The sequence below is a fragment of the Streptomyces sp. NPDC058674 genome (assembly GCF_042716505.1).
Classification (GTDB): Bacteria; Actinomycetota; Actinomycetes; order Streptomycetales; family Streptomycetaceae; genus Streptomyces.
In genome coordinates, this window is sequence record NZ_JBHXSC010000017.1 from 56194 (window position 1) to 105432 (window position 49239).

The following is a 49239-nucleotide window of genomic DNA, read 5'->3' on the forward strand; positions in this document are numbered from 1 at the left end:
CAGACGTAGCCGGGGCTCGTTATCCTGGACTTCTGCCCGGATATGGCGATCTTCAGGATCTGACCGCCCACCTGGGGCTTGCCCCCGCCGGGGACGTCCAGCTCCTGCTTGTCGATGACCTTGATGTCGTCGCTGCTCATCGAGTGGTCGACGACCTTGCCGATGGACGTCTCCTGGCCGAACAGGTCAGCCCACGAACCGTAGAACAGGAACGACTTGTTGGCCGCGAGACCCACAGCCGAGAAGAGGGCCAACTGGGTCGCCAGCAGCAGGCCGATGCGGCCGGTGTAAGCGCGCCAGGAGCGGCCCGATAGCTTCGGCCAGAACCACACCGTGGCTGCGAAGAGCAGGACACCGGCGATGATGGCCAAGGCCAGAACCGTGTTACTGGTGAGACCCATGAGCAGTCAGTCGACTTTCTGATGGCAGGACTGGAAATTTCCGGCGGAAGAGTGAACCCGCTCCTCGCCGATGTCGTCCTAATGGACGCACCACACACCGGAGGCTGTTGCGGCCTTCGGCCACTTGATCTCTCGCGGAGCAACGGGAAGCGATGTCTAGCAGGATAGATGGCGATAAGTCGGGACAGGTTCCGAGCGGGGTCCGTCGAATCCTCCGCGGACCGCGGCCGGAGTCGGTGCCCGGCCTGGTAGGTACGGCCGTCATGATCGTCGGGCTTCTGGACATCGCGGCGGGGGTCTTCCCGCGCTTCCGGCACAGCCGGATCCACGCGGTCACCGAAGTACTGCCCGGCTCCCTCGGCCCCTTCGCCGCGGCCCTGTCGATCAGCGCGGGCGTCCTGCTCCTGCTGCTCGCCCACGGCCTCAAGCGGCACAAGCGGCGCGCCTGGCGGGCGGCCGTCGTCCTGCTGCCCGCGGGCGCCGCGGCGCAGTTCCTCTACCGGCACTCGGTCATCGGCGTGGTCATCGCGGCCGTACTGCTCGCGCTGCTGCTGCGCCACCAGAGCGAGTTCAAGGCGCTGCCCGACCCGCGCAGCCGCTGGAAGGCACTGGCGAACTTCGTCCTGATGAGCGCCGGCTCCATCGGCCTGGGCCTGGTCATCGTCAACGTGCACCCGGGCAAGGTCATCGGCGACCCGGGCCTGTACGAGCAGATCACCCACGTCGTCTACGGCCTCTTCGGCTTCGAGGGCCCCGTCGACTACGCCGGCCGGGTGTCCTGGACCGTCGGCTACTCCCTCGGCGCGCTCGGCATGCTGACCGCGCTCACCACCATCTACCTGGCCTTCCGCCCCGAGCACCCGGCCGCCCGGCTCACCGCGGACGACGAGGGCAGGCTCCGCGGGCTGCTCGCCAAGCACGGCGGCCGCGACTCCCTCGGCCACTTCGCGCTCCGCCGCGACAAGGCCGTGGTCTTCTCCCCCAGCGGCAAGGCGGCCGTCACCTACCGCGTCGTCTCCGGCGTGATGCTCGCCTCCGGCGACCCCATCGGCGACGTCGAGGCCTGGCCCGGCGCCATCGAGCGGTTCATGGAGGAGGCCAAGGCCCACTCCTGGACGCCGGCCGTCATGGGCTGCAGCGAGACCGGCGGCGAGGTCTGGACCCGCGAGACCGGCCTGGACGCCCTGGAGCTGGGTGACGAGGCGATTGTCGATGTCAAAGACTTCTCCCTCTCGGGCCGCGCCATGCGCAATGTCCGCCAAATGGTGAAGCGCATCGAGCGCAACGGCTACACCACCAAGGTCCGCCGGGTCAGCGAGCTCACCGAGACCGAGCTGGAGCAGGTGCGCGGCGCCGCCGACGCCTGGCGCGGCACCGACACGGAGCGCGGCTTCTCGATGGCGCTCGGCCGCGTCGGCGACCCGGGCGACGGCGACTGCTTCATCGCCACCGCCCACCGCGTCGAGGAGGGCGACACCAGCCCCTTCGGCGACCTGAAGGCCGTCCTGCACTTCGTCCCGTGGGGCGCCGACGGGATGTCGCTGGAGCTGATGCGCCGCGACCGCGCCGCCGACCCCGGCATGAACGAGCTGCTGATCGTGGCCTCGCTGGAGGCCGCCCCCGGACTGAAGATCGAGAAGGTCTCGCTGAACTTCGCGATGTTCCGCTCGGCCCTCGCCCGCGGCGAGAAGATCGGCGCCGGCCCGGTGCTGCGGATGTGGCGCGGACTGCTGGTCTTCCTCTCCCGCTGGTTCCAGATCGAGTCCCTGTACAAGTTCAACGCGAAGTTCCGCCCCCGCTGGGAGCCCCGCTTCGTGGTCTTCCGGCAGACCCGCGACCTGCCGCGCATCGGTTTCGCCGCGATGCAGGCCGAGGGCTTCGTCACACTGGCCCTGCCCCGGCTGTTCGCCGGCCGCCGCCGGCCCAAGCCGGTCCGGACCTGCGCCCACCACCACGTGGCGTCGGTCCCGAAGCAGACGGAGCGCGAGGTCCAGGCCGCGTAGGCGCCGGGACGACCCGCGAGGACCTCGACCCGACCGACCCGTACGCCTCCCGTACGCACACCCGGGCCCCGGCGGCCGAAAGGCGCCGGGGCCCTGCCGTATCCAGGTCAGCCCTACCCTTGGACCCATGAACACGAAGCGCGGAGCCACCGGCAGGGGCCGGGTCGCAGGTCTTCCGGATTGGGACCGCTGCGGTGTCATGGGCGTCGTCAACGTCACCCCCGACTCGTTCTCCGACGGAGGCCGCTGGTTCGACACCACCGCCGCCGTCAAGCGGGGCCTCGACCTGGTCGTCCAGGGCGCCGACCTCGTCGACGTCGGCGGCGAGTCGACCCGGCCCGGAGCCTCCCGCGTCGACGAGGACGAGGAGCTGCGCCGGGTCGTCCCCGTGGTGCGCGGCCTGGCCTCCGAGGGGGTCGCCGTCTCCGTGGACACCATGCGCGCGAGCGTCGCCGCCCGCGCCGTCGCCGCCGGCGCGGTGCTGGTCAACGACGTGAGCGGCGGGCTCGCCGACCCCGGGATGATCGCGGCCGTCGCCGCCGCCGAGGTCCCCTTCGTCGTGATGCACTGGCGCGGCTTCAGCGCCGGCATGAACGGCCTCGCCGTCTACGGGGACGTGGTCGCGGAGGTCACCGCCGAGCTCCGGGCCCGCATCGACGCCGTCGTCGCGGGCGGGATCGCCCCCGAGCGGCTCGTCGTCGACCCGGGCCTCGGCTTCGCGAAGAACGCCGAGCACGACCTCGCCCTCGTCGCCCACCTGCCCGCCCTGCGCGCCCTGGGCCTCCCGCTGCTGGTCGCCGCCTCGCGCAAGCGCTTCCTCGGCCGGGTCCTGGCCGGCGCGGACGACGCCGCGCCGCCGCCCGCGCGCGAGCGGGACGCGGCCACCGCCGCCGTCTCCGCGATCGCCGCCCACCAGGGCGCGTGGGCCGTACGGGTCCACGAGGTCCGGGCCACGGCCGACGCGGTTCGGGTGGCCCGCGCCGTGGAAGGGGCACTGTGACCACCGACCGAGAAGGAGCCACGTGAGCAGAACCGACATCGAAGCGGTCGAAGAGGTCAACACGGCCTTCTACGAGGCCATGGAGCAAGGGGACTTCGACGCGCTGTCGGCGCTCTGGCTGGAGGACGAGATCTCCTGCGTGCACCCGGGCTGGCCGGTGCTCTCCGGCCGGGGGGAGGTGCTGCGCTCGTACGCGCTGATCATGTCCCACACGGAGTACATCCAGTTCTTCCTCACCGACACCAAGGTGGCCGTCATCGGCGACACGGCACTGGTGACCTGCACGGAGAACATCCTCAGCGGCGGCCCCGCCGAGGACGGCGGGGAGCTCGGCCCGCTGGTGGGCCAGCTGGTCGTCGCCACGAATGTGTTCCGACGCACATCGGAGGGCTGGCGCCTGTGGTCCCACCACGGTTCTCCCGTCCTGACGGAGTCCGACGAGGACGAGGACGAGGAGTCCTCCTGACCCCTCCGGCAGGTCCCGGGGTGTTTCGCAGGTAAATTCGAAGCCGGACGACGCCGACCGCACTCGGCGTAGGCCCATGGCCCCGGGGAGTCCCGGGACCGGAAGCACTACGAAAGCAGGAGTGATTCGCGTGGATCGTGTCGCGCTGCGCGGCCTCAAGGCTCGCGGGCACCACGGCGTCTTCCCCAGGGAACGCGAGGAGGGCCAGACCTTCATCGTCGACCTCGTGCTCCACATCGACACCCGCCCCGCCGCGGCCGATGACGACCTGGCCAAGACCGTGCACTACGGGGTGGTCGCGGAGGAGGTCGTCGACGTGGTCCAGGGAGAACCGGTCGACCTGATCGAAACGCTCGCCGAGCGGATCGCCCAGCAGTGCCTCAAGCACGAAGCGGTGGCGCAGGTGGAGGTCGTCGTCCACAAGCCGGACGCACCCATCACCGTCCCCTTCGACGACGTGACCATCACGATCACCCGGAGCCGCGCATGAACAACGGACTGAACGCACAGAGCGACCCCACGGTGCAGCCGGTACCCGCATCCGTCGTGGAAGCGGTCGACGCGGCCGACGTCACCCTCTCCAACCCCAAATGGGCCGTGATCGCCCTCGGCGCCAACCTCGGCAACCGGCTGGAGACCCTGCAGGGCGCCATCGACGCCCTCGGCGACACCCCGGGCCTGCGCGTCAAGGCCGTCTCCCCGGTCTACGAGACCGAGCCGTGGGGCGTGGACCCCGGCTCGCAGCCCGCGTACTTCAACGCGGTCGTCTCCGTGAAGACCACCTTGCCCCCGTCCTCCCTCATGGAGCGCGGACAGGCCATCGAGGAGGCCTTCGACCGCGTCCGCGAGGAGCGCTGGGGACCGCGCACGATCGACGTCGACATCGTCTCGTACGCCGAGGTGGTCTCCGACGACCCCCTGCTCACCCTGCCGCACCCGCGCGCCCACCAGCGCGCCTTCGTGCTGGCCCCCTGGAACGACATCGACCCGCAGGCGCAGATCCCGGGCCGCGGAGCCGTCTCCGGCCTGCTGGCCGGAATCGGCCTCGCCGGGGTCACGCCGCGCCCGGACCTGGAACTCCGCCTGCCCGAGTAGTCGTTAACCTGTGGGCTGCTGACGGATCGGCGCAGGAAGCGGGGACGGGCACGTGAAACCACTGAGGCCGGCGGTACTGGCGGGAATCTTCGCGGTCGCCGCCGTCCTGTCCTGGGCGGGAGCCCGCCTGCTGGACGCGTACGGCGGCCTGCCCGGCGTCCCGCTGGCCGCGCCGATCGTGCTCGCGGTCATCGCCGTCGTCCTACTGGCCACCGCCCTGTCGCTGCGCGCCCGGCTGAAGGCCCAGCGCGAGCGGCGGCCGGGCGCCAAGGGCGTCGAGCCGCTGATGGCAGCCCGCGCGGTGGTCTTCGGCCAGTCCAGCGCGCTGGTCGCGGCGCTCGTGGCGGGGATGTACGGGGGCGTGGGCGTCTTCCTGCTCACGGAGTCCCTGGACGTCCCCGCCCGCCGCGACCAGGCCTGGTACGCCGGCTTCTCGGTCCTGGCGGGTGCGGCCGTCATCGCGGCCGCCCTCTTCCTGGAGCACGTCCTCAAGCTCCCGGACGACGACGAGGAGTCCCCCGAGGCCCCGGCCCCCGCCTAGCCGTGACTGCCGTGCGTGCCGTGGCCGGGAGGGTCCACCGCGGTGGGCCGTCCCGTCCGCAGGCGGCTCAGCGGGCGATGATGAGGCTCATGGCCTCGCTGCGCGTCGCCGGGGCGCGGAGCTGTCCGCGGACCGCGGACGTGATCGTCTTGGCGCCCGGCTTGCGGATGCCGCGGACCGACATGCACATGTGCTCGGCCTCGATGACGACGATCGCCCCGCGGGCGTCCAGGATCTCCATGAGGGAGTCGGCTATCTGCGTGGTGAGACGTTCCTGCACCTGCGGGCGGCGGGCGTAGACGTCCACGAGGCGGGCCAGCTTCGACAGACCCGTGATCTTGCCGTTCTCCGCCGGGATGTAGCCGACGTGGGCCACGCCGTGGAACGGCAGCAGGTGGTGCTCGCACAGGCTCACGATCTCGATGTCCTTGACCAGGACCAGCTCGTCGTGGCCGAGGTCGAACACCGTGGTCAGCACGTCCTCGGGGTTCTGCCTCAGCCCCGCCAGGATCTCCCGGTACGCCCGCGCCACGCGCGCCGGGGTCTCCCGCAGACCCTCGCGGTCCGGGTCCTCGCCGACCGCGACCAGAAGCTCCCGTACGGCCGCCTCGGCCCGCTTCTCGTCGAACTCGCCGATCGTCCCCTCGCCACCGGTCAGGGTCACTGGGTCGGTCATCTCATCCTCGTTCCTGTGTGCCACGCAGACGGGCACGTGAAAGTGGTGCGCCCCCCAGGCTAGAACCTGGGGGGCGCACCTTCCATTCCGGGTGGATCAGGCCTCGGGGGTGTCCTCGGGGGCCACCTCGATGCCCTTCTCCGTGGAGACCGGCGCGGCGGCGGCCGCCGACGTGCCGTTCGCCGAGTTCGTCAGCTGGAGCTCCTTGGGAGAGAGCACCGGCGGACGGGTGGAGGGGGTGCGGCGGGAGGAGCCGGTCCACGCGGGGCGGGCCGGACGCTTCACGATCGTGGAGAAGATCTCGGCGATCTGCTCCTTGTTCAGCGTTTCCTTCTCCAGCAGCGCGAGGACCAGGTTGTCGAGGACGTCACGGTTCTCGACGAGGATCTCCCAGGCCTCGTTGTGCGCGGTCTCGATGAGCTTCTTGACCTCTTCGTCGACCAGCGCCGCGACCTCTTCCGAGTAGTCCCGCGGGTGCGCCATCTCGCGCCCCAGGAACGGCTCGGTGTTGTCGCCGCCGAACTTGATCGCACCGAGACGCTCGGTCATGCCGTACTGCGTGACCATGGCCCGCGCCGTGGCGGTGGCCTTCTCGATGTCGTTCGCCGCACCCGTGGTCGGGTCGTGGAAGACGAGCTCCTCGGCAGCGCGCCCGCCCAGCATGTATGCCAGCTGGTCGAGCATCTCGTTGCGCGTGGTGGAGTACTTGTCCTCCTCGGGCAGCACCATGGTGTAACCCAGGGCGCGGCCGCGGGACAGGATCGTGATCTTGTGGACCGGGTCGGAGTTCGGGGAGGCCGCCGCGACCAGGGCGTGACCGCCCTCGTGGTACGCGGTGATCTTCTTTTCCCGGTCCGACATGATCCGGGTCCGCTTCTGCGGTCCCGCCACGACACGGTCGATCGCCTCGTCCAGCGCGTGGTTGTCGATCAGCTTCTTGTCCGAGCGGGCGGTCAGCAGGGCCGCCTCGTTCAGGACGTTGGAGAGATCGGCACCGGTGAAGCCGGGCGTACGCCGGGCAACCGCGCCCAGGTCGACGTCCGGGGTGACCGGCTTGCCCTTCTGGTGGACCTTGAGGATCTCCAGACGGCCCTGCATGTCGGGACGGTCGACCGCGATCTGCCGGTCGAAGCGGCCCGGACGCAGCAGCGCCGGGTCGAGGATGTCCGGACGGTTCGTGGCGGCGATCAGGATGACCCCGCCCTTCACGTCGAAGCCGTCCATCTCGACCAGCAGCTGGTTGAGGGTCTGCTCGCGCTCGTCGTGGCCGCCGCCGAGACCCGCACCGCGGTGCCGGCCGACGGCGTCGATCTCGTCGACGAAGACGATCGCCGGAGCGTTGGCCTTGGCCTGCTCGAACAGGTCGCGGACACGCGAGGCACCGACACCGACGAACATCTCGACGAAGTCGGATCCGGAGATCGAGTAGAAGGGGACACCGGCCTCGCCCGCCACGGCACGCGCGAGCAGGGTCTTTCCGGTGCCGGGCGGGCCGTACAGCAGCACGCCCTTGGGAATCTTGGCGCCGACGGCCTGGAACTTCGCCGGCTCCTGGAGGAACTCCTTGATCTCGTGGAGTTCCTCGACGGCCTCGTCCGAACCCGCGACATCGGCGAACGTGGTCTTCGGGGTGTCCTTGGTGATGAGCTTGGCCTTGGACTTCCCGAAGTTCATGACCCGGGAGCCGCCGCCCTGCATCTGGTTCATCAGGAACAGGAAGACAACGACGATGAGGACGAAGGGCAGGAGCGAGAGCAGCACGCTCAGGAAGGGGCTGGTCTTGTCCGGAGAGACGGAGTAGCCCTTGGGGATCTGACCGGCTTCGTACTTGGTCTGGAGGCTCTGGGCGAGCTGTACGCCCTGATCCCCGATGTAGTTGGCCTGGAACTTGGTGCCGTCGCGCTTGTCGAGCTTCTGATCGCTCTTCAGATCGATCTTGATCATCTGGCTGTCGCCGGTGGTCAGGCGCGCCTGCTCCACCTGGCCACTGTTGATCGCCTTGACGACCTCGCTGGTGTCCACCGACTTGTAGCCGCCGCCGGAGCCGACGACATTCATCAACACGACCACGGCGAGGACGGCCAGCACGATCCACATGACCGGCCCACGGAAGTATCGCTTCACGTCCATCCATACGGGGCGCCAGGCACCCCGTCCCTCCTGCCCGTAGGTAAATGCTGCTGTGAGTAAAGACTGTTCTTCGGAATGTACCCCTGTATTGTCACCCGCGGCCTCGTGGGACGGCTGACAGACCCGCTTCCCCTGCTCCAACGGCGGGGAGCGCCCCCAGGTTCCCCCGGATCACCGGGAGGGCCTCCGGGGGCGGGAGGGGGTGGTCAGCCGCCGTACACGTGGGGGGCCAGCGTGCCGACGAACGGCAGGTTGCGGTACTTCTCCGCGTAGTCGAGGCCGTAGCCCACGACGAACTCGTTCGGGATGTCGAAGCCGACCCACTTCACGTCGATGGCGACCTTCGCGGCGTCGGGCTTGCGCAGCAGCGTGACGACCTCCAGGGAGGCCGGCTCGCGGGAGCCGAGGTTCGACAGCAGCCAGGACAGCGTCAGCCCGGAGTCGATGATGTCCTCGACGATCAGTACGTGCTTGCCCTTGATGTCGGTGTCCAGGTCCTTGAGGATCCGGACCACGCCCGAGGACTGGGTCCCGGCGCCGTAGGAGGACACCGCCATCCAGTCCATGGTGAGCGGGGTGGACAAGGCGCGCGCCAGGTCCGCCATCACCATCACCGCGCCCTTGAGCACTCCGACGATGAGCAGGTCCTTGCCCGCGTACTCCGCGTCGATCTTCGCGGCCAGCTCGGCGAGCTTCGCGTCGATCTCTTCCTTGGTGATGAGCACCGACTGGAGGTCGCTGCCCATGTCCTTCTCGTCCACCCGCATCACTTTCGTTGTCGGCCGGGGCTCCGGGGGCGACCCCGGAGGCTCAGCCGTGTTTCGAGCGCCAATCAGCCCTGCCGAATGACAAGTCTGCCACCCTGCCGCTGGGCCTCGACCCGGCCGGGCAGGTTGATGGCGCCCTGGCCGCGCCATCCGGTGATGAGGCGGTCGACTTCCTCGATGTGGCGGGCGAAGAGGGAGCCCGCGGGGGAACCGGCCGCGACCACCGCCCTGCGCAGCACCCGGCGGCGGACGGCCGGGGGCAGGGCGTACAGCTTGGCGCACTCCAGGCGGCCGTCCGCGTCCCGTACGCCGGAGTCCGCGTCGGCGGCCCAGGCGTCCAGGGCGTCGGCGTCGTCGCGGGAGAGCTGGGCGGTCCGGGCGAGCGCCTCGACGACCCCCTTGCCCAGCGCCTTCTCCAGGGCGGGCAGTCCCTCGTGGCGCAGGCGGGAGCGGGTGTAGGCGGGGTCGATGTTGTGCGGGTCGTCCCAGACGGGGAGGGACTGGACCATGCAGGCCTTGCGGGCGGTCTGCCGGTCGACCTGGAGGAAGGGGCGGCGGTAGCGGTTGCCGCGCCCGGGGCCGCCGGACTTCTCGGCCATGCCGGACAGGGACCGGATGCCGGAGCCGCGGGCGAGGCCCAGCAGGACGGTTTCGGCTTGGTCGTCGCGGGTGTGTCCGAGCAGCACGGCGGCGGCGCCGAGCCGGTCCGCGGCCTCGTCGAGGGCGCCGTAGCGGGCGTCGCGGGCGGCGGCCTCGGGGCCGCCGTCCCGGCCGACGCGCACGGCGACGGACTCCACCGGGTCGAGGCGGAGCGCGGTCATGCGGGTGACGACCTCGGCGGCGCGCAGGTCGGAGCCGGCCTGGAGGCCGTGGTCGACGGTGATGCCGCCCGCCCGGATGCCGAGTTTGGGGGCCTCGAAGGCCAGGGCCGAGGCGAGGGCCATCGAGTCGGCGCCGCCGGAGCAGGCGACGAGGACGAGTGGCGGGGTGCCGACCGGGGTGCGAGGGTCGGTGCGGGGGTCGGTGCGGGGGAGGTCGGTGAGGTCGGTGAGGACGTCGTGGAGTACGCGGCGGACCGCCAGGCGTATCGCCGCGACCGCAGGATGGGGACCCATGTCCGGTGCCCTTCGTGGAGTTCGGATGCCTCGGGGGCTTCCGGCTGCCGCCGGTGGTGCCCCCTGGAGTGGGGTGCTCGGGGTGTGCTGCCCGGATACCCCCGCAGGACGGGGTTGTCACTCAGAGTGCGTCGATGGTGACAGAACCGGGCCGTTCCCCGAGCATCGCACGCCCTTTCACGGCCCACGGTCCCTCGGACGGGTGACGCTACTTCCCCCAGTGAGACATGTTTACGCCCCCTGGGTCACCCCTGTTCGCTCTCTTCGCTCCCCTTGCGGTGCACCCGGGCCACCCAGTCCGCGGGCCTGGCGATCTCGGCCTTGGTCGGCAGTGTGTTCGGAGAGGTCCAGACGCGGTTGAAGCCATCCATGCCCACCTCGCCCACGACGGCGCGCACGAACCGCTCGCCGTCGCGGTACTGGCGCAGCTTGGCGTCGAGGCCGAGGAGCTTGCGCAGGGCCGCGTCGAGCCGTCCCGCGCCGCTGGCCCTGCGCTGCTGGAACTTCTCGCGGATCTCCGCGACGGAGGGCACGACCTCGGGGCCCACCCCGTCCATGACGAAGTCGGCGTGCCCCTCCAGGAGGGACATGACGGCGGTCAGCCGGCCCAGCACCTCCCGCTGCTCGGGGGTCTGCACGAGCTCGACGAAGGAGCGGCCCTCCTCGCCCCGCTCGGCGTCGGGGCGCGCCCCGGCGAAGGACTGGGCCGCCTCGCGCAGGCGCTCCAGGACCGTCATCGGGTCCATCTCGGTGGCCCCGAGGAACGTCTGGATTTCGCCCTCCAGGTGGTCCCGGAGCCACGGGACGGCCGTGAACTGCGTACGGTGTGTCTCTTCGTGCAGGCAGACCCACAGCCGGAAGTCGTGCGGGTCCACCTCCAGCTCGCGCTCCACGTGCACGATGTTCGGCGCGACGAGCAGCAGCCGGCCGCCGCCCGTGGAGGAGCCCGGCAGGTCGCGGGAGGCCGGGGCGAAGGTCTCGTACTGGCCGAGCACGCGGGAGGCCAGGAAGCTCAGCAGCATCCCGAGCTCGACTCCGGTGACCTTGCCGCCGACCGCGCCCAGGACGGCGCCCCCGGGGGTGCCCGCGCGGCGCTCCTGCATCCGGCCGAGGAGCGGCTGGAGCAGCTCGCGGAAGCCCGCGACGTTGGCCTTGACCCAGCCGGCCCGGTCCACGACCAGGACGGGCGTGTCGGGCAGGACGATCCCCTCGGGCATCATCCCGGTGAACTCGCGTACGTGCCGTTCGGAGGTCCTGGCGTGCCCGCGCAGCTCCGCGACGACGGCCCGCGCCTCGTCCCGGCCGATCTCCGGGCCGGGGCGCACCAGCCGGGTCGCGGTCGCCACCGCGAGGTTCCAGTCGACCATCTCCGCACCACTGATGCTCGTCATGCGTCAACCGTACGTGGACCGGGCCTTCCAGGGACCCCCTACGGCGTGGCCGCGACCGCGGCGGCCAGCTTGTCCAGCCCCTTCTCCGCGGCCTCGGGGCCGGGGCTGTTCGCGGTCAGGAAGGCGAAGGCGAGGAGTCGGCCGGAGGGGTCGACGACGGTGCCGGCGAGGGAGTTCACCCCGGTCAGGGTGCCGGTCTTGGCCCGGAGCAGGCCGGCGGCCGGGGAGGTGCCGGCGTTGCGGGTGCGCAGGGTCCCGGTGAAGCCGGCGACGGGCAGCCCGGTCAGGACGGGCCGCAGCTCCGGCCGCTGCGGATCCGCGGCGCGGACGAGCAGTCCGGTCAGCAGGCCGGCGCTGACCTTGTCGGCGCGGTTGAGGCCGCTGCCGTCGGCGAAGCGGGAGCCGGCGGTGTCGACGCCGAGGGTCGCGAGCCGGGCGGCGACGGCCTTCTCGGCGCCCTCGAAGCTGGCCGGCTGCCCCGAGGCGAGCGCGGTCTGCCGGGCGAGGGACTCGGCGATGTCGTTGTCGCTGTTGGTCAGCATCCGCTCCACCAGGCCGGCCAGCGGGGTGGAGAGGGTGGTGGCCAGCGGCCGGGCGCCCCCGGGGGCCTTGGCGCGGGCGGGTTCGCCGGTGACCTCGATGCCGCGCTCGGCCAGCAGCGCGGCGAAGGCCCGGGCGGCGTCCCCGGACGGGTCGCCGGTCCGCTCCACGGGGCCGGAGGAGGACTCGTCGGGGCGGCCCTCGTCGGCCGTCAGGGCGGTGACGGGCGCGATGTTGGGGTTGACGCCGATCGGGTGGCGGGCGGCCCCGCTGTAGAGGGAGTCGTCGTACGCGAGGCTCACCGAGGCGGTGCCGGCGGCCTTGAGGGCGCGGGCGGTGTCGGCGGCGAGGGCGACGAGGCTGCCGCCCGGTCCGGCGGGCGCCTTCTTCCGGGCGGTGAGGGACGGGTCCCCGCCCCCGACCAGGACGATCTGCCCGGGGGCGGCTCCCGGGGTGACGGTGGTCCTGATCCGGTGCTCGGGCCCGAGGGCGGCCAGGGCCGCCGCCGCGGTGGCGATCTTGACGGTGGAGGCGGGGGTCATGGCCTCCCGCGCCCCGGACTCGTACAGCACCTGCCCGGTGGCGGCGTCCACGACGGAGGCGGTGCGGACGGTGCCGAGCGCCCGGTCGGCGAGCAGCGGGCCGAGGGCGGCGGCGAGCCCCTCGGAGGCGGACGCGGCCCGGCCGTGCGCGGCGCCGGGACCGATCGCGCCCAGCACCCCGGGGGCGCTGGGGGCGGCCTGCGGCACGGAGCCGCCGCCGTGATCTGCGCCACCCGCACGGCCCCAGGAGGCGACCGCGTCCCGCTCGGCCTTACGCTGGCCGGAGTCCCAAGGACCGGCTGCGGCCACCGCTGCCCCCGACAGGGCCAGGCCGACCGCGGCCGACCCCGCGATGAGCTGCCACGTCTTGACCAATGGCACCTCGGACCAGCCCCTTTCGCGATCACACATATGCGTGAGGGACACTTAACCACTGCGTCTTGCGGCGAGCATGGCACCCCACCCGGCAGGGCTGGGCCGGACGTGCACGTTTTCGGATCGACGCAGGCTCGAAGCAATGAAGCTGATCATGGAGGAGCAGGACGTGGAGTTCGACGTCACCATCGAGATCCCCAAGGGTTCGCGGAACAAGTACGAGGTGGACCACGAGACCGGCCGGATCCGTCTGGACCGTCGCCTCTTCACCTCGACCAGCTACCCGGCCGACTACGGCTTCGTCGAGAACACCCTCGGCGAGGACGGCGACCCGCTGGACGCGCTGGTCATCCTGGACGAGCCGACCTTCCCGGGCTGCCTGATCAAGTGCCGCGCGATCGGCATGTTCCGCATGACGGACGAGGCGGGCGGCGACGACAAGCTGCTGTGCGTGCCGGCCTCGGACCCGCGCGTCGAGCACCTGCGCGACATCCACCACGTCTCCGAGTTCGACCGCCTGGAGATCCAGCACTTCTTCGAGGTCTACAAGGACCTGGAGCCCGGCAAGTCGGTCGAGGGCGCGAACTGGGTCGGCCGCACCGAGGCCGAGGCCGAGATCGAGAACTCGTACAAGCGCCTCGAGGCGCAGGGCGGCCACCACTAGGCTCCGCCGGCGAGCGGGCCGCAGGGCCCGTCCCACGGCCTCCGCGGCCCCCGGGCACGACAGCGGGCGGCACCCCTCACGGGGGGTGCCGCCCGCTGTGCGTTCCCGGCACGGGCCGGGCGAGGGGGCGGGTGCGGGGCCGGTACGGAGCCGGTGCGGAGCCGGTGCGGATGCGCGGGTCCGCTCCCCGGCCCGTGCCCCGGGCGACGGGGACGAAGCGATTCCGCATACTGGTGACGCTGGTGATCACGGACAGGAGGACGCGTGGCGGAGGCCGACGGGGCAGAGGACAGGAAGCCCCAGTCAGACGAGGCGCGCAGCGCCTTCACCCCGCCCGCCGGGATGGAGCCCGAGGCGCTGGAGGAGGACCAGCCGACCTCCGAGTTCGCGGTGCCCGACGGCTTCGCGACCCAGCCGGTGGAGCCCGAGGGCTCCGCCTTCGCCCACCCGGCCACCTACAGCGCCCAGCACTCCCCGCCCGCCTTCACCCCCGCCCAGGGGTTCCCGGTGAGCCTGCTGAAGGAATCCCCCTGGCAGGACCGGATGCGCACCATGCTGCGCATGCCGGTCGACGTCCGCCCCGTCCCGGAGCGCGTGTACAAGCAGGCCGAGGAGACCGGCCCGGCCGTGGGCCGCGTGCTCGACCTGACCCTGCGCATCGGCGAGCTGCTGCTCGCGGGCGGCGAGGGCGCCGAGGACGTGGAGGCCGCCATGTTCGCGGTGGCCCGCTCGTACGGGCTGGACCGCTGCGAGCCGACCGTCACCTTCACCATGCTGTCGATCACCCACCAGCCCTCGCTGGTGGACGACCCGGTGTCGGCGAACCGCACCGTGCGCCGGCGCGGCACCGACTACAACCGGCTCGCGGCCGTCTTCCGGCTGGTGGACGACATCAGCAGCCCCGACGACGACGTCTCGCTCGAGGAGGCCTACCGGCGCCTCGCCGAGATCCGCCGCAACCGGCACCCGTACCCGGGCTGGATGCTCACCACCGCCGCCGGACTGCTCGCCGGGGCGGCCTCCACCCTCGTCGGCGGCGGGGTCCTCGTCTTCTTCGCGGCCGCGATCGGCGCGGTCCTCGGCGACCGGCTGGCCTGGCTCTGCGCCGGCCGCGGACTGCCCGAGTTCTACCAGTTCGTCGTCGCCGCGATGCCGCCCGCCGCCCTCGGCGTGGCACTCAACATGACCGGGATCGACGTCAAGGCCTCCGCCGTGATCACCGGCGGACTGTTCGCGCTGCTCCCCGGGCGGGCCCTGGTCGCGGCCGTACAGGACGGCCTGACCGGCTACTACATCACCGCGTCCGCCCGCCTCCTGGAGGTCATGTACCTCTTCATCGGCATCATCCTGGGCGTCCTGGTGGTGCTCTACGTGGGGCTGCAGTTCAACGCCTCGCCCCGGCCGGAGGAGGTGCTCCAGATCCAGCAGCGGCCGCTGATCCAGATCGCCGCCTCGATGGTCCTGGTGTTCACCTTCGCGATCCTGCTCCAGCAGGAGCGCTCGACCGTGTGGATCGTGACGCTGAACGGCGGGATCGCGTGGTCGACGTACGGCGCCCTGCACTATGCGGGCGGCCTGGAGCCGGTGCCGTCCACCGCCATCGCGGCCGGCCTGGTCGGCCTCTTCGGGCAGCTCTTCTCCCGGTACCGCTTCGCCTCCGCCCTGCCGTACGTGACGGCGGCCATCGGCCCGCTGCTGCCCGGCTCGGCGACGTACTACGGGCTGCTGCTGATCGCCGAGAACCATCTGAACCAGGGGCTCGGCTCGCTGACCAACGCCGCCGCCATCGCCCTGGCCATCGCGATCGGCGTCAACTTGGGCTCGGAGGCCTCGCGGCTGTTCATGCGGATCCCGGGGGCCGCGAGCGCCGCCAAGCGCCGCGCCGCGAAGCGCACCCGCGGCTTCTAGGACGGCCCCGGCCGGCCCCCGGCGTCCCGCGAGCGGGTACGCGGACGCCCCGGGGCCGCAGACGGGCCTCCGGGGCGTACGGGTGGTGCGGGGTGGTGCGGGTGCTGCCGGTGGTGCGGGTGGTGCGCGCCGGGACTAGCGCTTGGCGTGGCGGCCGCGCTGGCCCGGGGCCTGGCCGCCGTCGGCCTCGGCCGGCGCCGCGGCGCCCGCCGTGACCTTGGCCTCCTTGCGGGCCTTGAGCACCTCGAAGACCACCGGGATCACGGAGATCAGGACGATCAGGATCAGGATCGGCTCGATGTTCTCCTTGATGAAGGTGATCTGGCCGAGCCAGTAGCCCGCGATCGTGATGCCCGCGCCCCAGCCGATGCCGCCGATGACGTTGTACGTCAGGAAGGTGCGGTACCTCATGGAGCCGGCGCCCGCGACCATCGGTGCGAAGGTGCGGATGATCGGCACGAACCGGGCGAGCACGATGGCCTTGGGGCCGTGCTTGTCCATGAACTCGTGCGCCGTGTCGAGGTTCTCGCGCTTGAAGACCTTGGACTTGGGACGGTTGAAGAGCTTCGGCCCGAAGAACTTGCCGATCATGTAGCCGACCTGGTCGCCGATGATCGCGGCGGCCACGATCAGCGTGCAGACCAGCCAGAGCGGCTGCTTGATGTACTCGCCGTTGGCGACGAGCAGGCCTGCGGTGAAGAGCAGGGAGTCACCGGGGAGGAACGCGAAGAGTCCCGACTCCGCGAAGACGATGACCAGGATGCCGATCAATCCGAAATGCGAGATCAGATAGTCCGGGGACAGCCACTCAGGGCCGAGCGCAATCGTGTACACGGGTTCCGGACTCTCCTGGATCGGGGGGTTGCCGGCGGGGGCAGGCGGATGCTGGTGGTCACAATTATCAACGCACGCGACCCCCGCCGGGTTCCAGGAACCGGCGGGGGTCCAATCCGTGACCTTCCGTCTACACGTTGCGGACGGCGTTCGCCGTGATCGCGTCCCGGACGAACACCGCGAGCCCCGGCCGCAGGGCGTCGTAGTAGGCGGTGAACCGCTCGTCCGAGACGTACATCTCGCCCATGCAGGTGTGCATCTCGTACGAGCAGGCGAAGTGGTTGCCGATCCAGGCGCGGTGCTCCTCGGCCAGGTCCATGGCCGCCTCGGACCCGGCGGACGCGCCGGTCCCCATCAGGGCGACGAAGCGCCGGTTGAGGTCGTCGGCCTCGTCCTGGATGCGCTGCCAGTCCGCCTTCGTGTAGGACGCGGCCCGGCGCTGCGACTCGGCGTACGCGTCCGTGCCGCCCCAGCGCCGCTCGACCTCCTCGGCGTGCTCCTCGGGGTCGAAGTCACCGAAGACCTCGAACTTCTCCTCGGGCGTGAGGTTGATGCCCATCTTCTTCGCCTCCATGGCGTGCTCAACGGCCTTGGCCATCTGCTGGAGCCGGGCGATCCGGTCGGACAGCAGGGCGTGCTGCCGGCGCAGGTGCTCCCCCGGGTCCGATTCCGGGTCGTCCAGCAGGACCGCGACCTCTTCGAGCGGGAAGCCGAGCTCCCGGTAGAACAGGATGCGCTGCAGGCGGTCCAGGTCGGCGTCGTCGTACCGCCGGTGACCCGCGTGGCTGCGGCCGCTCGGGGAGAGCAGCCCGATCCCGTCGTAGTGGTGCAGGGTGCGCACCGTGACTCCGGCGAAACCGGCGACCTGGCCCACGGAATAGCCCATCTCCTCCGCTCCTCTCGGTTGGGTACGCCCCTCACTGTGGTCCCTCACGCGGCGTGAGGTGCAAGTCCGCCCGCCGGCGCGTGCACGAGGAGCCGGATCGCCGACACGGGGCCGGGCGGCTAACCCATCGCGCGGGTCCCGTCGAGGGATTCGCGGATGATGTCCGCGTGGCCGGCGTGCCGGGCGAACTCCTCCACCAGGTGCAGCAGCAGCCAGCGCATCGAGACCTCGGCGTCCTTCGGGAACCAGGGCGCCGGCGGCAGCGGGAAGGCGTCGTCGAGGCTCGGGACGGCGGTGATGAAGGCCTCGGTCTCCTTGCGCACCCCGTCCCAGAAGGCCAGCACGGACGGTACGGACTCCCCCTCGACCAGGCGGAAGGCCTCGTTCCAGGCCTCCTCCGAGCGCGCCGTCCCGTCGGGCCTGCCCTGCGCCATCCGCAGCCAGCCCAGCTCGCACTCCGCCGCGTGCTTGAGCAGCCCGGACAGCGACAGCTCGCTGACGCTCGGCCTGCTCGCGGCCTGCTCCTCGGTCAGGCCCTGCGCCGCCTCGCGCAGCGCCGCCCGCTGGGCCTCGACGAAGGCGAGGAGCGTGCCCCGCTCGTCACCGGGGACCTCTGTGGAAACCTGAGCCATGGCAGACCGCCTTCTTCCGTGTGCGTGCGGGGTTCGCGTCTCCCCTGCTGACACGGACCACGCTACGGAGCCTTGCGGTCAGTTCCTGTCCTCAATCCGTTCGGTTCGCGGCGGTGTCCCCGTCCGGACGCAGTGAGGGCAGCGCGCTCGCCGGCCGGGGCAGCAGGGCCCGGGCGAGGTCCTGGTTGCCCTTCTCGTCCAGCCCGTACATGGCTTCGTAGATCTTGCGGACCGCCGGCCCCGACGCGCCGGAGCCGGTGCCGCCCTGGGAGATCGTCATCACGATCGCGTAGTCCTCGGTGTACGAGGCGAACCACGAGGTGGTCTGCTTGCCCTGGACCTCGGCGGTGCCGGTCTTCGCGTGCATCGGGATCTGCTTCTGCGGCCAGCCGCCGAAGCGCCAGGCCGCGCTGCCGGTGGTGGCGACCGCGGCGAGGGCCCCGTCGATGTCGTCGCGCGTCTCGGCGTCCATCGGCAGGCGGCCCTGGACCTTGGGGGCGATCTCCTGGACCGAGGTGCCGTCGGCGCTCACCACGGCCTTGCCGACGCTGGGCTGGTGGAGGGTGCCGCCGTTGGCGATGGCCGCGTAGACCGAGGCCATCTGCACCGGTGTCACGAGGGTGTCGCCCTGGCCGATCGAGTAGTTGATCGCGTCGCCCTCGCGCAGCTGGTTGCCCTGGCGGCAGTTCTCGTAGGCGATCTTCTCGGCGAAGGTGCCGCCCTTCTTGCCGTCACGGCACCAGGCGGCCTTGTTCGCCTCGAAGAAGTCCTGCTTCCACTTGCGGTCCGGGACCCGGCCGGGGACCTCGTTCGGGAGGTCGATGCCGGTGGGCTTGCCCAGGCCGAACTCGTGGGCGGTCTTGAGGAACCAGTCGCTCGGGTTCTTCTTGGGGTTGATCCCGCCGTCCTTCTTCCACTCCTGGTCCGCGATGGCGTAGTAGACGGTGTCGCAGGACACCTCCAGGGCGCGCCCGATGGTGATGTCGCCGTAGCCCTGGGACTCGAAGTTGGTGAAGGTCTGGTTGCCCACCGAGTACGCGCTGGGGCAGGGGTAGCGCCGGTCGAAGGGGTAGCCGGCGTTCACCGCGGCCGTCGAGGAGACGACCTTGAAGACGGAGCCGGGGGCCGCCTGGCCCTGGATCGCCCGGTTCAGCAGCGGGTAGTTCGACTTCTTCTCGGTGAGCTTCGCGTAGTCCTTGCCGGAGATCCCGCCGACCCAGGCGTTGGGGTCGTACGTCGGGTTCGAGGCCATCGCGACGACGCGGCCGGTCTTGGCCTCCATGACCACGACCGCGCCGGAGTCCGCGACGTAGTTCTTGCGGGTGTTGTTCTTGTCGAAGGTCTTGCGGGCCTCGATCATCGCGTTGTTCAGCTCGCGCTCGGCGACCGCCTGCACCCGGGCGTCGATCGAGGTGACCACGTTCGAGCCGGGCTGCGACTTGTCGGTACGGCCCTGCCCGGTGACCCGGCCGAGGTTGTCCACCTCGTAGCGCGTGATGCCGGCCTTGCCCCGCAGCTCCTTGTCGTAGGTGCGCTCCAGGCCCGAGCGGCCCACCTGGTCGGAGCGCAGGTACGGGGAGTCGGAGTTCTTCGCCTTGGCGATCTCCGCGTCGGTGACCGGGGAGAGGTAGCCGAGGACCTGCGAGGTGTTGGCCCCCTCGGGTCCGGCGTAGCGGCGCATGGCGGTGGGCTCGGCGGTGATCCCGGGGAAGTCCTCGGCGTGCTCGTGGATCTGCAGCGCCTGCTCGGTGGTGGCCTCGTCGCTGACCGGGATGGGCTGGTAGGGAGAACCGTTCCAGCAGGGCTGCGGCGTCTTGGCGTCGCAGAGGCGGACCTTGTCGATCACGTCCTGGGGGTTCATGCCCAGGACTCCCGCGAGGCGGGTCAGCACCTCCCTGCCCTTGTCCTTCATGGTCAGCAGCTCGGTGCGGCTGGCGGAGACCACGAGGTGGGTCTGGCTGTCGGCCAGCGGGACCCCGCGCGAGTCGAGGATCGAGCCGCGCACGGCGGGCTGGACGACCTGTTGGACGTGGTTGTTCTTGGCCTCGTCCGTGTACTCCTGGCCGTTGCGTATCTGGAGGTACCACAGTCTTCCGCCCAGGGTGAGCAGGAGCGAGAAGACGACGATCTGTATGACGACGAGCCGGTTCTGGACCCTGGGGGTCCGGCCGGTCTCGGGTATGTTGCTCAACTCTGCTCTCCCCCGGGCGGCTGCTCCGCGTACGCCCGGTCGAGTCTAGAGCGGCCGCGCCTCAGAACGGGAAGTGCGTCCGCCCGTGCTGCACGGAGATCCACTTCTGGGTGGTGAAGGCCTCCACGGTGGCCTCGCCGTTCAGCCGCCCCAGGCCCGAGGCCTTCTCCCCGCCGAAGGCGGCCAGCGGCTCGTCCCCGATCGTGGAGTCGTTGACGTGGATCATCCCGGTCTCGATCCGCTGGGCGAAGCGCACGCCCCGCTCCACGTCCCGGGTGTGCACCGCGCCGCTCAGCCCGTACGGGGTGAGGTTGGTCAGCCGTACGGCCTCGTCCTCGCCGTCGAAGACCACCAGCAGGGCCACCGGGCCGAAGATCTCCTGGCCCAGCAGCGGGGAGTCCTCGGGGAGGCCGGCCAGGACGGTCGGTTCCACCAGGTTGCCGCGCGTAGATCCGCGGACGAGCGCCTGCGCGCCCTCGGCGACGGCCCGGTCCACGAGCGCGGTCAGCGCGTCGGCCTGGAAGGAGTTGATCAAGGGGCCGATGTGGGTGTCCGCTTCGTGCGGGTCGCCCGTCTTCAGGGCGCGGACCCGGGCGGTGAACTTCTCGGTGAACTCCTCCGCGACGGAGGCGTCGACCAGGATGCGGTTGGCGGCCATGCAGACCTGGCCCTGGTAGACGAAGCGGCTGAAGACGGCCGCGTCCACCGCGTAGTCGAGGTCGGCGTCGTCGAGGACGACGAGCGCGCTGTTGCCGCTGAGCTCCAGGACGGTCCGCTTGAAGTGGCGGGCGGCGACGGCGCCGACGTGCCGGCCGACCCGGTCCGAGCCGGCGAAGGAGATCACCCTGGGGACGGGATGGGTCAGCAGCGCGTCGCCGATCTCCGCTATGTCGGTGACCAGCACGTTCAGCAGGCCCGCCGGGAGCCCGGCGTCCTCGAAGATCTTGGCGATGACCCCGCCGCCGACCACGGGCGCGTTCTGGTTCGGCTTGACCACCACGGCATTGCCCAGGGCGAGCGCGGGCGCGAGCGACTTCAGGGTGACCAGGAAGGGGAAGTTGAAGGGGCTGATCACGGTGACGACGCCCACCGGCAGCCGCTGGACCCTGTTCTCCTTGCCCTCCACCGGCGAGGCCAGGATGCGGCCCTGGGGGCGGACGGCCAGCTGGACCGCCTCGCGGATGAACTCCATGGCGCTGCGGACTTCGTACTCGGCCTTGGGACGGGTCCCGCCGAGCTCGTCGATCATCGCCTCGACGATCTCCTTCTCGCGCTCCTCGGTGATCCGCAGGGCGCGCTCCAGGACCGCGCGTCTGGAGTAGGGGCTGGTCGCGGCCCATTCGCGCTGGGCGCGCTCGGCGGCGCGGTAGGCCAGGTCCACCTGCTCGACGGTGGCCACGGTGATGGCGGCGAGCTTCTCCCCGTTGTAGGGGTTGACGTCGATGATGTCCCACGAACCGGTACCGGCCAGCCATTCGCCGTCGATGTACTGGTGAGCCAGGTCGCTGAATATGGACATGCCATCCCTTACTGCGAGCGCGCACCCGTGCGCTGCACCGGAGACCGATCGGTCATCATGCACTGATCAGACGTCATACTACGTGCGAATCAAGACAGTTGGAGCAGTCCGCGGAGAAGATCCCTGGTCCGGTCCGGGTCGGGGCAGTCCGCCTGGAGCCGCTCCATCGCCCGTCCGTACTGCCCCACTTCCTCGTCCTTGTCCAGGTAGAGGGCGCTGGTGAGCTGTTCCAGATAGACGATGTCCTGGAGGTCGGACTCGGGGAAGCGCAGCAGGGTGAAGGCCCCGCTCTCGCCCGCGTGGCCGCCGAACGAGAAGGGCATCACCTGGAGCTGCACGTTGGGGCGCTGGGAGATCTCGATCAGGTGCTCCAGCTGGCCGCGCATGACGTCGCGGTCGCCGTACGGGCGGCGCAGCGCCGCCTCGTCGAGCACGGCGTGGAAGACCGGGGCGCTCTCGGAGACGAGGACCTTCTGGCGCTCCAGGCGCAGCGCGACGCGCCGGTCGATCTCGGCGGAGGTGGCGCCGGGCATGCCGCGGCGGACGACGGCCTGGGCGTAGGCCTCGGTCTGCAACAGGCCGTGGACGAACTGGACCTCGTAGATGCGGATGAGCGAGGCGGCGCCCTCCAGACCGATGTACGTCTGGAACCAGCCGGGCAGTACGTCTCCGTAACTGTGCCACCAGCCGGTGGCGTTGGCCTCCCGGACCAGTCCCAGCAGGGACTCGCGCTCCGCGTCGTCCGTGACGCCGTAGAGCGTGAGGAGGTCCTCTACGTCCCTGGCCTTGAAGCTCACCCTTCCCAACTCCAAGCGGCTGATCTTCGATTCGGATGCGCGGATCGAGTAGCCGGCCGCCTCGCGGGTGATGCCGCGGGATTCACGGAGTCGCCTGAGCTGCGAGCCCAGGAGGATTCGGCGCACCACAGAACCGCTGGCTTCTGCGGTCACTAGTCCTGCCCTCCCCATCGCATCGGATGTGCCCCGCTCCACGCCTGCGCGCGGGCGGGACGGCCAGCGGGGCCCCCGCACCCCCAGGGGCCGCAGTCTGCCACCAAAACGCATCGGGCCGTACTCGTTCTGTAACGGAATCCCGCCTCCGGGAAAAGAAGTCCGTAAGTATGCGTAGGAAGAAATGAGCAAGAACCGTCACGGGAGCGGACAGGTCCGGCGCGTGCACGTGCATCTGCCCTTGCATCCGGCTCCGGCATTCGGAACGATGGTCCCGCGCACCTGCGTGCTCCTCGCGCCGGCGCCGGACCCACCCCGCAGTTCTCTTTGGGCAGAGCCGCCGCTCTGTCCGCGAATCCCGGGAGTGCCTCGCATGGGGACGAATGGATCGACCATGCTCGAGCCGTTACGGCAGGGGCTTCCCCCGGTCGACCCCACGGCTGTCTCCGGGTCCGCCTCCTGCGCTCTGCCCGCCCGGTTCGAGGCGGTGCGGGGCGCCCGTACGTTCACCCGGTCGACGCTGACCCGATGGGACCTCGACGACCGCTTCGACGACGTGTCCCTGGTCGTCTCCGAACTCGTCACCAACGCCCTGCGCCATGCCCTGCCGGACGACGCGCGGGGTGCGGGGTGCGAGGCGGAGCCCGCGGTGCGGCTGCATCTGATGCGGTGGAGCACGCGGCTGGTGTGCGCGGTGCGCGACCCCAGCGAGGACCGTCCCGGGGGGGCCTTCTGCCCGGAGCGCACCGAGGAGAACGTCGACCTGGAGTCCGGGCGGGGGCTGTTCCTGGTGGACTCCTACAGCGACAGCTGGGGCTGGCACCCGCTCGCGGGACGGCTCACCGGCAAGGTCGTCTGGGCGCTGTTCCTGCTCCACGACTGAGGCCCCGCGGCGGCGGCGCCGACCACCCCTCTCACGCCAGACGGCCGGGAATGATCGTCGCGATCATTCCCGGCCGCTGCACGTGCATGGCTCGATGGATGCGCTGTTCCGTCAGCCGATCAAGTGATCGAACTCGCCGTCCTTGACGCCCAGGAGCAGGGCCTCTATCTCGGCCGGCGTGTACACGAGCGCCGGTCCGTCCGGAAAGCGCGAGTTGCGCATGGCGACGTCGCCGCCGGGAAGTCTCGCGAACTCCACGCACGAGCCCTGCGAGTTGCTGTGTCTGCTCTTCTGCCAGGTGAGCTCAAACAAGGAAGCGAGTTCTGCAGCTGCCATCCCGTTGTACGCGTGGTCCACAGGAAGCCCCCGATAGTGCAGATGTCAACTGCACCGGATCATAGCTGTGTTCACAAGCGCCTGCATGGGCAGATGCACGTGCACGGAGGGTGGTCCATTGATCACAAACGCGTCCCGCTCAGGGACGCAGGGCTTCTGACAGTTCGTCGAGGGACTCCAGGACCTGCTCCGCCGCCCCGCGCAGCACCCCCGGCCGCGGGGCGTCCCAGTCCGCCAGCAGGTCCCGCACCCCGTCCCACCGCGGGACGCGGCGCTCCCGTACCGCCCTGGCACCCGCCTCGGTGGCCGCGCGCAGTTCCCCGGCCAGCGCGGCGGCGCCAGGCACCGGGGCCCGGTCCCGGTCCGGAAGGTGCGCCTCCAGCAGCATCGCGTGCCGCCCCAGCGACGCCAGGGCGTCGCCCGCGCCCTCGGCGGCCGCGCGGGAGAGGCCGCGGTGGCGCACCGGCTCCCCGGCGGCCCGCGACACCGCCTCCTGCCAGGCGATGCGCGCGTCCCGGGTGTCCAGCAGCGCCCGGCGCACATCCGCGCGCCGGGCCCCGGCCGGGTCGGCGTACTGCCCCAGGACGGCGGCCGCGTACCGGCCGTCGGCGGCCAGCCAGTCGGCGAGGCGGGTGCGCAGCCGCGGTGTCTCCCACGCCGGGTAGAGGGCGTAGGCGGCCATCGCGAGCACGCCGCCGACCAGGGTGAGGGCGACCCGGTCGGGGACGGTCTGGTCCCAGCGGACCCCGCCCATGCCGAGCAGGAAGACGACGTACGCGGAGACGAAGAGCTGCGCGACGGCGTACCCGGTGCGCATCAGGACGTACATCAGGCCCGCGCTCACCACGGCCAGGAAGCCGGACAGGTACATGCCGGGGTGGGCGAGCTGCACGATGCCGGTGGCGACGCCGACTCCGACCAGGGTGCCGGCGAAGCGGGCGACGGCCCGCGAGTAGGTCTGGGAGAAGTCCGGCCGCATCACCATCACGGAGGCCATCGGAGCCCAGTACCCGTGCCCCAGCGGCAGCGCCTGGCCGACCACCAGGCCCGTGCAGGCCACGGCGGTGACCCGCAGGGCGTGCCGCAGGATCGGCGACCCCGGCCGCAGCTCGGCCCGTACGTCCTTCAGGACCAGCGGCGCCAGCCTCCACAGGGTGGGCCGCAGCATCGACTCCCTGGGATCGGCGGTGCGCCCCGACCCCGGCTCCGCGGTCTCCAGTACGTCGTCCAGCAGGGCGGCGAGCCTGCGCGCGGCCCGCAGCGGCGCCCCCGCGAGCAAATCCTCCGTGTCGGGGGCCCGCAGCACGGCGAGGGCCGGTGCGGGCAGGACGACCGGCTCCCCGTGCCGGATCGCGCGCGCGGCGGCGTCCAGCGCCGTCCCGCCGGCGGCGAGCAGCTCCCGGACCCGGTCCCGCCCCGGGCCCTCGGCCGGCGCCCCCACGGCCGGATCGGCGAGCGAGGCCAGCACGGGCCGGATCCGTTCGGCGAGCCCGCGCGCACCGTGCAGTTCGGCGGGGCGCCGCCGGGCCTGGCGGGCGGTGACGGTGGCGGCGGCCCGTGCCCGCATCAGCGGCTGCGGGTCGAAGGGGGCGTGCGGGTCGTGGCGCAGGCGGCGGGCGTAGTCGGCCTCGGCGGCGAGCGCGTCGGCCAGGGCGTCGCGTTGGGCGCCCCACCGGCGGATGGGGAAGAGCACGATCAGCAGCGCCTGGACCACCCCGCCGGCGGCGATCATCGCGGCGTGTCCGGCGGCCTGCGGCACCGAGGTGGGCAGGGTGACGGTGACCAGCATGATCGCGACGTTGCCGGAGGCGATGATCCCGGCGGTGGGGCCGGCCGCCCACATCAGGCTCGCGGCGAAGGTCCAGAGGGCGAGGAGGACGAGGAAGAGCGCGAGGTGCGAGGAGCCGACGAGGTAGCCCGCGAAGGTGGAGACGGCCAGGGTCAGCCCGGAGGCGAGGGCGAGGACGGGCCGCGGGCGCCAGCTCTGCTGGAAGCTCGCGACGGCGGCCATGAAGGCGCCGAAGGCCGAACTGGCCGCGGACCCGGGGCCGAACAGCGCGAGCCCGGCGCCGATGACGAGGGCGAGCCCGGCGGCGGCGCGCAGGGCGACGAGGGGTTCCAGCCGGGTCCGCTCAACCTTCACGCCGGACCAGGCGGTGTCCCTCAGCGCCCGGAGCCAGCTCATGGCGTCGAGGGTAGCGGTTTCGCCCGGATCGCCCCTTTTTCGGCGCCTCCCCCGACGTGTCCGGCGTCCGGTGCGGGGTGCGGGGTGCGCGGTGTCCGGCGGCCGGCGTCCGGTGCGCGGGCCGGACGGTCGACCGGTCGGCGCCCCGTCATGATCCGCAGACGGCCCCCGGCCCCGGCCCCGGGCCCTGCCCGCACGGCCGATCGTGCCGGTGCTGCCGGGCGCCTGCCCGTCGTGCCGGTCGAGCCGGGTCGTGCCCGTCGTGCCCGTCGTGCCGGGCCGTGCCGGCCGAGTCGGTCGTGCCCGGGCCGCCGGTCGTCAGACCGCCGTGGCGGCGGTGCCGGTCGTTGCCCCGTCGTGGCAGCGGTGCCGGTCGTGCCGGGTCGTGCCCGTCGTGCCGGGCCGTGCCGGTGCCGCGGTCGTCAGCCCGCCGTGGCCGTGGTGCCGGTCGTCTGCCCGACGTGGCCGTCCTTCCCGTCGCCTGCCCGCAGTTGTCCGGCTCGCGCATCGGTCGGGGCGGGCTTTCGTGACAGCGCTCAGCCGGGGAGGGAGGTGCGCCGGCCGCCCATGTGGGCCCGGTCGGCGGCCGCCGTGCCGTCCTCCCAGCCCGCGTGGTCGGTGGCCCCGCGCAGCCGGGTCGTCGTCGTCCGGGGGAACATCTCGTCCGCCCGGGAGGTGACCGCCACGTCGCGGGCCACCAGGGCCGGCAGGTTGTCCGGGGCCTCGGCGGCCGTGTGCTCGGCCGTCTCGGCGAGCCGCTGGCCGAGACGGCTGGCGTAGGCGAGCAGGAAGGACTGCCTGAACGTCTTCGTCCGCTTGCGCCCGCCGGAGCGCTGGGCCGCCTCCGCGCGGGTCATCGCCGCCGTGCCCTGCACGAGCAGCGAGGTGAACAGCAGCTCCACCGCCTCCAGGTCGCTCTCGAAGCCGACCACCGTCGAGAAGCCGAAGCCGCCGTTCCACACCGCCCGGCAGCGGTTGGCCGTGGCCACCGCGTCGAGCAGCACCGCCTTGGCCTCCTCGTACGGCGGCTCCACTCCGATCCGGCACGCCCCCGGCACCTGCCCAGGCCCGCCGCCGCGCGCGGCCAGCAGCGCCTCGTCCACGGTGTGCCGGGCCATCAGCTCCTGGGCCTTCGCGCTGAGGGCCTCCGCCTCCTCCGGGAAGGTGGTCGCCTCGGCCTTCGCGAGCAGGGCCCGGATCCGGCCCAGCATCCGCGGCTCGATGTGCGCGTGCTCCCCCGGGTCCGCCGGGTCGCCCGGGAGGGGGCCCACCGGCTCGACCGAGGGCAGCCGGATCAGCAGTCGCAACACCTCCAGGAAGGCCGTGGCCAGCGTGAACCGGTCCGTCCGCTCCCGCTGCGCGAGCCGGTCGCCGTACTCCTCGTCGCTCCCCCACCACACCTCGGCGTCGGTCCACCGGGCCGGGAGCCGGGCGTAGCGGCGCGCCTCGGCGGCCACCAGGTCCCCGGTGATCCTCAGGTGCCGCTCGTCGAGGTCCCGCCGCACCAGCCGCAGCACGTCGGCCGGCCGCCAGCCCCGCTCCCAGCCCTGCCGTACGTACGACTCCCCGCGCGCGAGCAGTTCCTGCCCCACCCCGGGCCACAGCGCGGGCTCGGCAACGAGCACCGAGGCGCCGGTGTCCAGCCCGGCGTCGTCCTGGGCGTAGAGGGCGGCGGCGAAGGCGCGGTCGACGGTCTCGGCAAGGTCTCTCACACCCCTCAGCTTGGCATGTCCCCCCGCGCCCCTCCGAGGGCCGTCCGGCCCCGCCCCGGCAACGGCGTTCCAGCCCCGCCGGCCCTCGAGGCGCGGGGCCCGGGGCGGAGCCCCGGCAGCGGCGCCGCACCCGACGACCCCCCGCACGCCCCCGGCAGGGCCCGGCACGGCGCCGCGCCGCTGTCGGACCCCGGTGGGACACTCGCACCCGTGAGCGAAAACGCCGGCCGGTGGGCCCTCGCCGAGGACGCCGACGGGTGGTGGCACGCCGCGCCCGCAGACCCCGCGCCGGGGACCGCGCCCGGGACCGGGACCGCGGGGGCCGCCGCCGCCGGGCCGCGGCTGCGCGTCCGCGACCCCGCCGATGCGGTGCGCGCCGCCCCCGCCGGGACGCGCTGGGTGTGGCGGTCGACCCCCGCCGTGTACCCCCGGCTGCTCGCCGCCGGCGCCCGCGTCGAGCGCTGCCACGACGTCGAGGACGCCGAGCTGCTCCTGCTCGGCCACGAGGGGCGGCTCGGTGAGCCCCGCTCGGCGGCGGCCGCCTGGGCCCGCCTCACCGGGGCCCCCGTACCGCCCGATCCGCCGCAGCGGGCCGCCGAGCGCGGGACGCAGGACTCCCTGTTCGACCCGCAGCCCGCGCCCGTCCCCCTCGACGCCCTGCTGGCCGTCCACGCCGACCAGACGGCGCGGCTCGGCGCCACTGCCCATCCCGACCGGATGCGGCTGCTGGTGGCCGCCGAGTCCGCGGCCTTCCTCGTCGCCGCCGAGATGAACCGCGCCGGCCTGCCCTGGCGGGCCGACGTACACCGCGCCCTGCTGACCGACCTGCTCGGCGAGCGGTACGCGGGCGGCGGCGAGCCCCGCCGACTGGCCGAGCTGGCCGAGCAGGTCTCCGCGGCGTTCGGCCGCCGCGTGCGCCCCGACCTTCCCGCGGACGTGATCAAGGCCTTCGCCGGAGCCGGGATCAAGCTGAAGTCCACCCGCCGCTGGGAGATCCAGGAGCTGGACCACCCCGCCGTCGAACCGCTGATCGCGTACAAGAAGCTGTACCGGATCTACACCGCCCACGGCTGGAGCTGGCTCGCCGACTGGGTCCACGACGGCCGCTTCCGCCCGGAGTTCATCCCCGGCGGGACCTTCACCGGACGCTGGGTGACCAACGGCGGCGGGGCGCTCCAGATCCCCAAGGTGATCCGCCGGGCGGTCGTCGCCGACCCCGGTTGGCGGCTCGTCGTCGCCGACGCCGACCAGATGGAGCCGCGGGTGCTCGCCGCCATCTCCCGCGACCCCGCCTTCATGGAGGTGGCCGGACGGCCCGAGGACCTCTACACGGCCGTCTCCCGCCAGGGCTTCTCCGGCGACCGGGACAAGGCCAAGCTCGCCGTCCTCGGCGCCGTCTACGGGCAGACCTCCGGGGACGGCCTGAAGAACCTGGCCGCCCTGCGCCGCCGCTTCCCCCGGGCCGTGGCGTACGTGGACGACGCCGCCCGGGCCGGCGAGGAGGGCCGGCTGGTGCGGACCTGGCTGGGCCGCACCTGCCCGCCGCCCGCCGTCTCCGCCGACGCGGGGGAGGCGGAGGAGGGCGGTGAGGCGGGGGTCCCGCAGGACCGCGCGGACGCCTGGACCCCGAGCTACGCCTCGTCCGACACCCGGGCCCGCGGCCGGTTCACCCGCAACTTCGTGGTGCAGGGCAGCGCCGCCGACTGGGCCCTGCTGCTGCTCGCGGCCCTGCGGCAGGCGACCGCCGGCATGCGGGCCGAGCTGGTGTTCTTCCAGCACGACGAGGTGATCGTGCACTGCCCGGCCGAGGAGGCCGGGGCCGTGGCCGAGGCGATCCGCGCCGCCGGGGACCGGGCGGGGAGGATCGCCTTCGGCGACACCCCGGTCCGCTTCCCCTTCACGACGGCTGTGGTGGAGTGTTACGCCGACGCCAAGTGAGCCCCTGCCAAGCCCCCTTGCGTACGTGCGTGCCGCCGGGCACGGTCCCACCGCCGGGCCGGGCCGACGACCCCTCCCCCGCGGGTGCGTCGAACTCCCGCGCGCCCACGGGGCCTTCGCGGTGCGGGAGCATCCGGCCCGGACGCGCCCGGCTCAGGCCGGGCCCCCCAGGTCGCGGAGGTACAGGTGGAACTCCTCGCGTACGAAGCCCTCCGCCTCGTACAGCCCCTGCGCGACGAAGTTGTCGTACGCGGTCTCCAGCTGCACCGCGGCCGCGCCCGCCTCGGCGGCCCGGCGCAGCACCTCCCGCAGCAGCGCCCGGCCCGCGCCCGAACGGCGCCCGGCCGGGGCCACGTACAGGTCGCCGAGGAGCCAGGCGGGCCGCATGGCGAGGGAGGAGAAGGTGCGGTAGACCTGGGCGAAGCCGACCGTCCCGGTCCCCGGCACCTCGGCGAGCAGCACCAGGGACTCGTCGTTGGCGATCCGTTCGGCCAGGAAGGCGCGGGGCCGGTCCGGGTCGTCGACCTCCACCTCGTAGAAGTCGAGGTAGCCGCGGAACAGGGCGGCCGCCGCGTCGAGGTCCCCCTCGGCGGCGGTGCGCAGCCGTACCTCCGGCGCACCCGCGGGGTCCTCGATGCCGTCCTGCGGTGCCCGACCGTTCATGTCCGTCTCTCCCTCATGTCCGCTCCGCGCGTCGGGGACCATTGTGCGCGGGGCGGGGGAAGGGCCGCCCGCCGCCTCCCGGGAGCAGGCCGGGCCGACCGATGCTCTATGTTGCAGAGGCAGAACACAGGGACTTCGCAGTCCGCACGCGCAGCAGCCGCACCCGGAGCGGAGCGGCTGCGGGCGCTCGACGAGCCGGGACCGAGGCGACGGACGACGGATGGCACGGGACTACGACAGCCAGCTTCTGGAGTCGGTGGCGGTACGCCGCCGCCGGATGAGGGACGCACTGCTCTTCGGCGCGCAGCGGGCGCGGCGCACGGCCGACGAGCGGCTCGGGAAGCTGTTCGCGGGCATCGCCATCGCCGCCGTCCTCTGCGCGGGGTGCGTCGGATGGTCCTTCGTCCAGCACACGCTCGCCAAGCAGAAGGCCGAGAAGCAGAAACAGCAGCAGCAGGTGCAGCAGTTCGGGCAGCCGGTGACGCCGCAGCGGCAGCCCACCGGCCCGTCCGCATCCCGCACGCCGTCGACGTCGACATCGCCGCCGACATCGACGTCGACGTCGACGAAGGCTCCGAAGACGCAGAAGCCGCCGAAGTCGGCGCAGCCCTCGCCCACGGCCGCCTCGCCCCGGCCGACGCGGTCGTAGCGCGTGCGGACGACAGCGGTCGCAGACCGTGCGGATGACAGTCGTGCCGGAGCCGGGAGAGGCCCCGCCTCCGGCAGCAGAGCCATGTCCCCCTTGGCCCCGAATCGGCCCGGATCGGCCCCGAATCGGCCCCGAACCGGCCCCGGAAGGGCGCAATCCCGCGATGATAGGTTCCCGTAAGTGGTGAGCACAGCAACGACGTCCCGGGCGCAGCTGAGCCGGGTGACCCTGGTCGGCGAGCGGCGCCGGGCCGACATGGTCCTGCCCTCCGACACTCCGATCGGGCAGCTGCTCCCCGACATACTCCAGCTGCTGGACGACCGGGCCGCTTCGCGCCCGATGACCCGGCAGCTGATCACCTCGGACGGCTCCGCGCTGCCGCACGACAGCACGCTCGCCTCGGCCGGCATCGCCGACGGCGCCGTCCTGCGACTCGTCAGGACCCACTCCGCGCCGCCCGCTCCCGTGGTCCACGACGTCACCGACCTGGTGGCCGACGACCTCGACCTGCAGGCCTGGCGCTGGCGGCCCGCCGCCCGGCGCGGCAGCGCGGGGGTGGCCACCGTCGCCTTCACCGTGGCCGCCGCCCTGCTCGCCCGGCGCGAGTTCCCCCTCGGCTCGCTGGCCCTCTCCCTCGCCGCGCTCACGCTCGTCCTGCTGGCCGCCGGCGCGCTCGTCGCCCGGATCGGGCAGGGCAACCGGGGCCTGGCGACCGCGCTCCTGCTCGCCTCCGGCGGGCTGGGCGTCCTCACGGCGTGGACCGCCGCGGACGCCCACCACTGGTCGGGCATCGTGCGGCTCGCCGCCGTCGCCGGCGCGCTGATCCTGACGCTGCTGCTGCTCGGCTACTTCTCGCCGCTCGGCCGCGGCGGGCTCATGGGCGCCGCGGCGACCGCGGTGGTCACCGCCCTGTGGGAGGCCGTCGCCGCCGTCCAGGACGATCCGGCCCGGCTCGGCGCGGTCATGGCGCTCTTCTCCGTGGTGCTGCTCGGCCTGCTGCCGCGACTCGCCCTGATGGGCTCGGGCCTCACCGCGCTCGACGACCGCCGCTCGGGCGGAGCCTCCGTCAGCCGCCACGAGGTGGGCAACGCGCTCGCCGCGACGCACCGCGGGCTCGCCCTCGCGACGATCGTCACCGCGGTCTCGGCCGCGGCCGCGGGCTGGCTGCTGACGCTGGCGGAGAAGCCCACCGTGTGGACGGTGACGCTGCCGACGCTCGTCGCCGTGGTGCTCCTGTCGCGGGCGCGCGCCTTCCCGCTGGTCGCCGAGGTCGTGGCGCTGTTCGCCGCCGCCGCGCTGCTCCTCGTACGGCTCGTGGTGCTGTGGACCGAGCACGACGGGGGCGCCGGACCGCTCGCCGTCCTGGGCGCGGCGGCCCTGTTGCCGCTGCTCGTCCTCGCGGTGCAGCCGCCGGAGCACGTGCAGGTACGGCTGCGGCGCACGGCCGACCTGGTCGAATCGATCGGCATGGTGGGGCTCTTCCCGCTCGCCGTCGGGGTGTTCGGGGTGTACGGGCAGCTGCTCGACAAGTTCTGAGTCAACGCGCAGGTGCTCCGCGGCGGGGCAGCAGGTCGGAAGAAGAGGCAGGGGCAGACATGCCGAACGGAGACAACTGGCAGGGCGACGTCCTGCGCGACCTCCGGGGCGGAGCCGCGCCGCAGGGCGCCCAGGCACCGCCCCGGGCCCCGGGGGCACAACTCCCCGCCCAGGGCCCGGGCGCACCGGCGCCACAGATCCCCGGGACGCCCTCCCCGTCCCCCACCCCCGGCACACCCACCCCGCCCGGGCCGTACGGCACCCCCGGCGCACCCGCCCCGTACGTCCCCGGCGCACCCGCCTCGTACGGCGCACCCACCCCGCCCGGCGCGCCCGGGCCGCACGTCCCCGCCGCACCCACCCCCGGCGCGCCCGGGCCGGGGTTCCCGCCCCCGGGCGGGCCGCAGCCGGGCCCGGCCCACGCCGCCCCGGCGCACGCCGTACCGCAGCCGGGGCCCGCGTACCCGTACCAGGCCGAGGGCCAAAGCCAGGGCCGGGCCGGGCAGCCGGGGGCCGGGCAGCCGGGCCGGGCCGTCCGGGCGCCCGACTCCCGGCCCACCGTCGACGGGAAGCTCGCCGCGGCGCAGCGGCGGCGCCCCCGGCACGGCGAGGCCTTCACCGCGCGCGCCGTGCGCGCCGTACGCAGAACCGTTTCCTCATCCTCCGCACGCGAGGTCGCCGAAGCCACCCGCGCCGCCGAGCTGCTCCAGCAGCCCGTGACCACCGGCCGCCAGATCTCCGTCACCTCCATCCGCGGCGGCGCCGGCAAGACCACGGTCGCCGCCCTGCTCGGCACCACGTACGCCCACTACCGCCAGGACCCGGTCCTCTTCGTCGAGGCCGACCCGGCCCTCGGCTCGCTGCCGATCCGCCTCGGCGCCGAAACCCTGCGCTGGACCACCGGCGACGTCGCGGACATCGTCGAACCCCAGATGTCGCTGCTCGACGTCACCGGCTACCTCGTCCAGCTCCGCGACAACGCCTGGCTGCTGCCGGGCAGTCAGGGCCAGATCGGCGCGATGCTCGACACCCGGTCCTACGAGCGGGCCATGGTCGCGCTCCGCCGCTACTTCGGCGTGACCGTCGTCGACTGCGAGACGCTCCCCGCCGAGGTCGCCCGCGTCGCGCTCTCCGCCTCCCAGGCCCGCGTCCTGACCACCCCCGCGACCCTCGACGGCATCGCCAGCATGCAGGCCGTCCTCCAGTGGATGCAGGGACTGCCCCCGCACGTCATCGCCGGCACGGTCGTCGTGCTCACCGAGCAGACCCCCCACCCGGGGATCAACCTCGCCGAGGCCACCCGGGTCCTGCGGGCCACCGGGACGGGCGTCCACGTCCTGCCGTACGACCGCCACCTCGCCGCCGGCGGCACCATCCGCACCGAACTGCTCGCCCGCTCGACCCGGCAGACCGCCGCCCGGCTCGCCGCGGACGTCTTCCAGCTCTCCCAGAAGCGCCACTGACCGTGATGACGAGCCCGCCCGCGACCGACGGACGACGACGATGAGCACCCGACTGATCCACCGCCCGGCCAGGACCGTCAAACCGCCGGCCGCCTCCGCCGCGCGCACCATCGAGGCCCCGCCCAACCTCCCCGAGGGCAAGGCGGGCAACATCGCGATGTCGCTGCTGCCCGTGGCCGGGGTCATGTCGTCCGTCGTGATGATGACGGTCGTCCGCAACAGCCAGTTCGCCGTGCTCGGCGCACTGATCCTCGTCGTCACCATCGTCGGGTCCCTCGGGCTGGTGTTCTCCCAGCGCGGCAAGGCCCAGCGCACCCGCCGCACCCAGCGCGAGGCCTACCTCGCCTACCTGGAGGACCTCCGCGAGGAACTCGCCGCCGAGGAGCGCGAGCGCGGCGAGCATGCCGACGTGCTCAACCCGCCGCCGCACGCCCTGTACGACATCGTCCGCGACCCGGCCCGGCTGTGGGAGCGCCGCCGCGTCGACGGGGACTTCCTGCGCGTGCGCGTCGGCACCGGCGAGATGCCCGTACGGGACCTGCGGATCGGCGAACAGGGCTCGACCGTCCTCACCCCGCCCGACCTCTTCATGCTCAACGAGGCCTCCGCGCTGACCGCCCGCTTCCGCAACGGCACCGAGCTCCCCCTCACCGTCCCGCTCGACCGGGTGGGCGACATCAGCGTCGTCGGCCCCCGCGAGGACTGCCTGCGCGTCGCCCGCGCCCTGCTGGTCCAGGCCGCCGCCCTGCACGCCCCCGACGACGTCGCGATCGCGCTGGCCGTGCCCGGCGACCGGCTCGCCGACTGGGAGTGGGCCAAGTGGATGCCCCACCTCCTCGACACCGAGCAGCTCGACGGCCCCGTCGCCGCACGCCGCATCGCCCCCTCCGCGGCCCAGCTCTCCCGGCAGATCGGCCCGGAGCTGCGCCGCCGCGCCTCCTACGCCGCCGAGGTGCGCCGCGGACTCGCCGGCAAGGACGCCCTGTCCATGACGTCCCGGCTGCTCGTCGTCGCCGACGGACACGGTGAGGACGCCGTCGAACTGCCCCGCCCCGACGACGCGGTCGGCCTGCGCGAGATGGGCGTCACCGTCCTCCACCTGCTGGAGCAGCGAATCCAGGAGCCCGGACACGTCGGCGTACGGATCACCGTCGACGGCGACCGGGTGCTGATCGAGGACCTGCGCCAGGACGAGCCCGTCAGTGCGCACGGCACCGTCGACGAGGTCGGCATCCCCTTCGCCGAGGGCCTGGCCCGGATGCTCGCCCCACTGCGCCTGTCCGCCGAGTCCCTCATCGACGCCCCCCTGTCCGGGCCCGTCGACTTCGCCGACCTGCTCGGCATCGACGACGTCGCCCGGCTGGACCTGGCGGCCCTGTGGGCCCCGCGCGGCGAACGCGCCTTCCTGCGCGTCCCCATCGGCGTCAGCGACTCCCACCAGCCGGTGCTGCTGGACCTCAAGGAATCCTCCGAGCTGGGCATGGGCCCGCACGGCCTGTGCGTCGGCGCCACCGGCTCCGGGAAGTCCGAGCTGCTGCGCACCCTGGTCCTCGCCCTGGTCGCCACCCACCCGCCGGAGGACCTCGCCCTCGTCCTCGTCGACTACAAGGGCGGCGCCACCTTCGCCCCGTTCGCGGACCTCCCGCACGTCGCCGGAGTCATCACCAACCTGGAGAACCAGGCGGGGCTGGTCGAGCGCGTCCACGCCTCCCTGGCCGGCGAGGTCAAGCGCCGCCAGCAAGTCCTCAAGGACGCGGGCAACATCGCCGACATCGGCGACTACACAGCCTTGCGCGCCGAGCGCCGGCCCGACCTCGACCCGCTCCCCCACCTCTTCGTCGTCATCGACGAGTTCGGCGAACTCCTCACCGCCAAACCCGACTTCATCGACCTGTTCCTGTCCATCGGACGGATCGGCCGCTCCATCGGCGTGCACCTGCTGCTCTCCAGCCAGCGCATCGAGGGCGGCAAGCTCAAGGGCCTCGACACCTACCTCTCCTACCGCCTGGGCCTGCGCACCTTCTCCGCCGACGAGTCCCGCACGGTCCTGGACACCACCGACGCCTTCCACCTCCCGCCGCTCCCCGGCTTCGGCTACCTCAAGGTCGACACCAGCCACTACGAGCGGTTCAAGGCGAGCTACGTGTCCGGGGCCTACCGGGGACCCGTCCAGCGCGCCGAAGCCGAGGACCTCGGCCCCCTCGCCCTGGAGTACGAGGCCTTCAACACCCTGTCCGAACCCCAGGGCACCGGCGCCCCCGAGCCCGCGGCCCGCCGCCGCGAGACCGGACCGACCGAGATGGGCGTCGTCGTCGAGCAGCTGGAGCACGCCGCCGCGCCGGTGCGCCGCATCTGGCTGCCCCCGCTGCCCGGCGGGATGTCACTGGACTCGGTGGCCGGGCCCCTCGACGTGGGCGCCCGCGGCATGCAGCTCGCCAAGCGGCGCGGACGGCTCTGCGTGCCGCTCGGCCTCCTCGACGACCCGACCCGGCAGTGGCAGGGCGAGTGGTACCTGGACCTCACCGTCGCCGGCGGCCACGCCGCCGTCATCGGCGGCCCGCAGTCCGGCAAGACCACCCTGCTGCGCACCCTCGTCCTCTCCCTCGCGCTGACGCACACGCCGCAGGAGGTCGGCGTCTACGGCCTCGACCTCGTCGGCGGCGGCCTCCAGGCCCTGGCGGGCCTGCCGCACGTCGGCGGGATCGCGGGCCGCGCCGACCGCGAGCGCGCGGCCCGCACCGTCGAAGAGGTCCGGAACATGCTCGCGACCCGCGAGGACCTCTTCCGCGAGCACGGCATCGACTCCGTCGAACAGCTGCGCACCCTGCACGCGGCCGGCCGGCTGCCCCGGCTGGCCTCCGCCGAGATCGTCCTCGTCATCGACGGCTTCGGCGCGCTGCGCGACGACTTCGAGGAGCTCGACGACGCCGTCGTCGACATCCTCAAGCGCGGCGGCGGCTACGGCATCCACGTCGTCGCGGGCATGCTCCGCTGGAACGACGTCCGCATCGCCACCCAGTCGAACTTCGGCACCCGCGTCGAGCTGCGCCTCAACGACCCCAGCGAGTCCAGCATCGAGCGCAAGCTGGCCGAGACCCTCTCGCCCGACGAACCGGGCCGCGTCCTGACCGACGGCAAGCTCTTCGCGCAGGTGGCGCTGCCCCGCACCGACGGGCTCGCCGACGCCGCCGAGCTGGGCGCCGTCCTGGAGCGCACGGCCCGTACGATCCGCGCCACCTGGAGCGGCGAGGCCGCCCAGCCGGTACGGGTGCTGCCGCACCTGCTGGAGCCGCACCTGCTGCCGGGCCCGGTGGCCGAGCCCGTACGGGTGCCGATCGGCCTCGACCAGGGCGCGCTGGCTCCCGTGCTCCTCGACCTGTTCCACCACGACCAGCACCTGCTGGTCATGGGGGACAGCGAGTGCGGCAAGACGAACCTGCTGAAGACGATCGCCGCCGGCCTCATCGAGCGCCACGGCGAGGACGAGCTCGTCTTCGCGATCATGGACCCGCGGCGCAGCCTGCGCGGCGTGGTCCCCGAGGAGTTCAACGGCGGGTACGCGTACAACGCCAAGATGTGCGCGGGGCTGGCCGCCGGCATCGCCACCGAGCTGGAGAAGCGGCTGCCCGACGACGCCGCGCGGCTGGAGGACCTGGAGCCGGGCAGCTGGGGCGGCGGGCCGCGGATCGTGGTGCTCGTCGACGACTACGACGTGCTCACCACCGCGGGGCAGTCGCCGCTGGCGCCGTTCCTGCCGTACATCCCGTCGGCGGTCGACATCGGCCTGCACTTCGTCCTGACGCGCCGCGTCGCGGGCGCCTCGCGCGGGATGTACGAGCCGCTGGTGCAGGGCCTGCGCGAATCGGGGGCCTCGGCGGTCGTCATGGCGGGAGACCGGAGCGAAGGCCAGCTGTTCCCGGGGGTGTACGCCTCCCAGCAGCCCGCCGGGCGCGGTGTCCTCGTGCGCCGGGGCCAGTCCCCCCGCCTGATCCAGACCGTCCACACGCCGGCGTGAGCGACGCCCCGAACGACCGATGCCCCGAACGACCGACGCCCCGAGTGACCGCCCGCCCTCATGACCGGCCACCGCCCCCGAGTGACCGCCCGTCCGCCCCAGTGGCCGTCCGCGCGCGAGCGCCGGCTCCCCCGACCGACCGAAGGACCGCACGCCCCATGACCAAGGACGTCGTAGCCCTCACCCCGCGGATGCCCGACCCCTGGAGCATCCTCGCGGGCCTGCTCTCCGGAGGACCCGACAAGCTGGTGAACACGGCGGGCGAGGGAGCGGTCGTGCAGCTCTGCGACGCGTCGGGCCGGCCGCTGGTCTCCGTCGAGGCGCCGCTGCTCGTCCAGGTGGCCGGCGAGGCCGAGCGGCTTTTCGGAGCCGCGGCGCCGCCCGTCCCCTTCTGGTGGACGGAGGCCCGCGCCACGACCGGTGTCGCGGAGGCCGAGCGGCTCGCCGGCACCTTCGCCGCCCGGGTCGCCGCGCTCGCGGGCGGCACGGTCTGGCCGCCCGAGGCCGCGCTGTCGCTCGCCGTGGTCGCGTCCGAGGGGGTCGGCCTGGCGCCGGCGCCCGCCGCCGCGCAGCCGGCCGTCGACGTCCTCACCGACAAGGTCGCCGTCGTCATCACCGACCGGCCCGTGGTCGCGATGACGGCCTGGCTCTCCGACGCCTTCCGGGCCGTCGCCGCCGCGGAGCGCGGCCTGCAGATCGTCAGCCCGGCGGGGGCGACGCTCTCCCCGGCCGTACGGGACAGCCTGCCCGGCTGGCCCTCGCGCTGGGTCGTGCAGGACGAACAGGAGGGCTACTACGACGGCCGCTCGGGGGCGGTGCTGCGCTGGCAGGAGGGCATGTTCGCCCCGGTGGCCTCGCCGGGCGCCACCGAGGACGACCCGGACACCCCGGTGGCGGCCGCGTTCCGGGAGTTCGCGGACACCGGGGAGCGGCAGCTGGCCGTCACCTTCCGCACGGTCCGCCCCGCCGACGAGCGGCTGGTCCTCGGCGGCGCTCTGGAGGCGCTGTGGTGCGAGCTCACCGGCGGACCCCCGGCCGGCTGGGGCAGCGCGGAGCCCGCGAACCTGCCGTGGTCGCCGGCCCGGCTGACGGACACCGCCTTCGCGCGGGCGCCCGAGCCGAGCTGGTTCGTGGTGGTCGGCAGCCCGGAGCGGCCCGCTCACGCGACGGTCCGCATCACCCGTACGAAGGCCGGCGTCGAGGAGGACGTCACCGTGGCCTTCGGCTACGGGGCGGACGAGGAGCCGCCGCTGGAGGCGCTGACGCGGGCGGCGGAGGTGCTCGCCACCCGCCACCACCTCCAGTCGATGCTCGTACAACTCCGCAAAGCACGGCGGGACCTGGCGGTGCCGCCGCGCTTCGAGGGGCCCGGCGTACCGCTGGCCTTCGTCCTCGGCGCGGAGGAGGCCCACGCCCTGCCGGACGACCGCGCCCGGCGGACGCCGCTGGCGCAACAGCCGCTCGCGCTGGGACCGAAGGCCCGTCCGGCCTTCTACTACGCGCTGCCGGGAGATCCGTCCGACCTGTCGGGGTGGAGCGACTTCGAGCGCCTGGTGCGGCACCTGAAGGGCTCGTGAAGGAACCCGGCGGTTTGTCAGGCCTTTGTCACAGGAAGCAGGTTGCTGGTTGCAACAGCGATGTGAGTTGATAGAAGTAGAGATACTTTTGATCGTTCGAGGGAGCGGGGGAGCGGAATGAAGTTCGACATGGGCACGCAGGTTCTGACGAGCCTGATGTCGGGGTCGCGCAATTCCAGCACGGATCTGGGGACCCTGATCCAGCTGCTGCTGAACGCCGCGCAGCCGCTGGAGGGCAAGTTCAACGGCTCCGGCAAGGTCGCGTTCGACTCCTTCAAGTTGCGTTCCGACGCGATCACCAAGGAGCTGAACGCCTCGCTGGCCGCGATCCTGGGCGGCCAGTCGGGCATGGAGCAGGCCTTCGGTTCGGGCGACCAGGAGCAGGGCGAGAACGCCAAGACGCAGATGTCCGCTGCGAACTTCGACGCGGCCCGGTTCTCGGGCCGCTGACCTCACGGGGAGTGGTGTGTGATGGCTGGTGGTACGGACCGTCGTTCGTATGACGTGGGCGCTTCGACGGAGGCCCAGGGCAACATCAAGGTCGTGATCGGCCAGCTGGAGCAGGTGATCGCGGCGCGTGACGCGCAGGTGAAGGCCGCGATGTCGGACTTCGCGGCGGACGGCGTGGCGGACGACTACCACGCCAAGGAGCTGCGCTGGACGAACGCGTCGCAGGAGGTCAAGAACATCATCAACCTGCTGAACACGACGCTGGAGAAGAACGACAGCACGGCCCAGCAGACGCTCGCCCGGGCGCGGGCCGCGGTCGACAACATCGGCTGAGCAAGGCCGATCCGGCCGTTCGGCAGGGCGGCCGAGCCGGCCGGGGCAGGGCAGTGGGCAGCAGGTACACGGGGGGATAGTCGATGACGTCGTGGGACATCAAACCGCAGGGCGTGCAGAGCCAGTTGAAGACCGTCGGCACGCACGCCGGTGAGCTGGAGAAGGCTCTGAACGCCCTGGTGGCGGACATGGCGGTGGCGGCGCAGGCAGCCGGTACGGCCGTGCCGGGCTCCCAGGCGTCGACCCCCCTGCAGGGCCCGGTGGCGCCGGGCAGGGCTCCGTTGTCGCAGAAGGCGACGGGGCCGGTGGGCGCCGCGCTGAGCCAGTACCTGGAAGGGCGCAAGACGGAGCTGGAGTCGATGGCCAAGCGGATCGAGGCCTGCGTGCTGGGCGCGGTGAAGGCGACCAACGAGTACCTCGAAGGGGACCTGGAGGCCGCCAAGCACGCGCAGGACGCGGCGCGCGCCATGAACCTCGACGTCCTGCGCGAGCAGCCGGGGGGCAGGAAGTGAGCGGGAACGCGCCGGTCGATCCGGCGGAGGTGCCGGTCTTCACCGGAGACCTCCAGCTGCTGGACACGAAGGTGAAGGCGATCTCGGCGGGCGGGGCGAAGGTCTCGACCGCGACGAGCGACGTCCACTCCAGCTTCGGGGGCCTGCAGGCCTTCTACCGGGCGCCGGAGGCGGACCAGCTGTTCGCGACGACCAAGCCGGTCGCCGACCTCGGTCTGAAGATCAGCACCGACATGTGCACCATCGCGGGCGCGCTGGGGACCTACGCGCGGGACGCGGAGCCGTTGAAGCGGAGGCTGGAGGACCTCAAGCGGGAGGCCGCGGCGTTCCGCACGAAGACGGACAAGGACGAGAAGTGGCGTGAGGACGGCGATCTGATCGAGGAGAACCTCGATCGCCGCAACGAGATCGCCGAGGTGTGGGCGCAGTTCCAGGCGGTGGAGAAGGCCGCCCACGCGAAGATCGTCGCGCTGGTCGGCGGCACCCCGCTGAAGACGAACGACGGCTCCAACGGCAAGGACATGTACGGCTACGACGCCGAGGCCCTCAAGCAGGCCAAGTCCCTGCCGTGGGGCGACGCGGTGGAGGAGTCGGTCCCGGCCTGGCAGGTGTGGGAGCACGCCTACGACTTCGGCAAGGGCGTCATCGTCGACGGCGTGTGGGGCACCATCAAGGGCCTGGGCACGCTGGTGGGCTTCAGCGGCTGGGACGCGGCCGGGCAGGCCTGGACGGGCCTGGCGAAGCTCGCGACGGGCCTGGCGATCACGTCGGTGCCCGGGGTCGGGGCGGCGTTCTGGATGGCGGACGACAAGCAGCTGCCGTCCTGGATCCGTGACTCGCGTACGGCGATGAAGGAGACGGGCAAGGCCCTGGTGGCCTGGGACCAGTGGGGTACCAACCCCTCCCGGGCGGCGGGCGCGGTCACCTTCAACGTCCTGACCACGGTGTTCACCGGCGGCGCGGGCGGCGCGGTCGCCGGCGCCGGCAAGGCCGGTGCGGTCGCCAAGACCCTGTCGTTCGCGGGCAAGGCCGGCCGGGCCATCGACCCGGTGACGTACATGTTCAAGGGCGCCGGCGCGGGCTTCTCGAAGATGGGCGACGTGATGGCCGGGCTGAAGGGCCTGGGCAACGTCGAGATCCCCAGGATCGACGTGGACGGCGCGGTCGCGCTGCCCGACGGCGCGGTCGTGCTGCCGGACGGCGCGATCCACCTCCCCTCCGGCGCTGCGGTCCCGGAGGGCGCGGTCAAGCTCCCGGACGGGAACATCAAGCTGCCCGAGGGCACGACGACCTTCCCGTCGGGCACGGTGAAGCTGCCGGGGGACGGCGCGTCGCGGTTCATGGACATCGACGGCAACATCTACCGGGCAGACGGCTCTCTCGAGCAGAGCGGAACGGCCGCCAAGCAGGAACCCGGGAAGACCGACGGCGCGGACGTACCGCGCACCGACGCCCCGAAGCCGGACACTCCGGCCACCGCCAGGGTCCCGGAGCGCGAACTGGTCGGAGCGGGCGTCCGCGGCAGCGACAACGCCATCCGCCTCGGCTCCGACATCTCCGCCCCGCTCCACACCCTGGACAACGTCACGCCCGGCCCGGGCGGCTTCGACAACACCCCCACGGGCCGCACGGGCGACCCCGGCACCCCCGGCGGCCACGCCCCGGACAACCTGCCGCGCAACGACCTGAACCAGCCCTCGCGCGGCGGCGACACCCCGTCCCCGACCAGCCACCCGGACACCCCGTCCACGGCCGCCACCCACACGGACACCCCGGGCACCGGCGCCACCCACCCGGACGGCCCGGGCTCGGGAGGCACGGGCGGCACCGGCGGCACAGGCGGCACAGGCGGCACCGGCGGCACAGGAGGTGTGGACGACACGGCCCGGACTGCCGACGACGCGGCAGACGCAGGGCGGAACGCGGACCCGGAAGACCAACTGGTCCCCCGCAGCCCCGCGGAAGCCAAGGCCGTCCAGGACGAGCATGTCCGACTCGCCAACGAGGACCCCGTCTGGCGCGAAACCTACTACGACGCCGCCAACCACCGGCGGCACGCCGACGAGATCGTCGATGGCCAGTACCTTCCCATATTGAAGGACGTCGGCAACGGAAAACTCGAATCCACCAGCAATCTGCCGTACGGACCGGGCGAGCAATTTCGCCTTCAGCCCGAAACACCCACACTCAAGAATCTCAGCCTCGAACGATCGACGGAACTCGACCGGCTCGCCTCGAAACACAAGGAATATACGGAGCTCGGAGCTGCCGATCGGGCCCACAAGGCCAACCCGACAGCGGAAACAGCGGCCGCACTGCAGGCGGCAAAGGACGCCTTCGGCGACACTCCGGTCAACACCAAGGTCGGCGAGAAATTGGGCGAGGGCTCGGCCCGACTCCACGTCATTCCAGAAGTGTTCCCCGGGGCCGTGGAGGTCAGAGATCTCCCCAGCACTGCGAATGGCTCCCGCGCCTTCGACCAGTTGTACGAGCTCAAGAACGGCGACTATTTGATCGTCGAGGCAAAAGCGCCGGATGGACGACTTGGCTGGCGGCAGGGCGCTGGTGCCCACGAGGAGAAAATGGTGAGACAGGGAACCCTCGAATACGCACAGACGATTGTGAGCGAGATGTACGGGCGCGGCGGCCGGGACAGGGAACTTGCAATCAAGCTGCGCATCGCGCTACTGGATGAAAAGGTCCAGTACGTAATGGTTCAGGCAAAGCACCATTCGGGCACCTATGCTGGAGGCGAACTCCAGTACTTCAAGATCTTCAAGGAAGAGGGCCAGAGCTAGTGGCTACCGTCGTATCCCGTCACAGCATCTCCCGGCAGGACCTTCCGGGCCGGGAGCCCTCCCTGCCCGAACACATGACGATGCTGCTCGACAGGATCCACAAGGCGCCCTTCGCCCTGGAGAACGCGATGTCAACGGCCTTCGTCGCGGCCTGTGAACGGTCCGCGCTCGACCCCACCGCCTCGTGGCTGGAGTCGTGGGAGGCCTGGGTCGCGGCCATGCAGTGCGGCTCGGCCATTTTCGCCGCCGCCACGACACCTGAACCCACCGTGGAATGCCTCATCCACCACGAGACCCGCACGGTGCCGGCGTTCACCGATCCCGAACCGTTCGTGGATGCCGGGACCTGGACCACCTCGTTCTACCTGGCGGTCATCTGCCGCAACGCGGAGCGCATCACGGCGCTGTGCCACGTCCCGGCGGCGAAACTGCGCGAATCGGGAGCCGTCTACAACGAGTACACCTACGCGTGGATCGAGACCCTCCAGTCCTACTGGCTGGGCCGCCCGGACTTCGCCGACAAGCTCGTGGAGGCGGCCGCCGGGACCGACCCCGACGTACCCTCCCTCATCGCCCCCGACCACGTCTCACAGATCGCCTGGCCCGCGATGGACCTGCTCCGCCGACGAGCCACCGGCGAACACGAGCAGTTCAACCACTCGCTCGAAGAGGCCCTCCGCGCCCACAAGGCGTACTGGACCGCCGACCAGGAACGTGCCGATTCCTGCTACGGATGGGTGGCCCTGGCCCCGCTGGCCATGGCTTGCCTGGCCCACGACGCCGGCTTCCCCATCGAGGTCGAATCCGAATACCTGCCGAAGCATTTGCTGAAGGCCACGTGGGCAGGAGAGTTCCCCACGTAGAACTCCCCACGCAATCCACGGCGTACACGGTTGCCGCCGACCGGCCCGCTGTACCCCTGACCGAGTGGGCAGGGTCGTGGACCCGATGACGTACGTCTTCGAGGGCCCGGCGCGGGCATCTCGAATATTTGTGATGTCATGGCGGGGGGCTCCCCGACGTCAACATCAAACTCCCCGAGGCGCCGCCACTCTGCCCCCGGACACGGTCAAGCTGCCCTTCGACGACAGCCGGGCGGAGTACCTCGACGGTGACGGCAACCTGTACCAGGAAGACGGCGGCGTCTTCCAGCGCGGCGACGAAGCCACAGTCGAAAAGACCCCGGACACGAACCCGCAAAACCGGACGCCGACGCCTCCTTGCACGCCACCCCGGGCAGGGGCGAGCCCCTCTCAAGGTCGAGGTCCTGGCGGTGCAGGTGGTCTCCGCCCTCTAACCGGCGCCATCTGATGTGTCGCACTTGAGATGGCCCGTACGCAGTACGAGCCGGGGAACGCACGCCAAGCCATTCAACGAAGGTCATGTTGGTCTCGCTCATCACCCGTCACCCCTTTCCCACGGGGCACGCGGAAGAGGGAATCGCCGTGCGCCAGGAGGATGCACAGGAGCTGATGGAGGGTCTGGAGGAGGGCTCCACCAGGCTGGGTGATGCCCTGCACAGCACGCTCACGCTCGCCAAGGGGCGCTGCCTGCTGGACCCGAGGGCCGCGATCTTCCCTACGTGGGATGCCTGGGTCAATGCCATGCAGGTCAGTTCAGCTGTATTCGCCGCGGCGACCGCCATCGGCGAATCCGTGCAGTGCCACATCGCAACGAATGAGACTGACCAAGTAGCTGTGCAGATAGGTGCGTCCGGTGACTCTGTGCGCGGGTGGGCCTGACCGCGCATGGAGCCTTGCACTCACCCGACATCTCGCCGCCGGATCGCTCCAGTCGTGAACCAGTGCACCAATGATGCGGCAAGATGAACCGCCATCTGGGCCTCATCTTGACGCTGCCTACGAAAGCCTGGACTGCCAGGGTGCCGGGCAACATGGCCCTTCCAAAGGAGACTGATCATCTCCCTCACCGGAGTAACATCACCGCCATTCCTCCCCTCGATCGCCAGTTCCCACTTGCTGGCCGCGTCTCTGAGGTGAGCTAGAACCTTGCCGAGGCTGTCCTGTGTGCTTTTCGGCAATACAACCGGGATGGCTGCGGCCTCGACGGCCCGTACTGCCTCGTCGTAAGCCTTGGACGGATCGGGGTGGCGTCCGTAAGTTGCGGCCCATGCTGCCTCAAGGTGCCTTCCGGCATCCATGCTGATTGCCTGCTCGACAGCAGCGGTTACCGTGGCATCGACTCTGCGGCGCAAGCACCGCTGACGCCAGTCGACTTCAAAGGCCGAGCCGGCGTCCGCGAGCATGTCATCGAGCCTCTCGACCGCCGCGACTTTGCTTCCCTTCGGCCACCTGTAATCGGGAATCCACGGGGCCAAACCTGCTTCCATCGCGCGCTCGGGACCGGTGACGTCCAGCTCCCACCACAGCCCCTTGTCGAGGTGAAGCGCGGCGTCAACAGCATCAAGGAGATGCGAGCGCTCTTTGACAGAGATCGTCTCGACAAGCTTCTCAGGGTCGGGGGTGTCCAGGGCAACGTGCAACTGGAGAGCAACCCGCCCCATAACTTCCGAGCTGTCTCTCAAGTAGTCGGCGAGCCAGGTTTTCAGCGGGAGCAACAGGTGATCCGACACCCCTTCGAGCAGAGTCACATCCCGTGTCGAGATGTCACGGCGAGACAGGGGCTTCCAGCCGAAATGTTCCGAATTCATCACTTATTCCCACTCGCCACGGCATCGCTGAGGGGTTGCTGCCTTTAGCTCCACGGCAGAGATCGTCGCGCCCCGCGTACCACTGTGGCATCCGCGGGACAGGCTTCACCGGGATTTTGCGACCGCCCATCCACGCGCACTGGCTGAGGAAAACGCTCAGCCGCGATCAAGGGAGGTGAGCTGTGCCGCTGCCTGACAACGGCGCGCCGTGGCCGCCGCCGGCCCTCGCCTGACACCATGCCGAGCTGCGGGTCGACGATGCTTGGTATCCGGCGACCGCGACAAGCTCGCGAACGTCAACCTCAACCAGCAGCAGCGCCGCGACGGCCGCCGTCGGCTGTGGGGGCGCGACCGGGCCGAGCAGCCCGGGGTGCCCGATCAACGGCTACACATTCCCCTGCCCGGTGACATCGCCACCGCAAGCGCTGATCTGTTGGTCGCCGAGCCACCTGTGCTCATGGTCGCCGACACCGCACGCGGCGGTCAGCAGGTCGATACCGGTCTCGATCGCGTCGCCCTCGGGGCCGAGCGAGTCGGCGAGCGCGGCGAGCGCGGCGACATCGGGGTGCTCGGTGAGCGGCACCCGTACGCCGAGCCCGTCCTGCGATCCCTCGTAGAGCCCGTGCTCGATCCGGCCCGGGGAGTGCCGTTCGAGGTGAGCTCACGGTCGCGACACAGGTCGTGCAGGACGGTTGGGAGTCGTCGAGTCGGCGCCCAAGACGGACAGCGGCGAGGGGATCATCTCGCTCGACGAGTACACCGTTGAGGTGCTCGAAGCGCATCGGGCCAATCGGGGAGCCGAGCGCCTCGAAGGCGCGAGGCGTGGCAGGACACGGGCCGAATGTTCACCCAGGAAAACGGCGAGTGGATTCATCCCGGGTGGTTGACCGACCAGTTCAAGCGGTTTATCGCACTGTCCGGTCTGCCGCCGATCCGGCTGCACGCGATGCCGCCGAGGCAACGGCCGCCATGGTGCCGAGGGGTTCCGTACGGCGGCCCGTTCAGGTCGCCGCTCCGGTCGAGGATACGGTCGAGGTCACACCCGTACCAGCTCAGCAGAACGGGCACGCAATGGGCACGCAGGACGGCGCGAAGATCATCGCGTTCCGGCCCCGATTGATCGGGGCATGAAAAAGCCCCAGGTCACGGCGAGTGAGTCCTGGGGCTAATCCGAGCCGCCTTCGGGATTCGAACCCGAGACCTACGCATTACGAGTTGTCCGATCGGCTTCCGCAGGCATCCACACATGTCTGCGACGAGTTCGAACCCGCAGCTCAGAGTGCGTCCCGGACACCAGCGGGCGTCCATGCACAGCCACGGATCCACCCTCAGCCGAGCCCAAAACTGAGACCAGCTCACACCCCGCCTGTCGGCCAGGGCTGGCATTGCCCCATCAGTCAGGCAGAGGTGGATCTTCTTCAGTTCGCCCTCTTGTGAGCATCGGGGGATGCTGGTTGAATTTCGCGCCCTTGCGCCTCCTCCACACCTGCCAGCGCTTTGGGTTGTAGTCCAAGTCGTACCGCGCGGCATTGAGGAAGGTGACGAAACAGTCTGGATAGCGGTCGGCATTCCGATCCGAGATCGCCTGAGCCATCTCCTGGGCTGCGGCGATCACGTAATCAGGCGCACAGAGCTGCACCCCTTGCACGGCGCAGAGAAGCTCGCTCCCTGTCGTCATGGTGTCGCGCGTAACTTCCCGAGCTAGCGGGTGCCTCGAGGCAGCAACAGCGTCAAGTTGATCACTAACCGTCAGCACAAGACGATGGTGTCCGGCTGCGTCGAGCAGGCGCCTGTACGCCTGCGCGCGGTCTTCCGCGCTTCCAACCCGCGCAACGCCGGCTGGCTTGTAACGAGTAAGGGCAGCTGCGCCAAGCTTCCCTATACTCCTGACCGTTGCGATGCCTACAGTTGTAGGTTCCATGTGGGAGGTTCTACACGTACCACCCGCGCACGGGAGCGCCTTCGGAATTATTCCTCGGCGCTCGAATGCATACGGATCACTGTCGAAGAATCGCTCATTGATCGACTAGTACTCCAGCTGTAGATCGTGATCTTTGCGGTTGTTGGGCTGCTTGGCGCTGGTAGTGGCCGGCACGGGCTCGGTCTGGTGCGGTCGCGTTAGTCGTCGGCGGGTCACGTTGTCGTGTCCGCCGGGTGGCCGGACTCGGCGAAGGGCCCCCGGTCGGGCCGCAGCGAATAGAGCACCTCGTACACCTCGCGGCGTACCTCGACGGCTTCGTACGCGGCAGGGATAGTGCGGGCGAGCTCGGTCTCTCGGAACGCGTCGAGCGCCTCGCGGCTCTCGAAGAAGTAGATGCCGCACACGTCGCCGGTTGCGCTGTCGCGGCCGTAGACCTTCTGCAGGAGACCGGGTACGTCACGGAAGCGGGGCCGCCGCTCCAGGAGGCGCCGCTCGAACTCCTGCGCATCGAGTCCGGATGTGATCCGGACGAAGAGGATGGCGGGCATGGAGTCATCTCCGTCCTTGAGATGTCCCCTGAGTCGAGTCTAGCCAGCAGGCACATGGACAGTGATCTCGCTGGTCAGGGCCTGTGCGGACACAGGTGCGGCCACCGTTGATCATCGTGAGTTGTGTGGACTGACGAAGAGACGGTGGCCGCAGGTCACAGCATAGATCCCACCCGTTGGCGGGGTGCGTTCGAGGCCCTGACGGACCGGATCGCGGGCCGCTTCGCACGGGTTGAACCCCGGCGCCGGGCCGGGCGGCTGGTGCTCGGTCTGCTGGCGGACCTGCCGCGCAAGAACTGCTGGACGATCGCGGAGTGGGCCGGGGATCCCACTCCGCACGGTTTGCAGCACTTGCTGTCCCGGGCGTCCTGGGACGCGGACACGGTCCGTGATGACGTCCGTGACTACGTGGCCGAGCATCTG

Annotated in this window: 41 protein-coding genes and 2 pseudogenes (1 of these 43 only partly in view); 22 read left to right on the top strand and 21 right to left on the bottom strand. The window is 71.7% G+C overall.

Going from position 1 to position 49239, the window contains the following annotated elements:
- Positions 1 to 401 carry the 5' portion of an alpha/beta hydrolase gene (locus tag ACFWU6_RS11895; RefSeq protein WP_383798470.1) on the bottom strand. 709 nt of this gene lie to the left of the window's left edge, so only the first 401 of its 1110 coding nucleotides appear in the window; its start codon is at positions 399 to 401; its stop codon lies beyond the left edge, outside the window.
- Between the two features lie 152 nt (positions 402 to 553).
- On the opposite strand from ACFWU6_RS11895, the gene ACFWU6_RS11900 reads away from it, so the two are divergent.
- From ACFWU6_RS11900 to ACFWU6_RS11925, 6 genes are all read left to right on the top strand, one after another.
- Positions 554 to 2404: a phosphatidylglycerol lysyltransferase domain-containing protein gene (locus ACFWU6_RS11900; RefSeq protein WP_383980625.1), complete on the top strand. Its 1851-nt coding sequence runs from the start codon at positions 554 to 556 to the stop codon at positions 2402 to 2404.
- Positions 2405 to 2531: 127 nt separating this feature from the next.
- Positions 2532 to 3404, top strand: coding sequence for a dihydropteroate synthase (folP, locus tag ACFWU6_RS11905; RefSeq protein ID WP_383798464.1), 873 nt, complete (start codon positions 2532 to 2534; stop codon positions 3402 to 3404).
- A 22-nt stretch (positions 3405 to 3426) separates the two neighbouring features.
- Positions 3427 to 3870 carry a nuclear transport factor 2 family protein gene (locus tag ACFWU6_RS11910; RefSeq protein WP_383798461.1) on the top strand — a complete coding sequence of 148 codons (444 nt, stop codon included), beginning with the start codon at positions 3427 to 3429 and terminating at the stop codon, positions 3868 to 3870.
- Between the two features lie 130 nt (positions 3871 to 4000).
- A complete protein-coding gene (folB, locus tag ACFWU6_RS11915; protein ID WP_150209025.1) occupies positions 4001 to 4360 on the top strand; it encodes a dihydroneopterin aldolase in 360 nt (119 codons plus the stop codon).
- Positions 4357 to 4965 (top strand): 2-amino-4-hydroxy-6-hydroxymethyldihydropteridine diphosphokinase, encoded by a 609-nt coding sequence (gene folK, locus ACFWU6_RS11920; RefSeq protein ID WP_383980627.1) that lies wholly within the window; start codon positions 4357 to 4359, stop codon positions 4963 to 4965. Before folB ends, folK begins: the two co-directional genes overlap by 4 nt.
- A gap of 52 nt (positions 4966 to 5017) precedes the next feature.
- Positions 5018 to 5506, top strand: coding sequence for a DUF3180 domain-containing protein (locus ACFWU6_RS11925; RefSeq protein WP_383798454.1), 489 nt, complete (start codon positions 5018 to 5020; stop codon positions 5504 to 5506).
- 67 nt (positions 5507 to 5573) lie between these two features.
- Here ACFWU6_RS11925 and folE read toward each other — a convergent pair whose 3' ends face one another.
- The 6 genes from folE to dacB all read right to left on the bottom strand — a co-directional run bounded on the left by folE (position 5574) and on the right by dacB (position 13078).
- The gene (gene folE / locus ACFWU6_RS11930; RefSeq protein ID WP_383798451.1) at positions 5574 to 6182 is read right to left on the bottom strand and encodes a GTP cyclohydrolase I FolE; all 609 of its coding nucleotides are present in this window, start codon (positions 6180 to 6182) and stop codon (positions 5574 to 5576) included.
- Positions 6183 to 6278: 96 nt separating this feature from the next.
- Positions 6279 to 8312 carry an ATP-dependent zinc metalloprotease FtsH gene (gene ftsH, locus ACFWU6_RS11935; protein WP_383798448.1) on the bottom strand — a complete coding sequence of 678 codons (2034 nt, stop codon included), beginning with the start codon at positions 8310 to 8312 and terminating at the stop codon, positions 6279 to 6281.
- Between the two features lie 206 nt (positions 8313 to 8518).
- Complete coding sequence (gene hpt / locus ACFWU6_RS11940; RefSeq protein WP_330297848.1) at positions 8519 to 9079, bottom strand: hypoxanthine phosphoribosyltransferase; 561 nt, start codon at positions 9077 to 9079, stop codon at positions 8519 to 8521.
- A 65-nt stretch (positions 9080 to 9144) separates the two neighbouring features.
- Positions 9145 to 10194: a tRNA lysidine(34) synthetase TilS gene (gene tilS / locus ACFWU6_RS11945; protein ID WP_383980630.1), complete on the bottom strand. Its 1050-nt coding sequence runs from the start codon at positions 10192 to 10194 to the stop codon at positions 9145 to 9147.
- Between the two features lie 245 nt (positions 10195 to 10439).
- Complete coding sequence (locus ACFWU6_RS11950; protein ID WP_383798441.1) at positions 10440 to 11585, bottom strand: zinc-dependent metalloprotease; 1146 nt, start codon at positions 11583 to 11585, stop codon at positions 10440 to 10442.
- A 38-nt stretch (positions 11586 to 11623) separates the two neighbouring features.
- Positions 11624 to 13078 carry a D-alanyl-D-alanine carboxypeptidase/D-alanyl-D-alanine-endopeptidase gene (gene dacB, locus ACFWU6_RS11955; protein ID WP_383980632.1) on the bottom strand — a complete coding sequence of 485 codons (1455 nt, stop codon included), beginning with the start codon at positions 13076 to 13078 and terminating at the stop codon, positions 11624 to 11626.
- 133 nt (positions 13079 to 13211) lie between these two features.
- Between dacB and ACFWU6_RS11960 the strand changes: the two genes are divergently transcribed.
- Positions 13212 to 13706, top strand: a complete 495-nt coding sequence (locus ACFWU6_RS11960) for an inorganic diphosphatase (RefSeq protein WP_267723126.1) — start codon at positions 13212 to 13214, stop codon at positions 13704 to 13706.
- Positions 13707 to 13970: 264 nt separating this feature from the next.
- Entirely contained in the window at positions 13971 to 15614 is a 1644-nt protein-coding gene (locus ACFWU6_RS11965; protein WP_383798435.1) for a threonine/serine exporter ThrE family protein, read from the top strand.
- Here ACFWU6_RS11965 and ACFWU6_RS11970 read toward each other — a convergent pair.
- The 6 genes and pseudogenes from ACFWU6_RS11970 to ACFWU6_RS11995 all read right to left on the bottom strand — a co-directional run bounded on the left by ACFWU6_RS11970 (position 15611) and on the right by ACFWU6_RS11995 (position 22644).
- A pseudogene (locus ACFWU6_RS11970) lies at positions 15611 to 16448 on the bottom strand (VTT domain-containing protein). The gene ACFWU6_RS11965 and the pseudogene ACFWU6_RS11970 overlap by 4 nt on opposite strands.
- Positions 16449 to 16578: 130 nt before the next feature.
- Positions 16579 to 17334 (bottom strand): MerR family transcriptional regulator, encoded by a 756-nt coding sequence (locus tag ACFWU6_RS11975; protein ID WP_383980634.1) that lies wholly within the window; start codon positions 17332 to 17334, stop codon positions 16579 to 16581.
- A 119-nt stretch (positions 17335 to 17453) separates the two neighbouring features.
- Positions 17454 to 17966 (bottom strand): DinB family protein, encoded by a 513-nt coding sequence (locus tag ACFWU6_RS11980; protein WP_383798425.1) that lies wholly within the window; start codon positions 17964 to 17966, stop codon positions 17454 to 17456.
- 91 nt (positions 17967 to 18057) lie between these two features.
- Entirely contained in the window at positions 18058 to 20157 is a 2100-nt protein-coding gene (gene mrdA, locus ACFWU6_RS11985) for a penicillin-binding protein 2 (protein ID WP_383798422.1), read from the bottom strand.
- A 61-nt stretch (positions 20158 to 20218) separates the two neighbouring features.
- Positions 20219 to 21676, bottom strand: coding sequence for an aldehyde dehydrogenase family protein (locus tag ACFWU6_RS11990; RefSeq protein ID WP_383798419.1), 1458 nt, complete (start codon positions 21674 to 21676; stop codon positions 20219 to 20221).
- A gap of 89 nt (positions 21677 to 21765) precedes the next feature.
- The gene (locus ACFWU6_RS11995) at positions 21766 to 22644 is read right to left on the bottom strand and encodes a helix-turn-helix domain-containing protein (protein ID WP_383798416.1); all 879 of its coding nucleotides are present in this window, start codon (positions 22642 to 22644) and stop codon (positions 21766 to 21768) included.
- A gap of 355 nt (positions 22645 to 22999) precedes the next feature.
- Here ACFWU6_RS11995 and ACFWU6_RS12000 point away from each other — a divergent pair, with 355 nt between their 5' ends.
- A complete protein-coding gene (locus ACFWU6_RS12000) occupies positions 23000 to 23509 on the top strand; it encodes an ATP-binding protein (RefSeq protein ID WP_383798413.1) in 510 nt (169 codons plus the stop codon).
- A gap of 111 nt (positions 23510 to 23620) precedes the next feature.
- On the opposite strand, the gene ACFWU6_RS12005 is transcribed toward ACFWU6_RS12000, so the two are convergent.
- From ACFWU6_RS12005 to ACFWU6_RS12015, 3 genes are all read right to left on the bottom strand, one after another.
- On the bottom strand, positions 23621 to 23866 hold the full coding sequence (locus ACFWU6_RS12005; RefSeq protein ID WP_069920830.1) for a DUF397 domain-containing protein: 246 nt from the start codon (positions 23864 to 23866) through the stop codon (positions 23621 to 23623).
- A 118-nt stretch (positions 23867 to 23984) separates the two neighbouring features.
- The gene (locus ACFWU6_RS12010) at positions 23985 to 26030 is read right to left on the bottom strand and encodes an FUSC family protein (RefSeq protein ID WP_383980636.1); all 2046 of its coding nucleotides are present in this window, start codon (positions 26028 to 26030) and stop codon (positions 23985 to 23987) included.
- Between the two features lie 536 nt (positions 26031 to 26566).
- Entirely contained in the window at positions 26567 to 27742 is a 1176-nt protein-coding gene (locus ACFWU6_RS12015) for a DUF2786 domain-containing protein (protein WP_383980638.1), read from the bottom strand.
- Between the two features lie 210 nt (positions 27743 to 27952).
- Here ACFWU6_RS12015 and ACFWU6_RS12020 point away from each other — a divergent pair, with 210 nt between their 5' ends.
- On the top strand, positions 27953 to 29680 hold the full coding sequence (locus ACFWU6_RS12020) for a bifunctional 3'-5' exonuclease/DNA polymerase (RefSeq protein ID WP_383980640.1): 1728 nt from the start codon (positions 27953 to 27955) through the stop codon (positions 29678 to 29680).
- A gap of 153 nt (positions 29681 to 29833) precedes the next feature.
- Here the strand turns inward: ACFWU6_RS12020 and ACFWU6_RS12025 are convergent, their stop codons facing one another.
- Positions 29834 to 30343 carry a GNAT family N-acetyltransferase gene (locus ACFWU6_RS12025; protein WP_383980642.1) on the bottom strand — a complete coding sequence of 170 codons (510 nt, stop codon included), beginning with the start codon at positions 30341 to 30343 and terminating at the stop codon, positions 29834 to 29836.
- A 220-nt stretch (positions 30344 to 30563) separates the two neighbouring features.
- Between ACFWU6_RS12025 and ACFWU6_RS12030 the strand changes: the two are divergent.
- The 11 genes and pseudogenes from ACFWU6_RS12030 to ACFWU6_RS12080 form a co-directional block, all read left to right on the top strand.
- Positions 30564 to 30821, top strand: a pseudogene (locus tag ACFWU6_RS12030) (hypothetical protein); the annotation flags it as partial.
- A gap of 351 nt (positions 30822 to 31172) precedes the next feature.
- Positions 31173 to 32528 (top strand): type VII secretion integral membrane protein EccD, encoded by a 1356-nt coding sequence (gene eccD / locus ACFWU6_RS12035; RefSeq protein WP_383798397.1) that lies wholly within the window; start codon positions 31173 to 31175, stop codon positions 32526 to 32528.
- A 59-nt stretch (positions 32529 to 32587) separates the two neighbouring features.
- The gene (locus ACFWU6_RS12040) at positions 32588 to 33991 is read left to right on the top strand and encodes a MinD/ParA family protein (protein ID WP_383980644.1); all 1404 of its coding nucleotides are present in this window, start codon (positions 32588 to 32590) and stop codon (positions 33989 to 33991) included.
- 40 nt (positions 33992 to 34031) lie between these two features.
- Complete coding sequence (gene eccCa / locus ACFWU6_RS12045; RefSeq protein WP_383980646.1) at positions 34032 to 38006, top strand: type VII secretion protein EccCa; 3975 nt, start codon at positions 34032 to 34034, stop codon at positions 38004 to 38006.
- A 158-nt stretch (positions 38007 to 38164) separates the two neighbouring features.
- Entirely contained in the window at positions 38165 to 39583 is a 1419-nt protein-coding gene (locus ACFWU6_RS12050; RefSeq protein ID WP_383980648.1) for a DUF6177 family protein, read from the top strand.
- A 117-nt stretch (positions 39584 to 39700) separates the two neighbouring features.
- Positions 39701 to 40033: a hypothetical protein gene (locus ACFWU6_RS12055; protein WP_383798385.1), complete on the top strand. Its 333-nt coding sequence runs from the start codon at positions 39701 to 39703 to the stop codon at positions 40031 to 40033.
- A gap of 21 nt (positions 40034 to 40054) precedes the next feature.
- Positions 40055 to 40366, top strand: coding sequence for a pore-forming ESAT-6 family protein (locus ACFWU6_RS12060; protein ID WP_383798382.1), 312 nt, complete (start codon positions 40055 to 40057; stop codon positions 40364 to 40366).
- Between the two features lie 83 nt (positions 40367 to 40449).
- Positions 40450 to 40878, top strand: a complete 429-nt coding sequence (locus ACFWU6_RS12065; RefSeq protein ID WP_383980650.1) for a DUF6507 family protein — start codon at positions 40450 to 40452, stop codon at positions 40876 to 40878.
- Positions 40875 to 43676, top strand: coding sequence for a hypothetical protein (locus tag ACFWU6_RS12070; protein WP_383980652.1), 2802 nt, complete (start codon positions 40875 to 40877; stop codon positions 43674 to 43676). The genes ACFWU6_RS12065 and ACFWU6_RS12070 overlap by 4 nt, the downstream gene beginning before the upstream one ends.
- A complete protein-coding gene (locus tag ACFWU6_RS12075) occupies positions 43676 to 44539 on the top strand; it encodes an immunity 49 family protein (protein WP_383980654.1) in 864 nt (287 codons plus the stop codon). The genes ACFWU6_RS12070 and ACFWU6_RS12075 overlap by 1 nt, the downstream gene beginning before the upstream one ends.
- Positions 44540 to 45058: 519 nt before the next feature.
- Complete coding sequence (locus tag ACFWU6_RS12080) at positions 45059 to 45418, top strand: hypothetical protein (protein ID WP_383980656.1); 360 nt, start codon at positions 45059 to 45061, stop codon at positions 45416 to 45418.
- A 20-nt stretch (positions 45419 to 45438) separates the two neighbouring features.
- Here ACFWU6_RS12080 and ACFWU6_RS12085 read toward each other — a convergent pair whose 3' ends face one another.
- The 4 genes from ACFWU6_RS12085 to ACFWU6_RS12100 all read right to left on the bottom strand — a co-directional run bounded on the left by ACFWU6_RS12085 (position 45439) and on the right by ACFWU6_RS12100 (position 48816).
- The gene (locus ACFWU6_RS12085) at positions 45439 to 46347 is read right to left on the bottom strand and encodes a hypothetical protein (RefSeq protein WP_383980658.1); all 909 of its coding nucleotides are present in this window, start codon (positions 46345 to 46347) and stop codon (positions 45439 to 45441) included.
- Between the two features lie 385 nt (positions 46348 to 46732).
- Positions 46733 to 46930 carry a hypothetical protein gene (locus tag ACFWU6_RS12090; RefSeq protein WP_383980660.1) on the bottom strand — a complete coding sequence of 66 codons (198 nt, stop codon included), beginning with the start codon at positions 46928 to 46930 and terminating at the stop codon, positions 46733 to 46735.
- An 810-nt stretch (positions 46931 to 47740) separates the two neighbouring features.
- Positions 47741 to 48025 carry a hypothetical protein gene (locus ACFWU6_RS12095; RefSeq protein WP_383980662.1) on the bottom strand — a complete coding sequence of 95 codons (285 nt, stop codon included), beginning with the start codon at positions 48023 to 48025 and terminating at the stop codon, positions 47741 to 47743.
- Between the two features lie 455 nt (positions 48026 to 48480).
- The gene (locus tag ACFWU6_RS12100) at positions 48481 to 48816 is read right to left on the bottom strand and encodes a YdhR family protein (RefSeq protein ID WP_383980664.1); all 336 of its coding nucleotides are present in this window, start codon (positions 48814 to 48816) and stop codon (positions 48481 to 48483) included.
- Between the two features lie 162 nt (positions 48817 to 48978).
- Here ACFWU6_RS12100 and ACFWU6_RS12105 point away from each other — a divergent pair.
- A partial coding sequence (locus ACFWU6_RS12105) for a transposase (RefSeq protein ID WP_383980666.1) occupies positions 48979 to 49239 on the top strand: 261 nt, incomplete at its 3' end.

What these genes read in the sequence shown, in the direction of transcription:
- ACFWU6_RS11900 (WP_383980625.1), top strand. Translation starts at nt 554, where the DNA reads ATGTCTAGCAGGATAGATGGCGATAAGTCGGGACAGGTTCCGAGCGGG.
- folP (WP_383798464.1), top strand. Translation starts at nt 2,532, where the DNA reads ATGAACACGAAGCGCGGAGCCACCGGCAGGGGCCGGGTCGCAGGTCTT.
- folK (WP_383980627.1), top strand. Translation starts at nt 4,357, where the DNA reads ATGAACAACGGACTGAACGCACAGAGCGACCCCACGGTGCAGCCGGTA.
- folE (WP_383798451.1), bottom strand. Translation starts at nt 6,182, where the DNA reads ATGACCGACCCAGTGACCCTGACCGGTGGCGAGGGGACGATCGGCGAG.
- ftsH (WP_383798448.1), bottom strand. Translation starts at nt 8,312, where the DNA reads ATGGACGTGAAGCGATACTTCCGTGGGCCGGTCATGTGGATCGTGCTG.
- hpt (WP_330297848.1), bottom strand. Translation starts at nt 9,079, where the DNA reads ATGCGGGTGGACGAGAAGGACATGGGCAGCGACCTCCAGTCGGTGCTC.
- tilS (WP_383980630.1), bottom strand. Translation starts at nt 10,194, where the DNA reads ATGGGTCCCCATCCTGCGGTCGCGGCGATACGCCTGGCGGTCCGCCGC.
- ACFWU6_RS11950 (WP_383798441.1), bottom strand. Translation starts at nt 11,585, where the DNA reads ATGACGAGCATCAGTGGTGCGGAGATGGTCGACTGGAACCTCGCGGTG.
- dacB (WP_383980632.1), bottom strand. Translation starts at nt 13,078, where the DNA reads ATGTGTGATCGCGAAAGGGGCTGGTCCGAGGTGCCATTGGTCAAGACG.
- ACFWU6_RS11975 (WP_383980634.1), bottom strand. Translation starts at nt 17,334, where the DNA reads ATGGGCTATTCCGTGGGCCAGGTCGCCGGTTTCGCCGGAGTCACGGTG.
- ACFWU6_RS11980 (WP_383798425.1), bottom strand. Translation starts at nt 17,966, where the DNA reads ATGGCTCAGGTTTCCACAGAGGTCCCCGGTGACGAGCGGGGCACGCTC.
- ACFWU6_RS11990 (WP_383798419.1), bottom strand. Translation starts at nt 21,676, where the DNA reads ATGTCCATATTCAGCGACCTGGCTCACCAGTACATCGACGGCGAATGG.
- ACFWU6_RS11995 (WP_383798416.1), bottom strand. Translation starts at nt 22,644, where the DNA reads ATGGGGAGGGCAGGACTAGTGACCGCAGAAGCCAGCGGTTCTGTGGTG.
- ACFWU6_RS12000 (WP_383798413.1), top strand. Translation starts at nt 23,000, where the DNA reads ATGGGGACGAATGGATCGACCATGCTCGAGCCGTTACGGCAGGGGCTT.
- ACFWU6_RS12010 (WP_383980636.1), bottom strand. Translation starts at nt 26,030, where the DNA reads ATGAGCTGGCTCCGGGCGCTGAGGGACACCGCCTGGTCCGGCGTGAAG.
- ACFWU6_RS12025 (WP_383980642.1), bottom strand. Translation starts at nt 30,343, where the DNA reads ATGAACGGTCGGGCACCGCAGGACGGCATCGAGGACCCCGCGGGTGCG.
- ACFWU6_RS12040 (WP_383980644.1), top strand. Translation starts at nt 32,588, where the DNA reads ATGCCGAACGGAGACAACTGGCAGGGCGACGTCCTGCGCGACCTCCGG.
- eccCa (WP_383980646.1), top strand. Translation starts at nt 34,032, where the DNA reads ATGAGCACCCGACTGATCCACCGCCCGGCCAGGACCGTCAAACCGCCG.
- ACFWU6_RS12050 (WP_383980648.1), top strand. Translation starts at nt 38,165, where the DNA reads ATGACCAAGGACGTCGTAGCCCTCACCCCGCGGATGCCCGACCCCTGG.
- ACFWU6_RS12055 (WP_383798385.1), top strand. Translation starts at nt 39,701, where the DNA reads ATGAAGTTCGACATGGGCACGCAGGTTCTGACGAGCCTGATGTCGGGG.
- ACFWU6_RS12060 (WP_383798382.1), top strand. Translation starts at nt 40,055, where the DNA reads ATGGCTGGTGGTACGGACCGTCGTTCGTATGACGTGGGCGCTTCGACG.
- ACFWU6_RS12065 (WP_383980650.1), top strand. Translation starts at nt 40,450, where the DNA reads ATGACGTCGTGGGACATCAAACCGCAGGGCGTGCAGAGCCAGTTGAAG.
- ACFWU6_RS12080 (WP_383980656.1), top strand. Translation starts at nt 45,059, where the DNA reads ATGTTGGTCTCGCTCATCACCCGTCACCCCTTTCCCACGGGGCACGCG.
- ACFWU6_RS12085 (WP_383980658.1), bottom strand. Translation starts at nt 46,347, where the DNA reads ATGAATTCGGAACATTTCGGCTGGAAGCCCCTGTCTCGCCGTGACATC.
- ACFWU6_RS12095 (WP_383980662.1), bottom strand. Translation starts at nt 48,025, where the DNA reads ATGACGACAGGGAGCGAGCTTCTCTGCGCCGTGCAAGGGGTGCAGCTC.
- ACFWU6_RS12100 (WP_383980664.1), bottom strand. Translation starts at nt 48,816, where the DNA reads ATGCCCGCCATCCTCTTCGTCCGGATCACATCCGGACTCGATGCGCAG.